The sequence below is a fragment of the Streptomyces sp. 549 genome (assembly GCF_030124175.1).
Lineage (GTDB): Bacteria > Actinomycetota > Actinomycetes > Streptomycetales > Streptomycetaceae > Streptomyces.
In genome coordinates this window covers 1-57,305 of sequence record NZ_JASKMT010000024.1, presented here as the reverse complement: position 1 = coordinate 57,305, position 57,305 = coordinate 1, and the positions used below count along the sequence as shown (strand labels likewise).

At 72.3% G+C, this 57,305-nt stretch carries 48 protein-coding genes; 16 read left to right on the top strand and 32 right to left on the bottom strand.

Annotated elements, in window-relative coordinates; all coding sequences use genetic code 11:
* Positions 1 to 314: 314 nt before the first annotated feature.
* The 5 genes from ilvC to QNO07_RS22115 form a co-directional block, all read right to left on the bottom strand.
* Positions 315 to 1,313, bottom strand: coding sequence for a ketol-acid reductoisomerase (gene ilvC, locus QNO07_RS22135; protein WP_283994006.1), 999 nt, complete (start codon positions 1,311 to 1,313; stop codon positions 315 to 317).
* A gap of 113 nt (positions 1,314 to 1,426) precedes the next feature.
* Complete coding sequence (ilvN, locus tag QNO07_RS22130) at positions 1,427 to 1,951, bottom strand: acetolactate synthase small subunit (RefSeq protein WP_283994005.1); 525 nt, start codon at positions 1,949 to 1,951, stop codon at positions 1,427 to 1,429.
* Between the two features lie 21 nt (positions 1,952 to 1,972).
* Entirely contained in the window at positions 1,973 to 3,841 is a 1,869-nt protein-coding gene (locus QNO07_RS22125) for an acetolactate synthase large subunit (RefSeq protein ID WP_283994004.1), read from the bottom strand.
* Between the two features lie 338 nt (positions 3,842 to 4,179).
* Positions 4,180 to 7,092, bottom strand: coding sequence for a putative bifunctional diguanylate cyclase/phosphodiesterase (locus tag QNO07_RS22120; protein ID WP_283994003.1), 2,913 nt, complete (start codon positions 7,090 to 7,092; stop codon positions 4,180 to 4,182).
* A gap of 254 nt (positions 7,093 to 7,346) precedes the next feature.
* Entirely contained in the window at positions 7,347 to 8,288 is a 942-nt protein-coding gene (locus QNO07_RS22115; protein WP_283994002.1) for a 2-hydroxyacid dehydrogenase, read from the bottom strand.
* A gap of 84 nt (positions 8,289 to 8,372) precedes the next feature.
* Between QNO07_RS22115 and QNO07_RS22110 the strand changes: the two genes are divergently transcribed.
* From QNO07_RS22110 to QNO07_RS22100, 3 genes are all read left to right on the top strand, one after another.
* Positions 8,373 to 9,389, top strand: a complete 1,017-nt coding sequence (locus QNO07_RS22110; RefSeq protein WP_283994001.1) for an aldo/keto reductase — start codon at positions 8,373 to 8,375, stop codon at positions 9,387 to 9,389.
* A gap of 156 nt (positions 9,390 to 9,545) precedes the next feature.
* Positions 9,546 to 10,733, top strand: coding sequence for a PQQ-dependent sugar dehydrogenase (locus tag QNO07_RS22105; protein WP_283994000.1), 1,188 nt, complete (start codon positions 9,546 to 9,548; stop codon positions 10,731 to 10,733).
* Between the two features lie 39 nt (positions 10,734 to 10,772).
* The gene (locus QNO07_RS22100; protein ID WP_283993999.1) at positions 10,773 to 11,006 is read left to right on the top strand and encodes a DUF6191 domain-containing protein; all 234 of its coding nucleotides are present in this window, start codon (positions 10,773 to 10,775) and stop codon (positions 11,004 to 11,006) included.
* Here the strand turns inward: QNO07_RS22100 and QNO07_RS22095 are convergent.
* The 10 genes from QNO07_RS22095 to QNO07_RS22050 form a co-directional block, all read right to left on the bottom strand.
* On the bottom strand, positions 10,924 to 14,103 hold the full coding sequence (locus QNO07_RS22095) for a LuxR family transcriptional regulator (RefSeq protein WP_283993996.1): 3,180 nt from the start codon (positions 14,101 to 14,103) through the stop codon (positions 10,924 to 10,926). The two genes, QNO07_RS22100 and QNO07_RS22095, sit on opposite strands and share 83 nt — an antisense overlap.
* Before the next feature lie 48 nt (positions 14,104 to 14,151).
* Entirely contained in the window at positions 14,152 to 14,334 is a 183-nt protein-coding gene (locus QNO07_RS22090) for a hypothetical protein (RefSeq protein ID WP_283993994.1), read from the bottom strand.
* A gap of 279 nt (positions 14,335 to 14,613) precedes the next feature.
* Positions 14,614 to 16,122, bottom strand: a complete 1,509-nt coding sequence (gene gatB, locus QNO07_RS22085) for an Asp-tRNA(Asn)/Glu-tRNA(Gln) amidotransferase subunit GatB (protein ID WP_283993993.1) — start codon at positions 16,120 to 16,122, stop codon at positions 14,614 to 14,616.
* A 27-nt stretch (positions 16,123 to 16,149) separates the two neighbouring features.
* Complete coding sequence (locus QNO07_RS22080) at positions 16,150 to 16,407, bottom strand: hypothetical protein (protein ID WP_283993992.1); 258 nt, start codon at positions 16,405 to 16,407, stop codon at positions 16,150 to 16,152.
* Positions 16,404 to 17,897 (bottom strand): Asp-tRNA(Asn)/Glu-tRNA(Gln) amidotransferase subunit GatA, encoded by a 1,494-nt coding sequence (gene gatA / locus QNO07_RS22075; RefSeq protein ID WP_502961908.1) that lies wholly within the window; start codon positions 17,895 to 17,897, stop codon positions 16,404 to 16,406. The genes QNO07_RS22080 and gatA overlap by 4 nt, the downstream gene beginning before the upstream one ends.
* A 5-nt stretch (positions 17,898 to 17,902) precedes the next feature.
* Positions 17,903 to 18,199, bottom strand: a complete 297-nt coding sequence (gene gatC, locus QNO07_RS22070) for an Asp-tRNA(Asn)/Glu-tRNA(Gln) amidotransferase subunit GatC (protein ID WP_283993989.1) — start codon at positions 18,197 to 18,199, stop codon at positions 17,903 to 17,905.
* A 128-nt stretch (positions 18,200 to 18,327) separates the two neighbouring features.
* A complete protein-coding gene (locus QNO07_RS22065) occupies positions 18,328 to 20,505 on the bottom strand; it encodes a putative bifunctional diguanylate cyclase/phosphodiesterase (RefSeq protein ID WP_283993988.1) in 2,178 nt (725 codons plus the stop codon).
* A 235-nt stretch (positions 20,506 to 20,740) separates the two neighbouring features.
* Complete coding sequence (gene ligA / locus QNO07_RS22060) at positions 20,741 to 22,921, bottom strand: NAD-dependent DNA ligase LigA (protein WP_283993987.1); 2,181 nt, start codon at positions 22,919 to 22,921, stop codon at positions 20,741 to 20,743.
* Positions 22,922 to 22,936: 15 nt separating this feature from the next.
* Entirely contained in the window at positions 22,937 to 23,968 is a 1,032-nt protein-coding gene (locus tag QNO07_RS22055) for a methionine synthase (RefSeq protein ID WP_283993986.1), read from the bottom strand.
* Positions 23,969 to 24,066: 98 nt separating this feature from the next.
* Entirely contained in the window at positions 24,067 to 24,777 is a 711-nt protein-coding gene (locus QNO07_RS22050) for an SDR family oxidoreductase (RefSeq protein WP_283993985.1), read from the bottom strand.
* A gap of 104 nt (positions 24,778 to 24,881) precedes the next feature.
* Here QNO07_RS22050 and QNO07_RS22045 point away from each other — a divergent pair, with 104 nt between their 5' ends.
* The gene (locus tag QNO07_RS22045; protein ID WP_283993983.1) at positions 24,882 to 25,904 is read left to right on the top strand and encodes a rod shape-determining protein; all 1,023 of its coding nucleotides are present in this window, start codon (positions 24,882 to 24,884) and stop codon (positions 25,902 to 25,904) included.
* A 903-nt stretch (positions 25,905 to 26,807) separates the two neighbouring features.
* Complete coding sequence (locus tag QNO07_RS22040) at positions 26,808 to 27,281, top strand: Dps family protein (protein WP_283993981.1); 474 nt, start codon at positions 26,808 to 26,810, stop codon at positions 27,279 to 27,281.
* A gap of 337 nt (positions 27,282 to 27,618) precedes the next feature.
* Here the strand turns inward: QNO07_RS22040 and QNO07_RS22035 are convergent, their stop codons facing one another.
* The 4 genes from QNO07_RS22035 to QNO07_RS22020 all read right to left on the bottom strand — a co-directional run bounded on the left by QNO07_RS22035 (position 27,619) and on the right by QNO07_RS22020 (position 30,262).
* Positions 27,619 to 27,798, bottom strand: coding sequence for a hypothetical protein (locus QNO07_RS22035; protein ID WP_283993980.1), 180 nt, complete (start codon positions 27,796 to 27,798; stop codon positions 27,619 to 27,621).
* A complete protein-coding gene (locus QNO07_RS22030) occupies positions 27,795 to 28,037 on the bottom strand; it encodes a DUF7848 domain-containing protein (protein ID WP_502961907.1) in 243 nt (80 codons plus the stop codon). Before QNO07_RS22030 ends, QNO07_RS22035 begins: the two co-directional genes overlap by 4 nt.
* A gap of 223 nt (positions 28,038 to 28,260) precedes the next feature.
* Positions 28,261 to 29,508 (bottom strand): helix-turn-helix domain-containing protein, encoded by a 1,248-nt coding sequence (locus QNO07_RS22025; RefSeq protein ID WP_283993978.1) that lies wholly within the window; start codon positions 29,506 to 29,508, stop codon positions 28,261 to 28,263.
* 115 nt (positions 29,509 to 29,623) lie between these two features.
* Positions 29,624 to 30,262: an HAD family hydrolase gene (locus QNO07_RS22020; protein WP_283993977.1), complete on the bottom strand. Its 639-nt coding sequence runs from the start codon at positions 30,260 to 30,262 to the stop codon at positions 29,624 to 29,626.
* Positions 30,263 to 30,370: 108 nt separating this feature from the next.
* Between QNO07_RS22020 and QNO07_RS22015 the strand changes: the two genes are divergently transcribed.
* Positions 30,371 to 30,580, top strand: a complete 210-nt coding sequence (locus QNO07_RS22015) for a hypothetical protein (protein WP_283993976.1) — start codon at positions 30,371 to 30,373, stop codon at positions 30,578 to 30,580.
* 10 nt (positions 30,581 to 30,590) lie between these two features.
* Here the strand turns inward: QNO07_RS22015 and QNO07_RS22010 are convergent, their stop codons facing one another.
* The gene (locus QNO07_RS22010; protein WP_283993975.1) at positions 30,591 to 30,953 is read right to left on the bottom strand and encodes a DUF2511 domain-containing protein; all 363 of its coding nucleotides are present in this window, start codon (positions 30,951 to 30,953) and stop codon (positions 30,591 to 30,593) included.
* A gap of 103 nt (positions 30,954 to 31,056) precedes the next feature.
* Positions 31,057 to 32,262 carry a non-homologous end joining protein Ku gene (gene ku / locus QNO07_RS22005; protein ID WP_283993974.1) on the bottom strand — a complete coding sequence of 402 codons (1,206 nt, stop codon included), beginning with the start codon at positions 32,260 to 32,262 and terminating at the stop codon, positions 31,057 to 31,059.
* Positions 32,263 to 32,313: 51 nt separating this feature from the next.
* Between ku and ligD the strand changes: the two genes are divergently transcribed.
* Positions 32,314 to 33,204 carry a non-homologous end-joining DNA ligase gene (gene ligD, locus QNO07_RS22000; protein ID WP_283993973.1) on the top strand — a complete coding sequence of 297 codons (891 nt, stop codon included), beginning with the start codon at positions 32,314 to 32,316 and terminating at the stop codon, positions 33,202 to 33,204.
* 108 nt (positions 33,205 to 33,312) lie between these two features.
* Positions 33,313 to 34,491: a cysteine desulfurase family protein gene (locus QNO07_RS21995; protein WP_283993972.1), complete on the top strand. Its 1,179-nt coding sequence runs from the start codon at positions 33,313 to 33,315 to the stop codon at positions 34,489 to 34,491.
* A gap of 101 nt (positions 34,492 to 34,592) precedes the next feature.
* Here QNO07_RS21995 and QNO07_RS21990 read toward each other — a convergent pair whose 3' ends face one another.
* Positions 34,593 to 36,761, bottom strand: a complete 2,169-nt coding sequence (locus QNO07_RS21990) for an alpha-galactosidase (protein WP_283993971.1) — start codon at positions 36,759 to 36,761, stop codon at positions 34,593 to 34,595.
* Between the two features lie 301 nt (positions 36,762 to 37,062).
* Here QNO07_RS21990 and QNO07_RS21985 point away from each other — a divergent pair, with 301 nt between their 5' ends.
* The 5 genes from QNO07_RS21985 (at position 37,063) to QNO07_RS21965 (ending at position 43,806) form a co-directional block, all read left to right on the top strand.
* The gene (locus QNO07_RS21985) at positions 37,063 to 38,055 is read left to right on the top strand and encodes a LacI family DNA-binding transcriptional regulator (protein ID WP_283993970.1); all 993 of its coding nucleotides are present in this window, start codon (positions 37,063 to 37,065) and stop codon (positions 38,053 to 38,055) included.
* 318 nt (positions 38,056 to 38,373) lie between these two features.
* Positions 38,374 to 39,735 (top strand): ABC transporter substrate-binding protein, encoded by a 1,362-nt coding sequence (locus QNO07_RS21980; protein WP_283993968.1) that lies wholly within the window; start codon positions 38,374 to 38,376, stop codon positions 39,733 to 39,735.
* A gap of 176 nt (positions 39,736 to 39,911) precedes the next feature.
* The gene (locus QNO07_RS21975; RefSeq protein WP_283993966.1) at positions 39,912 to 40,862 is read left to right on the top strand and encodes a carbohydrate ABC transporter permease; all 951 of its coding nucleotides are present in this window, start codon (positions 39,912 to 39,914) and stop codon (positions 40,860 to 40,862) included.
* On the top strand, positions 40,859 to 41,758 hold the full coding sequence (locus tag QNO07_RS21970) for a carbohydrate ABC transporter permease (protein ID WP_283993965.1): 900 nt from the start codon (positions 40,859 to 40,861) through the stop codon (positions 41,756 to 41,758). Before QNO07_RS21975 ends, QNO07_RS21970 begins: the two co-directional genes overlap by 4 nt.
* On the top strand, positions 41,758 to 43,806 hold the full coding sequence (locus QNO07_RS21965; RefSeq protein ID WP_283993964.1) for a beta-galactosidase: 2,049 nt from the start codon (positions 41,758 to 41,760) through the stop codon (positions 43,804 to 43,806). Before QNO07_RS21970 ends, QNO07_RS21965 begins: the two co-directional genes overlap by 1 nt.
* Before the next feature lie 70 nt (positions 43,807 to 43,876).
* Here QNO07_RS21965 and QNO07_RS21960 read toward each other — a convergent pair whose 3' ends face one another.
* Positions 43,877 to 44,554 (bottom strand): N-acetylmuramoyl-L-alanine amidase, encoded by a 678-nt coding sequence (locus QNO07_RS21960; protein ID WP_283993963.1) that lies wholly within the window; start codon positions 44,552 to 44,554, stop codon positions 43,877 to 43,879.
* A gap of 198 nt (positions 44,555 to 44,752) precedes the next feature.
* On the opposite strand from QNO07_RS21960, the gene mnmA reads away from it, so the two are divergent.
* Positions 44,753 to 45,883 carry a tRNA 2-thiouridine(34) synthase MnmA gene (mnmA, locus tag QNO07_RS21955; RefSeq protein ID WP_283993962.1) on the top strand — a complete coding sequence of 377 codons (1,131 nt, stop codon included), beginning with the start codon at positions 44,753 to 44,755 and terminating at the stop codon, positions 45,881 to 45,883.
* 85 nt (positions 45,884 to 45,968) lie between these two features.
* Here the strand turns inward: mnmA and QNO07_RS21950 are convergent, their stop codons facing one another.
* Positions 45,969 to 46,808 (bottom strand): thioesterase family protein, encoded by an 840-nt coding sequence (locus tag QNO07_RS21950; RefSeq protein WP_283993961.1) that lies wholly within the window; start codon positions 46,806 to 46,808, stop codon positions 45,969 to 45,971.
* Between the two features lie 74 nt (positions 46,809 to 46,882).
* Between QNO07_RS21950 and QNO07_RS21945 the strand changes: the two genes are divergently transcribed.
* Positions 46,883 to 47,500, top strand: a complete 618-nt coding sequence (locus tag QNO07_RS21945; RefSeq protein ID WP_283993960.1) for a trimeric intracellular cation channel family protein — start codon at positions 46,883 to 46,885, stop codon at positions 47,498 to 47,500.
* Between the two features lie 40 nt (positions 47,501 to 47,540).
* On the opposite strand, the gene QNO07_RS21940 is transcribed toward QNO07_RS21945, so the two are convergent.
* The 8 genes from QNO07_RS21940 to QNO07_RS21905 form a co-directional block, all read right to left on the bottom strand.
* Entirely contained in the window at positions 47,541 to 48,932 is a 1,392-nt protein-coding gene (locus tag QNO07_RS21940; protein ID WP_283993959.1) for an ABC transporter ATP-binding protein, read from the bottom strand.
* Positions 48,929 to 49,942 (bottom strand): ABC transporter ATP-binding protein, encoded by a 1,014-nt coding sequence (locus QNO07_RS21935; protein ID WP_283993958.1) that lies wholly within the window; start codon positions 49,940 to 49,942, stop codon positions 48,929 to 48,931. Before QNO07_RS21935 ends, QNO07_RS21940 begins: the two co-directional genes overlap by 4 nt.
* 4 nt (positions 49,943 to 49,946) lie before the next feature.
* A complete protein-coding gene (locus QNO07_RS21930; RefSeq protein WP_283993957.1) occupies positions 49,947 to 50,906 on the bottom strand; it encodes an ABC transporter permease in 960 nt (319 codons plus the stop codon).
* Positions 50,906 to 51,910 (bottom strand): ABC transporter permease, encoded by a 1,005-nt coding sequence (locus tag QNO07_RS21925; RefSeq protein WP_283993956.1) that lies wholly within the window; start codon positions 51,908 to 51,910, stop codon positions 50,906 to 50,908. Before QNO07_RS21925 ends, QNO07_RS21930 begins: the two co-directional genes overlap by 1 nt.
* 85 nt (positions 51,911 to 51,995) lie before the next feature.
* Positions 51,996 to 53,657, bottom strand: coding sequence for an ABC transporter substrate-binding protein (locus QNO07_RS21920; RefSeq protein WP_283993955.1), 1,662 nt, complete (start codon positions 53,655 to 53,657; stop codon positions 51,996 to 51,998).
* 187 nt (positions 53,658 to 53,844) lie between these two features.
* Positions 53,845 to 54,612 (bottom strand): enhanced serine sensitivity protein SseB C-terminal domain-containing protein, encoded by a 768-nt coding sequence (locus tag QNO07_RS21915; RefSeq protein ID WP_283993954.1) that lies wholly within the window; start codon positions 54,610 to 54,612, stop codon positions 53,845 to 53,847.
* A 279-nt stretch (positions 54,613 to 54,891) separates the two neighbouring features.
* Positions 54,892 to 55,344 carry a peptidoglycan-binding domain-containing protein gene (locus QNO07_RS21910; protein WP_283993952.1) on the bottom strand — a complete coding sequence of 151 codons (453 nt, stop codon included), beginning with the start codon at positions 55,342 to 55,344 and terminating at the stop codon, positions 54,892 to 54,894.
* A 401-nt stretch (positions 55,345 to 55,745) separates the two neighbouring features.
* Positions 55,746 to 56,531 (bottom strand): enhanced serine sensitivity protein SseB, encoded by a 786-nt coding sequence (locus tag QNO07_RS21905; RefSeq protein ID WP_283993951.1) that lies wholly within the window; start codon positions 56,529 to 56,531, stop codon positions 55,746 to 55,748.
* A 151-nt stretch (positions 56,532 to 56,682) separates the two neighbouring features.
* On the opposite strand from QNO07_RS21905, the gene QNO07_RS21900 reads away from it, so the two are divergent.
* Positions 56,683 to 57,279: a hypothetical protein gene (locus tag QNO07_RS21900; protein ID WP_283993950.1), complete on the top strand. Its 597-nt coding sequence runs from the start codon at positions 56,683 to 56,685 to the stop codon at positions 57,277 to 57,279.
* The last annotated feature ends 26 nt before the right edge of the window (positions 57,280 to 57,305 follow it).

The following is a 57,305-nucleotide window of genomic DNA, read 5'->3' as shown; positions in this document are numbered from 1 at the left end:
CAGTCCTCACTGGTTCCGTTGCGGACGGCCGCGTCCCGACGGCCGAAGGCGGTGGAGGTTGGCAGCCGCGTGGAGACGCACGACGCTGTGAGCCTGTGGCGCGCTTGTGGACGGCAGTCTATCGGCGCGGTGCGGGCCACCGGCCACTTCCCGGCAAGGATCACTCGTGCGTGGAGCACCACGGGCGCAGGGGCGCGTCCGGGGGGGCACAGGACGGGCGGGGGTCCGCCCGTCCCGTGCCGTCTTCCGGAGGCACTGCCGGCCCTGCGACCGCGTCACGGACGGCGTGCGCCGTCCACGGGCCTGCCTGCTGCTCAGGCCTCGTCGTCGACCCAGCTCATGAGCTTGCGCAGCTCACGGCCGGTGCTCTCCAGGAGGCTGTCGCTGTCGGTCTTCTTGTACTCGTTGTACTTGGGCAGACCGGCGTTGTACTCGGCCATCCAGTTCCTGGCGAAGGTGCCGTCCTGGATCTCGGTGAGCACCTTCTTCATCTCGACCTTGGTCTGGTCGTTGATGATCCGCGGGCCGGTCACGTAGTCGCCCCACTCGGCGGTCTCGGAGACCGACCAGCGCATCTTGTCCAGGCCGCCCTCGTACATGAGGTCGACGATGAGCTTCAGCTCGTGCAGGCACTCGAAGTAGGCGATCTCCGGCTGGTAGCCGGCCTCGACCAGGGTCTCGAAACCGGCCTTGACCAGGGCGGAGGCTCCGCCGCAGAGCACGGCCTGCTCACCGAACAGGTCGGTCTCGGTCTCCTCGGTGAAGGTGGTCTTGATGACGCCGGCGCGGGTGCCGCCGATGCCCTTGGCGTAGGACAGGGCCAGTTCGAAGCCCTTGCCGGTGGCGTCCTGCTCGACGGCCGCGATGCACGGCACGCCGCGGCCCTCCTCGAACTGGCGGCGCACCAGGTGGCCGGGGCCCTTGGGGGCGACCATGCAGACGTCGACACCGGCCGGCGGCTGGATGAAGCCGAAGCGGATGTTGAAGCCGTGGCCGAAGAACAGCGCGTCGCCGTCCTTGAGGTGCTCCTTGACGGACTCCTCGTAGACCTTGGCCTGGATGGGGTCCGGGACCAGGACCATGATGACGTCGGCCTCGGCGGCGGCCTCGGCGGGCGTGACCACGCGCAGACCCTGCTCCTCGGCCTTGGCCTTGGACTTGGAGCCCTCGTGCAGGCCCACCCGGACGTCGACACCCGAGTCGCGCAGGGACAGCGCGTGGGCGTGGCCCTGGCTGCCGTAACCGAGGACCGCCACCTTGCGGCCCTGGATGATGGACAGGTCGGCGTCGGCGTCGTAGAACAGCTCGGCCACTTCGGATATCTCCTTGTTGCGGTGGGGCGGGTTTCGTCAGGGGCGGACCCGCTTGTGGGGTTCACCGTATGACGGTCGGCGGGGAGTCGCCGGGGAGGGAGCCTTGCGTCTCGCTATGCGGTCCGGTCGAGCGCGCGCAGTGACCGGTCGGTGATGGACCGCGCGCCGCGTCCGATGGCGATCGTGCCGGACTGCACGAGTTCCTTGATTCCGAAGGGCTCCAGCATCTTCAGCATCGCTTCGAGCTTGTCGCTGCTGCCGGTGGCCTCGATCGTGACGGCCTCGGGGGCGACGTCCACGGTCTTGGCGCGGAACAGCTGCACGATCTCGACGATCTTCGAACGGGACTCGTTGTCGGCGCGGACCTTCACCAGAACGAGTTCACGCTGGACGGCCGCGCCGCTCTCCAGCTCGACGATCTTGAGGACGTTGACGAGCTTGTTGAGCTGCTTGGTGACCTGCTCCAGCGGCAGGTCCTCGACGGTCACCACGATGGTGATGCGCGAGATGTCGGGATGCTCGGTGGTGCCGACCGCGAGCGAGTCGATGTTGAAGCCGCGGCGGGAGAACAGGGCGGTGATCCGGGCGAGGACGCCGGGCTTGTTCTCCACCAGGACGGAGAGCGTGTGCTTGGACATGGGATGGACTCTCTCGCTCTCTCAGTCGTCACTGTCGCCGAAGTCGGGACGGACGCCGCGCGCCGCCAGGACCTCGTCGTTGGAGGTGCCGGCCGCGACCATGGGCCAGACCATGGCGTCCTCGTGGACGATGAAGTCCACGACCACCGGGCGGTCGTTGATGGAGTTGGCCTTCTCGATCACCGCGTCCAGCTCCGAGGGGTCCTCGCAGCGGATGCCCACGCAGCCCATCGCCTCCGCCAGCTTGACGAAGTCCGGGACGCGGGTCCCGGCCGAGGGCTGCTTGCCGTCGGCGTCGGGGCCGCTGTGCAGCACGGTGTTGGAGTAGCGCTGGTTGTAGAACAGGGTCTGCCACTGGCGGACCATGCCCAGGGCGCCGTTGTTGATGATGGCGACCTTGATGGGGATGTTGTTGAGCGCGGCGGTGGCCAGCTCCTGGTTGGTCATCTGGAAGCAGCCGTCGCCGTCGATCGCCCAGACCGTGCGGTCCGGGACGCCGGCCTTGGCGCCGAGCGCGGCCGGCACTGCGTAGCCCATGGTGCCCAGGCCGCCGGAGTTGAGCCAGGTCGCGGGCCGCTCGTACTTGACGAAGTGGGCGGCCCACATCTGGTGCTGGCCGACGCCCGCCGCGAAGATCGTCCCCTCCGGGGCCAGTTGGCCGATGCGCTCGATGACCTGCTGCGGGGCGAGCGAGCCGTCCTCGGGCACGTCGTAACCCAGCGGGTAGGTGTCCCGCCAGCGGCTGAGCTGCTGCCACCACTCGGCGTAGCCGCCGCGGGCGGCCTCACCCTGCTGGCCGGCCTCCCAGTCGGCCTGGACGGCCACGACCAGGTCGGCGATGACCTCGCGGGCGTCGCCGACGATCGGCACGTCCGCGACGCGGTTCTTGCCGATCTCGGCCGGGTCGATGTCGGCGTGCACGACCTTCGCGAACGGCGCGAAGGAGTCCAGCCTGCCGGTGACCCGGTCGTCGAACCGGGCGCCGAGCGCGATGATCAGGTCCGACTTCTGCAGGGCGGTGACGGCGGCGACCGCACCGTGCATGCCGGGCATGCCGACGTGCAGCGGGTGGCTGTCGGGGAACGCGCCGAGCGCCATCAGGGTGGTGGTGACGGGCGCCTTGGTCAGCTCGGCGAGCACCTTCAGCTCGGCGGTGGCCTGCGCCTTCAGCACGCCGCCGCCGACGTAGAGCACCGGGCGGCGGGCCTCGCTGATCAGCTTGGCCGCCTCCTTGATCTGCTTGGCGTGCGGCTTGGTGACCGGGCGGTAGCCGGGCAGGTCGTGGGTGGGCGGCCACTGGAAGGTGGTCTGCGCCTGCAGGGCGTCCTTGGCGATGTCGACCAGGACCGGTCCCGGGCGGCCGGTGGAGGCGATGTGGAACGCCTCGGCGATGGTGCGCGGGATGTCCGCGGGGTCGGTGACCAGGAAGTTGTGCTTGGTGATCGGCATCGTGATGCCGCAGATGTCGGCTTCCTGGAAGGCGTCGGTGCCGATGGCCTTGGAGGCGACCTGGCCGGTGATCGCGACGAGCGGCACCGAGTCCATGTGCGCGTCGGCGATCGGGGTCACGAGGTTGGTCGCGCCCGGGCCCGAGGTGGCCATGCAGACGCCGACCCGGCCGGTGGCCTGCGCGTAGCCGGTGGCGGCGTGCCCGGCGCCCTGCTCGTGGCGGACCAGGACGTGCCGGACCCTGGACGAGTCCATCATCGGGTCGTACGCGGGCAGGATGGCGCCGCCCGGGATGCCGAACACGGTGTCGGCGCCGACCTCCTCAAGAGAACGGATGAGGGACTGCGCTCCCGTCACGTGCTCGACGGTGGCGGTCTGCTGCTGTCCGCCGTTTCGGGCCCGCGGCTGCGGACGGGGGGCCCCGGTGGCCTGCTCGGTCATCGGCTTTCTCTTCTCGGCTGAGGTGAGGGTGTTGTCACTCGGGTCGTGCCGGGCGCGCATCGCATGGTGCTGTACGTCTTCTCGATGGTCGCTCGGTCGACGGTGGACGGGACTCGCGGGGGACTCGGTGCGAGCTGTTCTGCGGCGTTCGGGCGGGTTGGGCGGTTTGATCGGTGGCGCTGGTGCAACAAAAAACCCCTCGTGCCGTGAGGCAGGCGAGGGGAGCGCGTCGCTGTGGTGACGGAAGGTCGGTGCCTTCCGGGTCAGCGGACGCGCTGTCCAAGTACGAGAATTCGGGTGCGCATGGCACTGACCTTCCTCCCGTCGCCTGCGGAGTGTCAAGTGGGTGGGACGGACGTCTCACTATGTGACCGCAACGGAGGATGGGTGACCGGGTCAGGACCGGCCGTGCCACCCCTTCTGACCGGTAGTGATCCGGCCACCACGACCGAGCGCCCGGAGCGCGGCGAGGGGGCGGCGGCGTCGGGCAGCGGGTAGCCGCCGCCGGCCAGCGCACGCCGCAGCCGGTGCTCGTCCAGCGGGCCGGCGAAGGCCATGCCCTGGCCGTGGGTGCAGCCCAGCGCACGCAGCACGCCGACCTGTTCGGGGCGGTCCACGCCGTCGGCCACCGAGTCCATGCCGAGGTCCGCCGCGATGCGCAGCAACCCTGTGGTGATCTTCCGCAGCCGGGGCGACTCCACCAGCCCCTCCACCAGGGCCCGGTCCAGGCGCAGCACGTCCACCGGGAGCCTGCGCAGCGCCGCCACGGCCCCGTAGCCGCTGCCGAAGCCGTCGAGCGCCACCTGGGCGCCGAGCCGCCGCAGTGCCGTCAGACGGCTCTCCAGCTCGTCCAGCGGGACCGTGGGGTCGTGGTCGCAGACCTCCACCACCAGGCCGCCCGCGGGCAGCCCGTGACGGGTCAGCAGTGCCTCGACGCTGCCCCTGGCCATCGAGCGGTCGATGACGCGCCGGGCCGACATCCGGACGAACACCGGTGCCGCCAGGCCTGCCCGGTGCCGCTCCGCGGCCTGCGCGACGGCCTCCTCCAGCAGCCAGCGGCCCACCTCGGGTCCGCGCCCGGCCACTCCGCGCCCGGCGGGGGCGTCGCCGTGCAGGAACTCGGCGGGCGTGAACAGCATGCCCTGGGCGGAACGCCAGCGGGCCTGGGCGGCGACCGCGGTGACCTGCCCGCCCGCCAGCTCCACGACGGGCTGGTGCAGCAGCGCGAACTCGCCGTCCTTGAGGGCGCTGTGCAGCCGGGTGACCAGTTCCGAGCGGCGTACCATCTCGGCCTGGAGCTGCGGCGCGTACAGCTCGACGCGGCCCTTGCCCGCCTGCTTGGCGCGGTACATGGCGAGGTCGGCGTTGCGCATCAGGGCGGCCGGCGAGATACCGGGTTCGGCGAAGGCGACGCCGATGGAGGCGGCCACCCGCACCTCGGATCGCCCCTCCAGGCGGTAGGGCTCGGAGAGCCGCTGCCGCAGCCGGTCGGCGATCTCCAGGACGCGCACCTCGCGGTCGGCCCGGTCGCCGGTGCCGTCGCCGAGGATGAGCGCGGCGAACTCGTCGCCGCCGAGGCGGGCGGCGGTGTCGCCGGCCCGCACCGAGTCCAGCAGCCGGCGCCCGGCGTGCACGAGCAGCTCGTCGCCGGCCTGGTGGCCGATGGTGTCGTTGACGGCCTTGAAGCCGTCGAGGTCGATGAAGAGCACCGCCGCGTCCCGGTGCGGCCCGTCGCTGCCGCGGCGGCCGGAGAGGGACTGGCGCACGCGTTCGGTGAACAGGGCCCGGTTGGGCAGGTCGGTGAGCGAGTCGTGGGAGGCGTTGTGCTGGAGCTGCGCCTGGAGCCGCACCCGCTCGGTGACGTCGCGGCTGTTGAAGATCAGCCCGCCCTGGTAGCGGCTGACGGTGGACTCGATGTTCAGCCACTTGCCGTCGCCGTGCCGGAAGCGGCACTCGATGCGGGTGGACACGTCCTGGTCGGGCGGAGTGGCGAGAAAGCGCCGGACCTCGTGCAGGAACCGGCCGCGGTCGTCGGGATGGATCATCGACGGCAGTTCCGACCCGACCAGTTCCTCCGCCGCCCGCCCGTACACGCCGACCGCCGCGGGGCTGACGTAGCGCAGGGTGCCGCTGGAGGCGGCGATCATGATGACGTCACTCGATCCCTGCACCAGCGACCTGAAGTGGTTCTCCTTGTGGGCCAGTTCGCGGGTCAGCCGGAGGTTGTCCAGCAGCATGATGCCCTGCCGCACCACCAGCGCGAGCACCACGGTGCCGGAGGTGACGAGCACGACCCGCCCCGCCTCGCGGCCGTCGGCGACGTTGTAGAGCACGCCGAGCGTGCACACCGCGGCGGCCAGGTACGGCGTGAGGGCGGCGAGCGAGCCGACCAGCGGCCGGCTGGCCTCGGCGGCCTCCTGCTCGGACTCGCTCCTCTCCGACGCCGCCGGGCGGCTGCTGGGCACCCAGGGGGCGTAGGCGAGCAGCAGTGAGCCGGCGAACCATCCGGCGTCGAGCAGCTGGCCGGACCGGTACTGCGACTGCAGCAGCGGCGAGGTGAAGAGCGCGTCGCACAGCACGGTGAGGGCCAGCGCGCCGACCGCGGTGTTGATCGCGGAGCGGTGCACCGAGGTGCGCCGGAAGTGCAGCGCGAGGACCATGCTGACCAGCACGATGTCCAGCAGCGGATAGGCCAGTTGCAGCGCGGCGAACGGTACGGAGGCGTCCCGCCAGGCGCCGGTGTGGGCGAGGGCCAGGCTCCAGGAGAGGGTGAGCAGCGAGCCGCCGATGAGCCAGGCGTCGAGGGCGAGGCAGATCCAGCCGTTGCGGGAGTGCGGGCGCTTGGCGAGCACGAGCAGGCCGATGATGGCCGGCGGGGCGAAGAGCAGGAAGCAGAAGTCGGCCAGGGAGACGGGGGGCACCGGGCGGTCCAGCACGACCTCGTACCAGCCCCAGACGCCGTTGCCCAGGGCTGCCATGGTGGAGGAGATGCCGAACAGCACCCAGGCGGGCCGGAAGCGGCTCGGGTGCCTGCGCGCGTACCAGAAGCAGGACCCGGCGGCGAGCAGGGCGGCGAGGCTGAGGCCGAAGTCGCCCATGATCAGGGCGAGCCGGGTCGACCCCCAGCCGAGCAGGGCGCCGGTGGCGTACCCGAGGCAGGCCAGCACCAGGAGGGCCTGCGGCACCGGGATGCCGCGGCGGGCGGTCTCGGGCCGCGCGGTGCCCGCGAACGCGGCTGGGTGGGTGCTCATCGCATCGCCCCCGGGCTGGGGGGCCGGCTCCGGTGGCCGTCCCTCATCCGGCAGTTCGTCCATTGGCCACGCATTCGCCCGTCGCCCCCCTGGGTGTCCTGGTATCTCCCCCGTCCGGACGATACACCAGTTCCGTCACACAGGGACATAGTACGTCTACACAGCGTGACGACCTGCGGGTTTGTGTCAACTCACCGCAGTCGAACGCCTGCACAGCGTTGCACCGGAGGTGCGGAACCGGCGCGCGGGCGTGGTCACGGCGCCTCCGCGACCACGTGGTGCACCGGCTCACCGGCGGCGAAACGCTCCAGCTGGGCCGCGAGCAGCCGCCCTGCCCGCGGCAGGAACGCCGAGCTGGCGCCGCCCACGTGCGGGGTGATGAGCACGTTCGGCGCCTTCCACAACGGGTCGTCCTCGGGCAGCGGTTCGGGGTCGGTGACGTCCAGGGCGGCGCGCAGCCGGCCAGCCTCCAGCTCGGCGAGCAGCGCGGCGGCGTCCACCACCCGGCCCCGGGCGACGTTGACGAGCAACGCGCCGTCCTTCATACGGGCCAGGAAGTCCGCACCGACGAGCCCCGAGGTGTCGTCCGTGAGCGGCACGGCGAGCACCACCACGTCGGCCAGGGGCAGCAGCGAGGGCAGTTCGGACAGCGCGTGCACCGGCCCGCGCGCGGTGTCCCGCGCGGTGCGCGCTACCCGGTCGACCCGGCCCACCTCGAACGGCACGAGACGGTCCTCGACGGCGGCACCGACGCCGCCGTAGCCGACTATCAGCACCGACTTGTCGGCGAGCGCCGGGTGGACGGCCTGCCGCCAGCGCCGCGCGGCCTGGTCGTGGACGAAGGCGGGGACGTTGCGCAGCGAGGCGAGGATCAGGGTGAGCGCCAGTTCGGCGGTGCTCGCGTCGTGCACACCCCGGGCGTTGCAGAGCACCGCACCGGACGGCAGCGACGGCACGGCCGGGGCGACGTGCTCGACGCCCGCGGTCAGCGTCTGCACCACGCGGACGGACGTCATCGCCGGCAGCGGCCGGACCGCCACCTCCGCGGGCTTCATGTAGGGCACCACGTAGAAGGCGCAGTCGGCCGGGTCGGCCGGGAACCCCTCCTCCCCGTCCCAGTGGTGGTAGGTGAAGGCCGCCGGCAGGTCGCCGAGGTCCTCCAGCGGGACCGGGAGCCACACGTGCGGAGTTGTCATGTGCCACAGGCTAGGCGAAACGGCCGCCGGGGACCGGTTAGTTTGGGGGTCGTCCCCGGCAGGGTGAGGAGGGAGCACGTCCAGGTGGAGCGCAGGACACTCGGCGCGGCAGCGCTCGAGGTGGGGGCGGTCGGGCTCGGCTGCATGCCGATGAGCTGGGCCTACACGACGTCCCAGCAGGTGGGCGAGGACTCCTTGCGAACCCTGCACCGCGCACTCGACCAGGGCGTGACGCTGCTGGACACCGCAGACATGTACGGGCCCTTCACCAACGAGCTGCTGGTCGGCCGGGTGCTGAAGGAGCGCCGCGACGAGGTGTTCCTCTCCACGAAGGTGGGGTTGCTGGTGGGCGACCAGCACCTGGTGGCGAACGGCCGTCCCGGCTACGTGCGGCGGGCCTGCGACTCGTCGCTGCGGCGGCTGCAGACGGACGTGATCGACCTGTACCAGCTGCACCGGCCCGATCCGGAGGTCCCGCTGGAGGAGACCTGGGGCGCCATGGCCGAGCTGGTCACAGCCGGCAAGGTGCGGGCGCTGGGACTGTGCGCGGTCGGCGCCCGCGTACATCGCCGCGCTCCCAGGACGCAGGGCGCACAGCGGGCTCCGCTCCACGGTGAGACGCTGCGGCAGCTCGGCCGGCTCCAGCAGGTCTTCCCGGTCAGCGCGGTGCAGGCGGAGCTGTCGGTGTGGTCGCCGGAGGCGCTCACCGCGCTGCTGCCCTGGTGCGAGGCGCGCGGAGTGGGACTGCTCGCGGCGATGCCTCTGGGGAACGGTTTCCTCAGCGGCACGCTGACCCCCGGCAGCGGGTTCGAGCCGGACGACGTGCGCGCCCGGCACCCCCGGTTCACGGCCGAGATGATGGCCGCGAACCAGCCGCTGGTGGTCGGCCTGCGGCGGGTGGCCCGGCGGCACGGCGACGCCACACCCGCCCAGGTGGCGCTGGCCTGGCTGCTGGCGCAGGGCAGCCACGTGGTGCCGGTGCCGGGCACCAAGAAGCCCCGCTGGGCGGAGGAGAACGCCCGGGCCGCAGGGCTGCGCCTGACCGAGGAGGACCTGGCGGAGCTGCGCCGCCTCCCGCCGGCCCTCGGTTCCTGGGACTGATCCCCGCGCGGCCCGAGGGGCGCCCGGCGCGAGGTGTGCGCCGGGGTGGGACGGGAACCCGTGCACCCGCCCGGGACGTTGATCCAGGTGGGCGCCCGCGCCCGGCGGCGAGGGCCGCCCCCGGGGGCGCTTCCGGCGACGAGAGGACCGAGACACGTGCGACGCTCAGCCCGACCGGCCGCGCTGGCAGCCGCCCTGGCGACTGCCCTGCTGCTCACGACGGCCTGCTCCGGCGGGCCCGCCGCGGGGAACGGCGACGGCAACTCCTCGCCGGCCCCGGACACCCCCTCGGCCTCCTCCCCGGCCGCGTCCGAGCAGCCGGGGGACGAACCGGCCGGCCGCTCCTCGCCCGCCCCGGCCGAGGGCTCGGTGGAGGTCACCACCACCCTCGCCGAGGACCTCGACTCGCCGTGGGGCCTGGCGGTGCTCCCGGAGGGCGACCTGCTGGTCTCCTCCCGCGACACCGGCCGGATCCACCGCATCTCCGGCGAGGACGGCTCGAAGACGGAACTGGGCCGGGTCGGCGGCGTCCAGCCCGGCGGCGAGGGCGGGCTGATGGGCATCGCCACCAACGGCGACGGGCACGTCTACGCGTACTTCACCAGCGCCTCCGACAACCGCATCGTGCGCATGCTCTACAACGAGCGCCGCGAGGAGGGCCGCCAGCTCGGCGAGCCGGACGTGGTCTTCAAGGGCCTGCCGAAGGCCAACATCCACAACGGCGGCCGGATCGTGTTCGGCCCCGACAAGATGCTCTACGTCGGCACCGGCGACGCCGCCCAGACCCGCCTCGCCCAGGACGGCGACTCCCCCGCGGGCAAGATCCTTCGGATGAACCCCGACGGCACCCCGCCGGAGGAGGGCAATCCGGAGCCGGACTCGGTGGTCTTCTCCTCCGGGCACCGCAACGTGCAGGGCCTGGCCTTCGACGCCGACGACCGGCTGTGGGCGTCGGAGTTCGGCCAGAACACCTGGGACGAGCTCAACCTGATCGAGGCGGGCGGCAACTACGGCTGGCCCGAGGTCGAGGGCAAGGCGGGCAGGGACGGCTTCATCGACCCCGTCGAGCAGTGGCGTCCCGCCGACGCCTCACCGAGCGGTCTGGCCTGGGCGGAGGGCTCGCTGTGGATGGCCGGGCTGCGCGGCGAGCGGCTGTGGCGCGTGCCGCTGGACGGCGAGCAGCCGGTGGCCGACCCGCAGGCGTTCCTGGAGGGCGAGTACGGGCGGCTGCGCACCGTGCTGCCCGACGGCGAGGGCGGCCTGTGGCTGGTCACCAGCAACACCGACGGCCGCGGCGACCCGAGCGGCAGCGACGACCGTATCCTGAGACTGAAGGTGCGGTGACCGTCCAGTCCGCCCGCGCGGCGGGGTGAGGAGGCCGGCATGCCGGAGATGTTCGGTGGCGTGGAGGAAGTCTTCGCGCCCGGGATCAAGCACGCCGAGGACGAACGCCGGCGACTGGAGCACACCCGCGTCCAGGAGGACGACCACGGCTCCGGCAGCGGCCCCGTCGACCTGGACTCGGGGCACGTCGTCATCGTGCCGGGACTGCCTCCGGCCGTACTGCCGCCCCGCCCTCGGGTGGAGGAGTCGGAGACGGAGCAGGGAGAAGTCTGAGGCGGTGCGCGAGCGCGGCGGCCTCGCCGCGTCCGGCAACGCCCAGCTTCGCCAGGATCCGCGACACGTGCACACTCACCGTCTTCGGTGAGATGAACAACTGGCCGGCGATCTGCGGGTTGCTGCGGCCGGCGGCGAGCAGGCACAGCACCTCGCGTTCGCGCCGGGTGAGCCCGAAGCCCTGAGCCGGATCTGCCCGGCGCGGCGGTCCGGTCCGTTCGGTGGGCCGCTCGGTCAGCGGCACGCCCGCGCGGGCCGCGAGCCGGGCCGCGGCCTCGCTCAGCGGCACCGCCGCCAGCCGTTCCCCCTCGGCGTGGGCCGCCCGCACATCGTCCGCGGCCTGCTCCCGGCCGGTCCGCCCGCCGCCGAGCAGCAGGGCCTCGGCCCGCCGCAGCCGGGCCTGCGCCACCTCGTAGGGGCGTTCCGCCCGCTCCAACGCGTCCACCGCCTCCGACCACCGGTCGGCGTCCGCGCCGCCGTGCGCCCGGTGCAGCTCGGCGTCGAACAGCAGGCCGTGGGCCGCCCACACCGGCACCAGGCGCGGCAGCCGCCGGGCGGCGGTGCGCAGCAGTTCCAGCGCCTCCGCCCGGCCCGGCTCCGCGGCGGGCAGGCCGCGCACCTCCGACTCGGCCGCGACCGCCGCGAGCAGCAGCGGCCAGGCGTAGCGCGCGGTCCCCATGGGGAAGCCGGCCTCCACGGCCTGGGCGAGCAGGTGCCGGGTCTGCTCGGTGCGTCCTCGGGCCGCTTCGATCTCCAGCTCCAGACAGGTCAACGGGATGACGTACTGCGGCTGCGGGTCATGGGTGCCGAACTGCCGCCGCGCCTCGGCCAGTTCCTGCGCCGCTTGGCCCGGGTGCCCGCGCAGCAGCGCCAGCCGGCCGCTGCGCAACGCCGCCGAGGCGAGTGGCTTCACGCCGCGTGCCAGCTGCCGCGTCGCGAGCACCGCCTGCTCGGCCTCCGGCCAGCGGCCCAGCGCGAGCAGCGTGTGCGCCCGGTTGCCGTGCAGCCACGCCTTGACGTCCCGCAGCCCGTACCGGTCGGCCACGGCCAGGCCCTCGTCGGCCACGGCCAGCGCCTCCGCGTACCGGCCGACGCTCTCCAGCGCCGAGGAGAGGTTGACGTGTGCCCGGCCCAGTACGGAGACCTGGCCGGTGTCGGCGACCTGTTGCGCGGCGGCGGCCATCTCGGCCAGTCCGGCCTCGATGTCCCCGGCGTCGACCATGCGCCCGCCCAACGTGATGCGGGCGTGCAGTTCGATGCTGCCCGCCCCGGTCAACCCGGCCAGCTCCACGGCGCGCTGCGCGGTGGAGAGGTTGTCGGGCCGCGGGTCGTGGTTGGCCTCCCAGGCGGCGACGTGCGCCATCACCTCGGCGTGCACGGGTGACGGCGGCAGTCCGCGGACCAGTTCCTGTGCCCGGCTCAGTTCCGCCCAGCCGTCGCCGGTGCCGGTGCCCTCCATCAGCTTGCAGCGCTGCACCCAGAACCAGGCGGCCCGCAGCGGGTCCTCGCCGCCGAGCAGCCGCAGCGCCCGCTTGATGCTGACCAGGGCCCGCTTGCGCTCCCCCGCCAGCAGCGCGGCCTGCACCGTCTCGGCGAGCAGGTCGAGGTAGCGCAGCGCCTCACCGCCGCCGTCCCCGCCCGGCTTGCAGCCGCACGCCGGGTAGACCTCGGCCTGGTCGAAGGGGCGCAGCCCCAGCCGGGTCTCCGATGTGGCGTCCTCCCACAGCTCCAGCGCCCGGTCCAGGAGGCGGAGCTGCTCGGCGTAGGCGTAGCGGCGCCGCGCTTCGACGGCCGCGTCAAGTGCGGCGGGCAGCGCCTTGGCGGTGTGGTGGGCGAGCAGCCAGTAACTGGCCAGCCGGGCCGCCCGCTGGTCGGCCCGCACCAGCGCGGGCTCGGCCTCCAGCGCCTGCGCGTAGCGGCGGTTGATGCCGCTGCGCTCGCCCGGCAGCAGGTCGTCGGAGACGGCCTCGCGGACGAGGGCGTGCCGGAAGCGGTAGCCGCCCTCGGTGCCGACGTCGTCGGTGGGTGCGAGCACGTGCGCGCCGACGGCCGTGCGCAGCGCGGTGAGCAGGGCGTCGCCGTCCATGTCGGCGACGGCGGCCAGCAGCGGGAACTCGACGGCCGAGCCGCCCTCGGCGGCGAGCCGCACCACGTGCTGGGCGTCCTCCGGAAGGGCCTCCACCCGGACCAGCAGCAGGTCCCGCAGCGAGTCGCTCAGGTCCCCCGCTGAGTTGGCTGAGTTGGCTGAGTTGGCTGGGTTGGCTGGGTTGGCTGGGTTGGACGGGTTGGACGGGTTGGACGGGTTGGACGGGTTGGCTGTCAGTTCCTCGACGAAGAACGGGTTGCCCTCGGAGCGGCTGAACACCTCGTCGACCAGGACACGCGCCGGCACACCGCCGCCCTGGATGCCGGCGATCTGGTCGCTGACCTCGGCACGGCTGAGCCGGGGCAGTTCCACGCGCCGGATGGTGCGCAGCCGGTCCAGCTCCGCGAGGAACGGGCGCAGCGGGTGGCGGCGGTGGATGTCGTCGGAGCGGTAGGTCGCCAGCAGCACGAGCCGGGCCCGGTGCACCGAGCGCAGCAGGTAGGCGAACAGTTCCCGGGTGGAGCGGTCCGCCCAGTGCAGGTCCTCGACGGCGACGACCAGCGTGGTGTCCTGGGACAGCGACTCCAGCAGGCGGGCGGTGAGTTCGAACAGCCGGGCCCGGCCGTCCTCGTCGTGGAACTCGGCCGTCACCTCGCCCAGTTCGGGCAGCAGACGGGCCAACTCGCCCTCCTGCCCGGCGATCGCCGCGGTGAGATTGTCGCCGAGCCGCCGGTGCAGGGCCCGCAGGATGGTGGAGATCGGTGCGAACGGCAGTCCCTCCGCACCGATCTCGATACAGCCGCCGACGGCCGCCACCGCGCCCGCCTCGCCGGCGGCGGTCAGGAACTCGTCCAGCAGGCGGGTCTTGCCGACGCCCGCCTCCCCGCTGACGACGACGGCCTGCGGCTCGCCGGTGCCGGCGCGGCGCAGCGCCTCGCCGAGTGCGGTGATCTCGGCTGACCGGCCGACGAAGACGGGGCTCACGGAGGGTAGAGGCACGTCACCGAGCATCGCACGCGGTCCGGGCCCGGCGGCACCGGTTTTCGCCTCCGGCACAGCTCAGGCGGCCTTCGTCCAGGGTCCGCGGGCCGGACGGCGCGGTTCCGCCGAGGGCGGCTGCTCGTCCTCCCCTGCCCGCTGCCTCCGCTCCGCCCGCTGCGCCCGGGCAGCCCGGCGGTCCTGCTCGGCCTCGCGCAGCAGGTCCTCGGTCCTGGCCCGTACTCCCCACATGTGGTGGTCCACGGTCTTCCTCCCCATCTCGCCGGGCCGACCCGCACCCGGGGGTGCGGTCCGGTCCGTTCGTCCCAACGGTTGAAGACTGCTCGCTGAGGCGGGCGGACCGCATCGGGCAACTGCCCCCACTCCGTGCGGCCCGCGCCTTACCCGGGTCGGCCATGCCTTACCCGACGCCTCAGGGGGCGCCGTTCGGGCCTCAGCCGGGCGCGGCGGCTCAGCCCGGCAGGCGGCGTGCTCAGCCCGGCGGGCGCGGGCCTCAGTCCGGCGAAACGGACGCGGGGAGGGTCAGCCCTCGGCGCCGAGCTTCTCCAGGATCAGCTCGCGCACCCGGGCGGCGTCGGCCTGCCCGCGGGTGGCCTTCATCACCGCGCCGACCAGCGCGCCGGCCGCGGCGACCTTGCCGGACCGGATCTTGTCGGCGATGGCCGGGTTGCCGGCGATGGCCTCGTCCACGGCCGCGCCCAGCGCGCCGTCGTCGGAGACCACCTTCAGGCCGCGCTTGTCGACGACCTCGTCCGGCGTGCCCTCACCGGCGAGCACGCCCTCGATGGTCTGCCGGGCCAGCTTGTCGTTGAGCGAGCCCTCGGCGACCAGCACGCACACCCGGGCGACCTGCTCGGGCGTGATGGGCAGCGCGGCGATGTCACGGCCCGACTCGTTGGCGTTGCGGGCGAGTTCGCCCATCCACCACTTGCGGGCCTGGTCGGCGGGCGCGCCGGCCTCGATGGTGGCCACGATCGGGTCGATCGCGCCGGCGTTGAGCACCGACTGCATCTCGTGCTCGGAGACGCCCCACTCCTCGCGGAGCCGGTTGCGGCGCACCCGCGGCAACTCAGGGAGCGTGCCGCGCAGTTCCTCGACCCACTCGCGGCTGGGCGCGACCGGCACCAGGTCCGGCTCGGGGAAGTAGCGGTAGTCCTCCGCCTCCTCCTTGACCCGCCCCGAGGTGGTGCTGCCGTCCTCCTCGTGGAAGTGCCGGGTCTCCTGCACGATGGTGCCGCCGCCGTTGAGCACCGCGGCGTGCCGCTGGACCTCGAAGCGGGCGGCCCGCTCGACGCTGCGCAGCGAGTTGACGTTCTTCGTCTCACTGCGGGTGCCGAACTTCTCCCGGCCGTGCGGGCGCAGCGACAGGTTGACGTCGCAGCGCATCTGGCCCATCTCCATGCGGGCCTCGGAGACGCCGAGCGCCCGGATGAGTTCGCGCAGTTCGGCCACGTAGGCCTTGGCGACCTCGGGGGCGCGCTCGCCGGCTCCGGTGATCGGCTTGGTGACGATCTCGATCAGCGGGATGCCGGCCCGGTTGTAGTCCAGCAGCGAGTGCGAGGCGCCGTGGATGCGGCCGGTGGCGCCGCCGACGTGGAGGGACTTGCCGGTGTCCTCCTCCATGTGGGCGCGCTCGATCTCGACGCGGAAGACCTCGCCGTCCTCCAGCTGCACGTCGAGGTAGCCGTTGAAGGCGATCGGCTCGTCGTACTGGGAGGTCTGGAAGTTCTTCGGCATGTCCGGGTAGAAGTAGTTCTTCCGGGCGAACCGGCACCACTCGGCGATCTCGCAGTGCAGGGCGAGGCCGATCCGGATCGCCGACTCGACGCCGATCGCGTTGACGACGGGCAGCGAGCCGGGCAGGCCCAGGCAGGTGGGGCAGGTCTGCGAGTTGGGCTCCGCGCCCAGGGTGGTGGAGCACCCGCAGAACATCTTGGTCTTGGTCCCGAGCTCGACATGGACTTCCAGGCCCATGACGGGGTCGTAGGACGCGAGCGCGTCCTCGTACGGCACCAGGTCAATGACAGTCACGGAAAAGCGCCTTTCGAAGGGGCCGCGTCAGTCGGCGAGGATGTCGCCGTCGGCCGCCCGGCGGAGTTCGCGCACGAGCAGCGCGATCCCGGTGGCGATGGCGGCGGCGGAGACGACCGCGTCGACGAGCTGGAGCGTGTCCTTCTCGAAGCGGGCCTTCCTGGCCTGCTTCACGACGCTCACCGCCCCGAACAGCGTGGTGCCGATGGACAGGTAGGTGCCGGTGCGGGACTTCCGGAACCCTTTGGCCTTGCTGAGTTTGCTGGGCTTGCTGGGCTTGCTCACAGTGACGGTGCCTCCTCGAGCAGCGGGTGGCCCCACCGTGCCTGGAACGCAGCCTCGACGGCTGCGCCGACACGGTAGAGACGGTCGTCGGCCATGGCGGGGGCGATGATCTGCAGCCCCACCGGCAGCCCGTCCTCCGGCGCCAGGCCGCAGGGAAGCGACATGGCCGCGTTGCCGGCCAGGTTGGACGGGATGGTGCACAGGTCGGCGAGGTACATCGCCATCGGGTCGTCGGCCCGCTCGCCGATCGGGAACGCGGTGGTGGGCGCCGTCGGCGAGACGAGCACGTCCACCGACTCGAACGCCTTCGCGAAGTCCCGGCTGATGAGCGTGCGGACCTTCTGCGCCGAACCGTAGTACGCGTCGTAGTAGCCGGAGCTGAGCGCGTAGGTGCCCAGCATGACGCGGCGCTTGACCTCGTCGCCGAAGCCGGCCTCGCGGGTGAGCGCGGTGACCTCCTCGGCCGAGCGGGTGCCGTCGTCGCCGACGCGCAGGCCGTAGCGCATGGCGTCGAACCGGGCGAGGTTCGAGGAGCACTCGCTGGGCGCGATCAGGTAGTACGCGGCGAGCGCCCTGGTGAACGACGGGCAGGAGACCTCGACGATCTCCGCGCCCAGCTCGCGCAGCAGCTCCACGGACTCGTCGAAGCGCTGCATGACACCCGGCTGGTAGCCCTCGCCGGACAGCTCGGGGACGACGCCGACGCGCATGCCGCGCACCTCGCCGCTGCGGGCCGCCTCCACCACCGGCGGCACGGGCGCGTCGACGGACGTGGAGTCCATCGGGTCGTGGCCCGCGATGACCTCGTGCAGCAGCGCCGCGTCGAGCACGGTGCGGGCGCACGGGCCGCCCTGGTCCAGCGAGGAGGAGAACGCCACCATGCCGTAGCGGGACACGCCGCCGTACGTCGGCTTGACGCCGACGGTGCCGGTGAGGGCCGCCGGCTGGCGGATCGAGCCACCGGTGTCGGTGCCGATGGCGAGCGGCGCCTGGAACGAGGCGAGCGCGGCGGACGAGCCGCCACCGGAGCCGCCGGGGATGCGGGTCAGGTCCCACGGGTTGCCCGTCGGGCCGTACGCGCTGTTCTCGGTGGAGGACCCCATGGCGAACTCGTCCATGTTGGTCTTGCCGAGGATCACCACGTCGGCGTCCTTGAGCCGCTTGGTGACGGTGGCGTCGTAGGGCGGGATCCAGCCTTCGAGGATCTTCGAGCCGACGGTGGTCGGCTGGCCCTCGGTGGTGAAGATGTCCTTCAGCGCGAGCGGCACGCCGGCCAGCGGGCCCAGCTTCTCGCCGCGGGCGCGCTTGGCGTCCACCTCGCGCGCGGTGGCGAGTGCGCCCTCACGGTCGACGTGCAGGAAGGCGTGCACCTTCTCGTCGACGGCGTCGATCCGGTCGAGGTGCGCCTGCGTCACCTCGACCGCGGTGACCTCGCCGGAGGCGATGCGGGCGGCGGTCTCGGCTGCGGTGAGCCTGGTCAGTTCGGCCATGTCGGTCACTCCTCACCCAGGATCTGCGGCACCTTGAATCGCTGCTGCTCCTGGGCGGGCGCGCCGGAGAGCGCCTGCTGGGGAGTCAGGCTCGGACGGACCTCGTCCGGGCGCATGACGTTGGTCAGCGGCAGCGGGTGGGAGGTCGGCGGTACGTCCTCGGCGGCGACCTCGGAGACGGTCGCGACCGCTCCGATGATGTCGTCGAGCTGTCCGGCGAAGTGCTCTAGCTCTTCACCGGACAGCTCCAGGCGCGCCAGCCGAGCGAGGTGGGCGACCTCCTCGCGCGTGATGCCAGGCATGCAGCGATCCTTACGGGTTCTTGGCTGAGTGGGGCCGGGTGTTCCGGGTGTGCGCCCCAATCCTATGGCTCCCGCGCCGCGGCCCGTGTCGGCCGGGGCGCATCCCACCGCGGCACCGGGGGGCCGGCTCACTGCACGGGCTGCTCCGGGCTGCCGCCCAGGCGGGCGGCGGGCGCGGGCGCCGGGGAGGGCACGCCCGGCGGCAGGGCGCGGCGGGAGCCGTCGCGGGCGCGCAGCCAGGCGGTCGCCTCGTCCGGCGGCATGGCCGCGGCCACCAGCCAGCCCTGCACCGCGTCGCAGCCCAGGTCGCGCAGCCGCTCCCACGTCTCGTCGTCCTCGACGCCCTCGGCGACGACGAGCAGTCCGAGGGAGTGCGCGAGGTCGACGGTGCAGCGCACGATCTCGGCGTCCTGGACGTCGACGGCCAGCCGGGCCACGAACGAGCGGTCGATCTTCAGCTCGCTCACCGGCAGGCGCCGCAGGTGGACCAGCGAGGAGTAGCCGGTGCCGAAGTCGTCGAGCGACATCTTCACGCCGTGGCCGGTCAGGCCGGCCAGGGTGATGGCGGCCTGCTGCGGGTCCTCCAGCAGCACGTGCTCGGTGATCTCCAGTTGCAGCGACCCGGCGGGCACGCCGTGCCGGGCGAGGCGGGCGGCGACGGCGCCTGCGAAGCCGGGGCTGTGCACGTCGCGCGGGGAGATGTTCACCGCGACCGGCACGGTCAGGCCGACCGAGCGCCACAGCGCCACCTGGCGCAGCGCTGCCTCCAGCACGTACTCGGTGAGCTGCGGCATCAGCCCGGAACTCTCCGCGATGGCGATGAACTCGTCCGGCGGGACCTTGCCGCGTTCGGGGTGCACCCAGCGGACCAGTGCCTCCAGGCCGGCCACCTCGCCGTCGAAGCGGACCTTGGGCTGGTAGTGCAGCGCCACCTCACCGGCCTCCAGGGCCCTGCGCAGGTCACCGAGCAGGCCGAGCCGGTCGGGGGTGTTGCCGTCGCGGCTGGCGTCGTAGACCTCGACGTCGCTGCGGTCGCGCTTCGCCTCGTACATGGCGACGTCGGCCCGCCGCAGGAGCCCCTCGGCCTCGCAGGCGTGGTCGGGGAAGACGGCCAGGCCCGCGCTGGCCTCCAGGACCAGGGTGAGGCCGTCGAGGTCCAGCGGTGAGCTGAGCGCCGCGACCAGGTGGCGGGCGGTGCGCTTGGCGCTGGTCGTGGAGCCGACGTGCGGCAGCAGGACGGCGAACTCGTCGCCGCCGAGCCGGGCCGCCTCGGCGTCGCAGGGCAGTGCGGCCCGCAGCCGGTCGGCGATCTGGAGCAGCAGGCGGTCTCCGGCGAGGTGGCCCAGCGTGTCGTTGACGGACCGGAACCGGTCCAGGTCGATGAGCACCAGGGCGGCGCGGCTGCCGCTGCGCTCGGCCTCGTCCAGCGCGGTCCAGGTGCGTTCCATCAGCCACAGGCGGTTGGGCAGCTTGGTCAGCGGGTCGCGCAGCTGCTCCTCGGCCCTGGCGCGGGCGATCCACAGCGTGGAGTCCAGCGCGATCAGCGGCACCGCGAACAGCGGCAGCAGTACCGGCATGTGCACGGCCACCACCACGACGAGCGGGGAGATGCACAGCAGGGCGACGCACACCAGGCCCTGCCGGATCAGGGCGGTGCGGGTGGCGGTGGGCAGGCCGCCGCTCGGAGTGAGGCAGTACCAGAGCAGGAGGCGGGTGACGAGCAGGTAGGTGCCGGCGGCGATGAGCACCTCCGGCAGCGCCGACCACTGCCAGGCGTCGGGTGTCCAGGGGAACTCGACGGAGGGGTGGGTGCCGAACGCGGCCATGGTGAGCGCGGAGGCGCCGATGCCGAGGATGTCCACCGAGCCGTGCACGAGGGCCTGGCGCCAGCGGTGGTGGCGGGCGGCGCAGACTAAGAAGACGACGGCCAGGCTGACCAGGGTGGCCGGCACCCAGCCGTAGAGCAGCAGGATGGCCAGGGTGAGTGCCGCGCCGGAGCCGGTACCGCCCCACCAGCGGTCCCGGCCGAGCGCGACCAGGTGCCCGACGATGATCCCGGTCAGGGCGGCGAACGCCCAGCCGACGGTGCCGCCGGGAAAGAGGGCCCGGCCGTGGTCGAGGACCCGGTAGACCCCGACGGCAAGGGCGAGCGCGGCTGCCGCGACCACACACGCCGGGAGTCCCGGCGCGGCGGTCGCGGCGAACCTGCGGAGTCGGTGCGGGCGGCCGGGTGCGTCCGCCCGCGGAACGTACGCAGGACCCTGCGGAAGACCGGCTCGCTCCCGCTCTTCGGGTGTCTGCTGCATGCGCGTCCCTCTCAAGGCCGTCGGTGCCCACGCCACGGCAGGCGCACGTATCCACACTAGGCCGCGGATCGACAAGAGGGCAGCGATCGGCCGGGGTTGCCCGAATGCGGTCCCGGGTCTGCTGCCGGTCCGTCAGATGCCGTACGGCCGCGTTCGCAGTACGGAACGGACGGTGACACGACGACCCGGCAGCCGCTCGCACGGCATTCGAACAGACACGGTCACGGCGGCTGGGTCACTCGGGTGGGTTCACGGCGATTTCGCGTGCCGCGTCCGGTCCGTTCTCCAGCAGTACGGCGAATCCGTCCTCGTTCAGAATCGGCACCTTCGCCTGAACGGCTTTGTCGTACTTCGAGCCGGGATTGTCGCCGACCACGACGAAGGACGTCTTCTTGGAAACGGACCCGGTGACTTTCGCCCCGAGTTTCTGCAGTTGCTCCTTGGCGCCGTCCCTGGTGTGCGACTCCAGGGTTCCGGTGACGACGACGGTGAGGCCCTCCAGCGGGCGCGGCCCGGACTCCTCGGCGCCCTCCTCCTCCATGCGCACCCCGGCGGCCCGCCAGCGTTCGACGATGTCGCGGTGCCAGTCCACCGCGAACCACTCCTTGAGGGAGGCGGCGATCGTCGGCCCCACGCCGTCGGTGGCGGCGAGTTCCGCCTCGTCGGCCTCCGCGATCCGGTCCAGCGAGCGGAAGCCGCGGGCCAGTGCCTCAGCGGCGACCGGGCCCACGTGGCGGATGGAGAGACCCGTGATGATCCGGGCCAGCGGACGGTTCTTGGCGGCCTGGATGTGCTCCAGCATGGCCAGCGTGTTCTTGCGCGGCTCCCCCTTCTGGTTGGCGAAAAGCGTGACGACCTTCTCCTCGCCCGTCTCCGGGTCCCGCTTGGGCAGGCCGCTGTCCGGGTCGAGCACGTGGGTCTTGATGGGGAGCAGCTGCTCCACCGTGAGGTCGAACAGGCCGCCCTCGTCGCGCAGCGGCGGCTCGGAGGGCTCCAGCGGCTGGGTCAGCGCCGTCGCGACGACGTAGCCGAAGTTCTCGATGTCGAGGCACTTGCGGCCCGTGAGGTAGAACAGCCGCTCCCGCAACTGCGCCGGACAGGACTGCCCGTTGGGGCAGCGCAGGTCGATGTCGCCCTCTTTGGCCGGTTTCAGCGCGGTACCGCAGTCGGGGCACTCGGCGGGCATGACGAACTCGCGCTCGGTGCCGTCACGGAGGTCCGCCACCGGGCCGAGGATCTCCGGGATGACGTCGCCTGCCTTGCGCAGCACGACCGTGTCGCCGATGAACACACCCTTGGACCTGACCACCTCCTGGTTGTGCAGGGTGGCGAACTCCACTTCGGAGCCGGCCACCATGACGGGCTCGACCACCGCGTAGGGCGTCACCCGGCCCGTCCGGCCGACGCCGACCCGGATGTCGAGCAGCTTGGTGTTGACCTCCTCGGGCGGGAACTTCCACGCGATGGCCCAGCGCGGCGCACGGGAGGTGGAGCCCAGCCGCCCCTGGAGCGGGATCTCGTCGAGCTTGATCACCGCGCCGTCGATCTCGTGCTCCAGGGCGTGGCGGCGGGTGCCGGACTCGGCGATGAACTCGCGCACGCCCTCCAGCGAGTCGACCACCCGGTTGTGGTCGGACGTGGGCAGGCCCCAGCCGCGGAGCAGGTCGTAGGCGTGGCTGAGGCGGTCCAGGCTCATGCCCTCCAGCGCGCCGATGCCGTGCACCAGCATGTGCAGCGGGCGGGTGGCGGTGACCTTGGGGTCCTTCTGCCGCAGCGAGCCCGCGGCGGCGTTGCGGGGGTTGGCGAACGGCGGTTTGCCGTCCGCGACCAGGCGCGCGTTCAGCTCCTGGAACCGCGCCATCGGGAAGAAGACCTCACCCCGGATCTCGACCAGCGAGGGCACGTCCTCGCCGGTCAGCCGCTCGGGGATGTCGTCGATGGTACGGACGTTGGGGGTGATGTCCTCGCCCGTGCGGCCGTCACCGCGGGTGGCGGCGCGGGTGAGGCGGCCGTTCTCGTAGGTGAGGTTGACGGCCAGGCCGTCGATCTTGTGCTCGCACAGGAAGTGGTGCGGCACGCCCTCCAGTTCCCGGGCCACCCGCTCGGCCCAGGAGTCCAGCTCCGCGTCGTCGAAGGCGTTGTCCAGGGAGAGCATGCGCTCGCGGTGCGCCACCTCGGTGAACTCGGTGGCGTAGTTGCCGGCGACCTTCTGGGTGGGCGAGTCGGGGGTGCGCAGCTCGGTGTGGCGCTCCTCCAGCTCCTCCAGGCGGCGCAGCAGCCGGTCGAACTCGGCGTCGCTGACGACGGGCGCGTCCCGCACGTAGTAGCGGAAGCGGTGCTCCTCGACCTGCTCCGCCAGTCGCATGTGCTCCTCGCGCACCTCGGCGGGCACGACTGCGTCCTGTTCGGCAGCCACCGTTACGTCCTCCCGTTACTCAGGGTTGTCTGCGAGCGATCTCGCCGCCCGGGCGCAGTGGGCGAGCACCTGCCGCGCGTACGCCGGCGAGGCACCCGCAAGACCGCAGGCAGGGGTGATCACCACGGACTCGGTGAGGAGTCCGGGCGCCAACCCCAGCCTGCGCCAAAGCGACCTGACACCCATGACGCTACCGGCAGGGTCTGACAATCCGCCGGAGCCCGGCTCGACACCCGGGACGACGCCCGCGAAGAGCGCGGTGCCGCCCTCCACCGCCTCACCGAGCACCTCGTCCTCACTCTCCGTGAGAAGCGAGAAGTCGAAGGAGACACCGGTGGCACCGGCCCGGCGCAGCAGCGCGAAGGGCACGCCGGGCGCGCAGCTGTGCACCACCACGGGGCTCTCACCCGCGGCCCGCACCAGGGCGCGCAGACCGTCCTCGACCACGGTCCGGTCCACCGCGCGGTGGGTGCGGTAGCCGCTGGCCGTCGGCACCTGGCCGGTGAGCACCGCGGTGAGCGACGGTTCGTCCAGCTGGAGGACCACCTTGGCGCCGGGCACCCGCCGCCGCACCTCGGCGAGGTGCCCGGCCAGCCCGTCAGCCAGCGACGCCGCGAGGTCCCGGCGGGCCCCGGCGTCGCCCAGCATCGCCTCGCCGCTGCGCCGCTCCAGCGCCGCGGCCAGCGTCCACGGGCCGACCGCGGACACCTTCAGCGCACCCCGGTAGCCCTGAGTGGCCTCCTCCAGCGCGTCCAGGTCCTCGCCCAGCCAGGCGCGGGCCCGGCGGGTGTCCCGGCCGGGCCGGTCACCGATCCGCCAGCCGCTGGGCTCGACGCGGGCGTACAGCTCGGTGAGCAGGCCGGCGGTCCGCCCGATCATGTCGGCGCCGGGGCCGCGGGCGGGCAGTTCCGGGAGATGGGGCAGGGCTTCCAGGGAGCCGACGACGGTCCGCACCGCCTCGCGGGCGTCCCCGCCGGGCATGGATCCGATTCCGGTGGCCGCGGCGGGTCCCCAGCCGAACTTCGAGGTGTCGTTCGTGTCGTTCACTCCGGCAGCCTAAGGGCTGTCGTCGCACTCCCCGGAGCACCCGCCGGGGAGCAGACGGCAGCCCGCTGCCGGACACGGTCCTGGCCGGCCCTCGGCGCCTACCGGGCCCGGCCGCCCGGCCGGATGCCCAGGTCGGTGATCTCCGTGCCGCGCGGCATGTCCAGCGCCGTCAGCAGCGTCCGCGCGACGGACTCCGCGGAGATGAAGCGTGCGGCGTCGTACTCCTTGCCCTCCTGCTGATGGACCTTCTCCTGCATGGGCGTCGCGGTGCGGCCCGGGTAGACGCTGCTCACCCGGATGCCGTAGCGCTCCTCCTCCGCCCGCAGGGCGTCTGCGAGGGCCTTCAGGCCGTGCTTGCTGGCGGCGTAGGCGCTCCACTGCGCGTTGGCGCGCAGGCCCGCGCCGGAGTTCACGAACAGCACATGGCCGTGCGCCAGGCGGAGTTGGGGCAGCAGCAGGCGGGTCAGCTCGGCCGGGCCGACGAGGTTGGCGGCCATGGTGGCCTGCCACACCTTCGGCGTCAGCTCGCCGACGGCGCCCAGTTCGACGATCCCGGCCACATGCAGCAGCGAGTCCAGTTCCCCCGGCAGCGTCTGGTGGCCAAGCGCCCAGGAGAGCCGTTCGGGCTCGGCCAGGTCGCCGACGAGGGTGTGCACGGTGCCGCCGACTCCCTCGAAGCGGGCGGCCAGTTGGCGGGCCCGGCCCGCGTCCCGGGCCAGCAGCCACAGGTCGTCGCCGCGTTCGAGCAGTCGTTGGGTGAGCGCCTCGCCGATGCCGGAACCGGCCCCGGTGATCAGATGGGTAGCCATGTCCCCATGATCCCCCACGCACGCCAGGCGGCCTGCCTGGGAAGCTGGTTATGCTCGCCACGCAGGACACTTCGGACAAAACTGATGAAAGTAGCGGGTCGAACATGGCCACAAGTACGTCGTTCAGTTCCCGGGACATCGGAATAGATCTGGGCACCGCGAACACCCTGGTGTACGTCCGGGGCCGGGGCGTGGTGCTGAACGAACCCTCGGTGGTGGCGGTGGACGCCCGCACCGGCCGGGTCCTCGCCGTCGGCCACGAGGCGAAGGACGCCGTGGGCCGGACCCCCGGGTCCATCACGGCGCTGCGACCGCTGAAGGACGGCGTCATCTCCGACTACGACGCGGCCGAGGGCATGCTGCGGCACTTCATCCGCAAGGCGCGCCCGGGCCGTCGGGGCCGCAATCCGCGCGTCATCGTCTGCGTGCCCAGCGGCGTCACCGGCGTGGAGCGGCGGGCCGTGCTCCAGACCGCGGCCCGCGCGGGCGCCAAGTCCGTGCACCTGGTGGAGGAACCGATGGCCGCGGCGATCGGGGCGGGCCTGCCGGTGCACGAGGCGCGCGGCTCGATGGTCGTGGACATCGGCGGCGGCTCCACCGAGATCGCCGTCATCTCGCTCGGCGGCGTGGTGACGGCCCGTTCCGTGCGGGTGGCGGGCGACTCGCTTGACGCGGCCATCGCCACCCACGTGGAGAAGGAGCACTCCATCGCCGTCGGCGAACGCACCGCCGAGCACATCAAGATGGCGCTGGGCAACGCGACGACCATCCCGGTGCGCGGCCGGGACAGGACCACGGGCCTGCCGGCCTTCGCCGAACTGAGCACCGACGCCGTGGTGGAGGCGATCGAGGCACCCGTGCGGACCATCATCGACGCCGTGGCGTCCACGTTCGACGAGTGCCCGCCGGAGCTGTACAGCGACATCATGGAGCGCGGAATCGTACTCACCGGCGGCGGCGCGCTGCTGCACGGCCTGGACCAGCGGCTGGTGGAGGAGACCGGCATGCCGGTCATCGTCGCGGACGACCCGCTGGACTGCGTGGCTCTCGGCACCGGCCGCTGCCTGGAGGAACTCGACCGGCTGGAGCGGCCGTTCAGCACCCCGGCCAACGCAGCAGCGATCTGACCGCGTCACTCACCGTCACTCGTCGGCGCGCGTCGTCGCTCGTCAGCCCACGTCGCCCCGCGTCGCGGCCCTGGCGGCCTGGCTCCGCGGCCCGGCTCCACCCCTCGGCGGAGCCGGGCCACCGGACGTGGCGCACCCCGCCGCCCGTCCGGCGCACCGACGCCGCATGGTGCGAACCGGCGTTCCCTGCCACCGACGGGAAGCCCCGGCCGAACGGCGACTTTTCGGCCATAAGCCCTGCCCGCCTGCTTTTCCTTTCCCGCACCGCGCGCCGAACAATGGCGCTCGCAGCCACTCGCCAGGGCCGCCGGCAGCGGCACCGCTTGAGCCGTGCCGACCCTGCCGTTCGCCTGTTGCCATGGCAATCGCGCAGAATCCTTTTTCCCTCCGGAAATGCCACGCCATTCATGCGTGGGCACACCTCTCGGGCCTTGTTCCGCGGGCCGCCGAATAACAACAGACCCATACGGAATGCCCGACACCTGTCGAACGCACTGCCGGGCACGCGTTCGACGCACCCAAGCGGACCGGGGACGCGCAGCCCGGGGCGACCTGACCCCCTCCGCCCAGGAGATGGCCGGTAATGACCCCTCGCCGGCCGTCTCCCCGACCGTCCATCGCGTCCCGCACCCTCCCCGGCGCCGCCCTCAGCATCACCCGAACGACTGACTCGACGGCGCACAATCCGGACGATAGGACGCGCGCTCACCGGGTAGGCGGCCCAGTGCAGCACCCCGGCGCTGCATCGTGCGGTCCCCGCAGACCCGGTCACCCGGTTGCCCCGGCCAGAGGCAGCCGAGACCACTCGGCGAAGCGCGGCACAACAGCACAAGTCATACGCTGGGGTGCGAAACCGGACAGCCACTGCAAGCTGGCAACGCGAATAGGGAAAGTGGTCATCGGATGTACGCCGTGAAGAGCACACTGCCGGAGCAGGACCTCAAGGTCGTGGGCGAGGCGCTGCAGGGCGCCCTGGTCGACCTCGTCGACCTGTCGCTGGCCGCCAAGCAGATCCACTGGACCGTGATCGGCCCCCGCTTCCGGTCCGTTCACCTCCAGCTCGACGAGGTCGTGGACACCGCCCGCCAGTACTCCGACATCGTCGCGGAGCGCGCCTCGGCCCTCGGCCTCCCGCCGGACGGCCGCGCGTCCACCGTCGGCCGGGACAGCAGCATGGCCCTGGTGCCGGAGGGCTGGCAGAAGGACGCCGACGCCGTGAACACCATGGTCGAGGCCCTCGGCGCGGTCGTCGCGAAGATGCGCGCCCGCATGACCGCCGCGGGCAAGGTGGACCCCGTCACCGAGGACATCCTCATCACCATCACCGGCGACCTGGAGAAGCACCACTGGATGTTCCAGGCCGAGAACGGCAAGTGAGGCCGGAGGCCCGAAGGCCTCTCCGCCACCTGGACCCCCGTCCGACTGTCCGGCCGGGGGTCCACCGCTGAGCAAGCGGGACGGCTGCCTCCCCTCCGTCAGCGTGAGGAAGCCGCCCGACCCAGCCCAGCGCGGCCCGCTTGCCGGACGGACTCGGCCGCGCACGTCACCGCCAGGGCCTCCACCAGTTCGGGACCAGCCACCCATCGGTGGCCGAGAGCGTCCCGGTGTGGGGCGTCGTGCCCGGTGGGTTCCGCGCACGGAAGCCGGGAGGCGACGAGCGGTGGCGTCTGCAGTTCCACCGGCCGCACCTCGCCGCACAGCTCCGGCGTCCCGTTCACCACCCGGCCTCCCGCTCGTGCGTCGGCGGCGGCTCGGCGCCGGACTCCGCCGGTGGCTCCACCGGGCGGGGTGGGGGTGGGACGAGCAGGTACGGGCGGATCATGGCGACCGCGTCGCTGTCGATCGGCTCGGAGTCGCGCGGCGGACGGCGTGTCCTGCGCGCCGGGCCGGTCACGGGGCTGTCCGTGTCATGACTGCGCGGTAGGGGCGGGTGATGTGCTCCCGGTAGGTGTGGTGGGAGGGGTTGCGCCCGGCGTGCGCGAACACCCACTGCTGCCCGTCCCCCGCATCCACCCGAGGCTGTGAACGGGCGCCGCACACCGCGCACTCCATCGCGTACGTCACCGCCTCCGCATCCGGCTCCCGATCCGGCCCGACGCTCCACTGCATGAAGCGGACGATGCTGCGGGTCACCGGTCGGTCTGCCGGGTGCAGGCGGGACGGTCACACAACCAGCCGTGCGGGCCCGGTCTTCCCGCGTGGACCAATCGCCCACACGAGCAGCACTTGCGCAACGCCCGCGCGGGCGGAAGGACAGGGGACGGCGCAACCATTGGCACTCCTCAGATCGGTGATCGACTCGTCACCGAACGTAGAGCCGCCGCCGTTGCGCGTGGTCACAGTATGTGACCCACCATCACCCCAGCACGCCGCATTTCACCGCCAGCGCTGCCGCCCGCTGCCGCAGCGACGGGACCCGCGACTCCGACTCCTCAAGCAGGATCCGCCGCGCATAGCCATTCCACTGCACCGTCTCCGGCGCGGAGGCGTGGGCACGCTCCAGCGTCGCCAACGCCGACTCCGCCTGCCCGGCCAACTGGTGCGCCCGCGCCTCCTCGATGCGATGCCGCGCACGCCTCGGGCAGGACGGAATCGCGTGGGCATCTGCCTGCGTCGCCTGCCTCACCGACTCCTGGCCGGCCCGCAACTCCACCGCCAGCGTCACCCCGTGCGCGCCCATCACGGGCACACTGAAACTCGTGACCGGATGGTAGTAGCCCTGAGGCAGTGCCTCCGCCGCACGTCGCGCCCGGTCCCACCACCCCCACGCCGTACCCGTGTCCCCTCGTCGCGCGGCGGTGTAGCCGGCCCCGGCCTCCAGAGCCCCGGCGATCGCCCGCACGTCGTCGCCCCCGCTCTCCCTGTGCGGCTTCAGGTAGGACAGGGCGTCGGTCGTGACCTGATCGGCGGCGTCGTACTGTCCGGCGTCGCGGTGCGCCTCCGCCTGGAGCCACGTCGCGACGCCGATCGTGTGCGGGTCCTCGGATTCCAGCGCCGCGACCATGGCCCGTTCGGCGACCCGCCACAGCAGCGCGCTGTCCGGCTGGTGGGCGAGGAAGAACTGAGCGAGGGAGTACACCTCACTCAGTGCCGCCTGTGCTGCGCGTCGGTCGGCGGCGCGGTCGGACTGCCGGACCGCGAGTTGGGCGTCACGGATCAGCTCCGGCAGGAGGGCACCGACGACCTCGCGATGTCCGGGTGAGGAGTGCCGTGCGGCCCAGGCGGCAGCCAGTCGCGCACGCAGATGCGGAGTGGGCGGCGCCTCGCGGGAGGTGGCCATCGGCAGCGCGTTGATCGCGTCGCGGACCTGCGGCAGCCGACCGTGCCCCGGTCCGATGAACATCTCCGTGCGCAGCTCGTGCACGCCCGTTTCGGCGCCGGTGAGTTCGGTGAGATCCCGGACTCGCAGTGCTTCGGCGAGTTGGAGCACGATCGGCAGCCCCGGCTCGCGCAGCCTGCCGCCTTCGACGGCTTTGACCCAGGAGGTCGACTTCCCCGCTAGGCCTGCGAGGACGGCCTGTGACATGCCGCGCCGGAGCCGCAGCATCTGCAGGCGCTGACCGAAGCGGACGGTTTCGAGGGCAGTGCTGTCAGTGTTGGGCATACTGCTCCCTACGTCGTGACGTCGCCCTCGCGACGGTACCCTCGGATATCGCCCGGCGGGACGGTAAAAGGGCACTATGGCTGCTTCGTTCGGGAATCCCTCGACCAAGTCTGTTTCAGAGTTGCAGGACGTTCTGCACCTCGTGCAGCGTGTTGATCCGCCAGTCCGCTTCGGCGCTCTCCGGGGTGTCCGCCCACAGATGCCCCCACGGCCCACGCCTCAGGTGGGCGGCGCGAAGCCCGGCTTGTTGAGCCGGCGCGACATCGTTCGCGGGGTGATCGTCGACATAGAGCACTTCCCGAGACGCGCATTCGGCCAACTCCACCACCTTGGCGAAGAAGGTCGGACTCGGCTTGGCCGCGCCCAACCCCCCAGAGGTGACGACCACATCGGCAGGCAGTGACAGACCACGCAGCAACTCACCTGCGCGAACAGTCTGGTTGCCCGCGATGATCACTCTTACTCCCGCCATGCGGAGTCCGGATAGGGCAGGTCGAACGTCCGAATAGAGGTCGGTCTCGTCCAGGTACTCGCCCTGCCCGGCTGCCTCACGGGCGGCGTACTCCGCGCCCAGGTCGAGCCCCGGACGCAGGAGACGCACGGCCTCGGCATTGTCCCGCCCCTGGGCGACAACCGCACCGACCAATGCCGACAGGGTGTGTCTCGGCACCTCAAGCCAGTCGGCCCACGAGGACCAGTAGCGGTCGTCGTGGACAAGTGTCTCCCCGACGTCGAAGGCAACGGCACGGATCATGCGATGCAGCCTACAAAGAGCTCTTGCTGCAAGGACACGGCTCAGCCCACGGGTCACCTCTCCCGCTCCCCGGATGCACGCGGCCGTGGTCGGCGGCAGGCTGGGATCATGGTTACCAACGCGCCTATCGTCGTCCATCCGCCCGGTCCCAGCGGCCGCCGGGTGACCACCCGTGAGGGGGGAGTACTAGGTCTCGCCCACGGTCCCGAGGATCTTGCCGAGTTCCTCCGCCGGGCCGGGCTCGACCTGGACGAGGCCCGCATGGACAACCCGACGCTGATCGAGTGGCGCGGCGGAGGACCCGACGCCTGGCCGTGACCGGAGGCGGCTACTCCTTGCAGAGCTTCATGCCGGCGGCGATGAGGGAGCCGAGGCTGGTCTTCACGCCGGGGACGTCGGGGTCGTCGACCCAGATGGGGTCGGGCTTGGCGTAGCTGCTCTGGGCGGAACCGGTCAGGCCGTACTCGGTGCCACCGGCCTCGAAGGTGATCTTTCCCTGGTCGCAGGCGAGGGTGCCGGTGTCCACAGTGAAGGGCCACGGGGTGACGTCGCCCTTGCTGATCTTGCTGGTCGCCTTGGGCGTGACGTCGGCCGCCGGGGGTGCGGTGCCGTCGCCGTTCTCGGTGCCGCAGGCGGTGAGCGCGGCAAGCAGTAGAACGGTGACGAGGGGGGCGGTCCGGCGTGTTGTCATGTGCACAGGTTGGTGCAGCAGGCGGTCAGAAACGGGCACTGTGATCGTTCCGTGACCTGGCCGGGCACAGGTGCCGGAATTCGTCCGGTCCTCGGCCTGGCCCTCAGGAAGCCTTGCGGCGACCGGCCGTTCCGCGGGACGCGGTGGTCTTCTTGGCCGCGGTCTCGCGCGTCGTGGTCTTCGCCGCCGCCTTGCCGGTCTTCTTCGCGGGCTGGCGCGAGGCGGTGGACTTGCTGCCGTCCTTGGCCGAGGTGCGGCTGCCCCCCGCCGCCTGCTTGCTTGCCGCCTTCTTCGCGACCGGCTTCTCCGTCGCGCTCTTCTTCGCCGCGGCCTTCTTGGCCGCCGTCTTCTTGGCGGGCGCCTGCTTGCTCACGGCCTTCTTCGCCGGTGCCTTCTTCGCGGTGGACTTCTTCGCGGGCGCGCTCTCCTCCGCCTCGTCCCCCGACTCGCCACCCGCCGCCTTCTTGGACTGCGACGCCCGGCCCTGGGCCGTGATGGGGTGGATGGTCGCCCCGCCCCTGTCGCCCTCGCGGGCCTGGCGGGCGGCGGCCACGCTGTTCTCCAGCGCGGCCATGAGGTCGATGACCCTGCCGCCGGTGGGCTGCGCGGGCTGCTCCTCGGGGGTGCGGCCCTCCAGCTTGGCGGCGACCAGCTCCTCGACGGCGTGCCGGTACTCGTCGTGCAGGTCGGTCCAGTCCAGGTCTCCGAGAGAGTCCATCAGGGTTTCCGCCAGGCCGAGTTCGGCCTCGCGCACGGTGACGTCCGGGGACGGCGCCAGTCCGTCGGCCGCGCGGACCTCGTCCGGCCACAGCATGGAGTGCAGCACGAGCGTGCCCTCCACCACGCGCAGCAGACCCAGGGACTCCCGGCCGCGCAGGGCGAACCTGGCGACGGCGGCCTTGCCCGTGTGCTCCAGGGCCTCCCGCAGCAGCACGTACGGTTTGGCCGCCGCCGCGGTCTCGGCGCCCAGGTAGTAGGCCCGGTCGAGCTGGATGGGGTCGATGTCGGAGGCCGGGATGAAGGTGAGGATCTCGATGGTCCTGGCCGTGGGCAGCGGCAGCGAGGCGAGGTCGGCGTCGGTGAGCAGCACGGTGTCCCCGGCGTCGTCGCTGAAGCCCTTGCCGATCTCGTCCGACGGCACCTCCACACCTTCGGTCTCGCACACCTTGCGGTAGCGGATGCGGCCTCCGCAGCCGTCCTTGGTGTGGATCTGGTGGAAGCTGACGCTGTGGTTCTCGGTCGCGCCGTACAGCTGGATGGGGATGCTGACCAGGCCGAAGGAGATGGCTCCTTTCCAGATGGACCGCACGGAACACCTCCACTGTGGCGCAATGTCTGATTTTCGTGCGATTCTCAGGGTATGCCGCCGATCACGATCGTGGAGGGCAGAAAGCTGTCCCTCAGCAACCTGGACAAGGTCCTCTACCCCGACGGCACCACCAAGGGCGAGCTGCTGCACTACTACGCGTCCGCGGCGCCCGTCCTGCTCCCCCAGCTGGCCGGACGCCCGGTGAGCTTCCTGCGCTACCCCGACGGCCCGGAAGGCGGCGCGTTCTTCGCCAAGAACGTGCCGCCGGGCACACCCGAGTGGGTGACGACGGCCGAGGTGCCGCGGTCCAGCCGGACGACGGCCCGGCAGGTCCTGGTCGAGGACCTGCCCTCCCTGATGTGGGCGGCCAACCTGGTGACCGAGTTCCACACCCCGCAGTGGCGGGCTGACGCGCCCGAGCAGGCGGACCGGCTGGTGTTCGACCTGGATCCGGGACCGCCCGCCGACGTGGTGCTGTGCTGCACCGTGGCCGGGTGGCTGCGCGAGCGCCTGGCGGCGGACGGGCTGGCGGCCTGTCCCAAGACGTCCGGGTCCAAGGGCCTGCACCTGCTCGTTCCGCTGCGCCCCACCCCGTCCACCGAGGTCACCGACTACGCCAAGGAGCTGGCGGCCGAGGCCGAGCGGGAGCTGCCCGGCCTCGCGGTGCACCGGATGGACCGGGCGCTGCGGCCGGGCAAGGTGTTCATCGACCACAGCCAGAACAACGCGGCCAAGACCACCGCCACGCCGTACACCGCCAGGGCGCGGCCCGCGCCCACCGTCTCCATGCCCGTCACGTGGGAGGAGGTGGAGGGCTGCGAGGAAGCGTCGGAGCTGGCCTTCGACATCCACGACCTGCCCGGCCGCCTGGAGCGGCACGGGGACCTGCTCGCCGTGCTCGACGACCCGGACGCGGCCCGGTCCCTCCCTGGCGCGGGATGAAACCCGCCGCGGGCGGGGGCCGGGGGACGGCGCTGCGTCCACCGCCCGCAGTGCGCCTGCCGTGCGCCCTCAGGGCGGCCGGGCAGGGCTCGTAGACTGGTCGCCACCATGGCCTACCTCGATCACGCCGCCACCACCCCCATGCTTCCGGAGGCGGTGCGGGAGATGACCGCCCAGCTCGCCGTCACCGGGAACGCGTCCTCGCTGCACGCGGCCGGCCGGCGGGCCCGCCGTACCGTCGAGGAGGCCCGCGAACGCCTCGCCGCCGCGCTGGGCGCCCGCCCCAGCGAGGTGGTCTTCACCGCGGGCGGCACCGAGTCCGACAACCTCGCGGTCAAGGGCCTGTACTGGGCCCGGCGGGACGCAGACCCCGCCCGGACCCGGATCCTCGCCAGTCCCGTCGAGCACCACGCCGTGCTGGACGCGGTGCACTGGCTGGCGGACCACGAGGGCGCCCTGGTGGAGTGGCTGCCGGTGGACGGCCACGGGCGGGTGCACCCGCAGGTGCTGCGGGCCGCGCTGGAGCGCGAGCCGGGGGGCGGGGAGAATGTCGCCCTGGTCAGCGTGATGTGGGCCAACAACGAGATCGGCACGCTCCAGCCCGTGTCGGAACTGGCCGCCGTGGCGGCCGAGTTCGGCGTGCCGATGCACAGCGACGCGGTGCAGGCCGTCGGGCAGGTGCCGGTGGGTTTCGCCGCTTCGGGGCTGTCCGCGATGACTGTCAGCGGGCACAAGGTCGGCGGCCCGTACGGGGTCGGCGCGCTGCTGCTGGGCCGGGACCAGACGCCGGTGCCGCTGCTGCACGGCGGCGGCCAGGAGCGGGAGGTGCGCTCCGGCACGCTGGACGTGCCCGCGGTCGCCGCCTTCGCGGTCGCCGCCGAGGTCGCCGCGGCACGGCAGGAGCGGTTCGCGAAGGAGGTGGGCGCGCTGCGGGACTCGCTCGTCGCTCAGGTCCGCGCAGCCGTCCCGGACGCGGTACTGGGCGGCGACCCGGCGTCCGAGGGGCGGCTGCCCGCCAACGCGCACTTCGCGTTCCCCGGTTGTGAAGGGGACTCGCTGCTGCTCCTGCTGGACGCCCAGGGCATCGAGTGCTCCACCGGATCGGCCTGCACGGCGGGCATCGCCCAGCCCAGCCACGTGGTGCTCGCCACCGGCGCGGACCCGGAGCTGGCGCGCGGCACGCTGCGCTTCTCGCTCGGCCACACCTCGACGCAGGCGGACGTGGCGGCGGTGGCCGCGGCGATCGGGCCGGCCGTCGAACGCGCCCGCAGCGCCGGACTCACCTGATCGAAGCTACCGAATCGGTCTGACCCGCCACCCGCCGCCGTCCCGCCCGGCCCCCGCAGACGCAGGGCCTACCACCGGCGTACGCCCGCCCGCCCGCGGGCTCACCGCTCGTTGCCGCGCAGCCACACCAGCGCGCTGCGGTACTCGCCCGGCGGCAGCTCCACCGGCAGCCCGTGGGCGGCGAGCGCCGCACCCGACAGACGCAGGGACGCCCCGGCCGGCCCCGGGGACGCCCCCGCCGAGCCCGGGGAGGCCGCGTCCACGGTGAACACGGCGTCGGCTCGCAACCCCGGTACGCGCAGGGGTGGTTCGGCGGGGTGGAAGCCGGCGTCCGGCCGCCGTACCAGGACCGCCGCCTCGCCCCCGTCCGCCCGCACGTACGCCACCGCGTCGCTGCGGCCGGGGGCCGCGCGCCGCAGCCGGTGGTGGTCGCCGTGCTGCACCAGGTGCCTGACCTGCTTGTAGGCGGCCACCAGGTCGGCGGCCTCGGCCAGTTGCTCCGGGGACCACTTCATCAGGTCGCCGCCGACGCCGAGCACACCGGCCATGGCTGCGTGGAAGCGGAACCGCAGCGGGGTGCGGCGGCCGGTCAGGAAGTTGGGGCTGTCGGTCACCCAGGACGACATCACGGCGGCGGGCCACACCTGGGTGAAGCCGTCCTGGATCGCGAGCCGGTCCACGGGGTCGGTGTTGTCCGACGGCCACACCTGGTCGGTGCGGCGCAGGACGGCGGCGTCGACCCGGCCGCCGCCGCCGGCGCAGGACTCCACCCGCAGGTCGGGGAAGCGGGAACGCAGCCGGTCCAGCACCTCGTGGAAGCCCTCGGCGTGGTGGACGTACCGGGAGCGGGCCGCGCCGGGGGCGCCGCCGCCCTCGGTCACGGAGCGGTTGAAGTCCCACTTGAGGAAGTCGACGCCGTTGTCCCGCACGGTCGTGGACAGCACCTCGGTGGCCCAGTCGACGACGTCGTCCCGGGTGAAGTCGAGCATCAGCTGGTTGCGGCGCGGCGTCGGCTCGGGGCCGGGGGTGTGCGCGGTCCAGTCCGGGTGCGTGCGGTGCAGGTCGCTGTCGGCGTTGAACATCTCCGGCTCGACCCACAGCCCGAACCGCATGCCCAGCGTGTGCACGTGGTCGGCGAGCGGGCGCAGGCCCTGGGGGAAGCGCCGGTGGTGGGGTGTCCAGTCGCCGAGCCCGGCCCGGTCGTCGTCGCGGCGGCCGAACCAGCCGTCGTCCACGACAAAAAGCTCGACGCCCATGGCCGCGGCCCGCTCGGCGAGGGCCCGCTGGTTGTCCTCGGTGACCTCGAACCCGGTCGCCTCCCACGAGTTGTACAGGACCGGCCGGACCTCCTCGGGCCGGGGCAGTACGTGCTCGCGCAGCCAGCGGTGCTGGGCGCGGCCGGCCGCGCCGAAGCCGCCGGCCGTCCTGGCGGCAGCGCTGAGCGGGGTGAGCAGGCTCTCCCCGGGGTCGAGCACCTGCTCGACGCCCTCGTGCCCGGCGCCGGCGGTCACCGCGCAGCGGCCGTCGGCCGTGCGCTGGACGGTCATCCGCCAGCTGCCGCTCGTGGCGAGCTGCACGGTCCAGGCCTCGCCGTGGTCCTCGCCGGTGGAGCCGTCGTCGAGGACCGCCCACGGGCCGGCGTCGTGGCCGGTGTGGCCGCGTCGGCTGGTCAGGGTGGTCTCGCCGAACGGCAGCGGGGTGCGGGTCAGCCGTCCCTCCGTGCCCCAGCCGCCGTGCACGGAGCTGAGCCGGTAGTCCTCCAGGTGCGGCAGGGTCCACTGCGCCGAGGACCAGCGGGTGAGCACGATCGGGCCGTCCTGCGGGCCGCCGGTGTGCCGGTAGCGCACTCGGCGTTCGACGACGTCGCTGCCGGGCCGGACGGTGTAGTGCAGTTCCCAGGCGAACGGGCGGCGGCGGTCGGACAGGGTGACGACGGCCCTGGTCCGGCCGTCCTCCTCGTGCACCGTGCAGCCGTCCAGAGCCGGGTCGAGCAGGTGGCCGCCGTCGGCGAAGCGCACGGTGACGGCGGGCGGGCCGTAGCGGGGGCCCGCCTCGACGGGCAGTTCCTCGGTGGCGTCCCAGGGGCCGGCGAAGCTGTCGTCGGGGCCGTTCGCGAGGGGCAGGGCGCGGGCGTCCTCGGGGGTGATGCGGGCTCCCCAGTGGACGAGCCGGGGGCTGCGGGCGGCGGGGTCGAGGCGGACGGCGTAGCTGGACCGCCCCGCGGTCAGCAGCAGCAGGCCGTCGGCCGGGTCGTACTGGGCCAGTGGCACGCCCGTCTCCTCACTCGTGGTTCCCGGGCACGCCGGGCGTTGTTCGTTACAGGGTGCACCGCGACGGGGTGCACCGGGGGCGTCGGGTGTGACGGGGGCGTCGGGCGCGACGGGGTGTCGGCGCCCGCGTTGGGGGTCCAGCCGCGTCCCCGGGGCCATGTCCGCCCGGCGGCCGGACCGCCGCCGGGCGGGGCCGCGGGGACCGGCGGTATGGTCGCGCAGGTCAGCCCCCTGTCGCGGCGCCCGCGACCCGCGGTGGTCGCGACCGGGTGCGGCGGCAGCCGACAGAGGGAGAAGAATCGTGAGGCAGCCGGTCACCATGAGCGACGTGGCACGGGCCGCGGGGGTGTCCTCGGCGACTGTTTCCTACGTGCTCAGCGGGAAGCGGCCGGTCACCGCGGAGACCCGGCAGGCCGTGGAGGCGGCGATCGCCGAGCTGGGCTTCACGGTCAACCCCGTCGCGCGCAGCCTGCGCACCGGGCGGTCGATGCTGGTCGCGCTGGTGGTCCCGGACATCGCGAACCCGTTCTACGCGCAGTTGGCGCACGGACTGCAGGAGGCGCTGCGCGGCCCCGGCTACCACGTGGTGGTGTGCAACACGCTGGCCCGCCGCGACGAGGAGCGGACCTTTCTCCAGGAGGCGGTGCACCAACGGCTGGCGGGGGTGGTGATCACGCCGTTCCGCCTGGCGCCCGCCGACTTCGAGGTGCTGTCGGCTGCGGGCATTCCCGCCGTGGTCAGCGCCGACATCCCGTTCGGCGAGGTCGACCTGGTGACGCCGGACGCGCGGGACGCCGTCCGCGAGGCGCTGGGCCGGGTCGTCGCCTCGGGCCGCCGGCGCATCGGGATGATCGCCGGGCCGCGCGACGCGACCGGCGGCGACCCGCGGCTGGACCGGGTGCGGGCGGAGGCGGCCGAACTCGGCCTGACGCTGCCCGAGGGGCTCATCACGCACGGAGAGCACACCAGGGAGGTCGGTGCGGTGGGCTTCGGCCGGCTGATGCGGCACCGCCGGCCACCGGAGGCGGTGTTCTGCGCCAACGACGTGACGGCCGTGGGGGCGCTGGAGATGGCCGAGCACCTGGGTCTGGACGTGCCAGGGGACGTGGCGCTGGTCGGTCATGACGACATCGAGTTCGCGTCGCTGGTCCGGCCCCGGCTGAGCACCATCCGGTATCCGGCCAAGGAGGTCGGCCAGTCCTGCGCCCGGCTGCTCCTGGAACGCCTGGACGGCAGATCCGAGCGCAGGACCGTCGCGATCCGCGCCCGGTACGTCGGGCGGGAGTCGGTGTGACGCCGGGCAGGCCGAAGGGCCGCGGCGGAGATCGTCATCGACCCTCCTGGGATGGTGTGCCGCGTCTGCGGGGTGGTGGAACGAACGTAACGTAATCGATTACGTGAACGGGAGGGGTCCAGGTCCGTTATTTTCCCAGGACGGGAGAATTGCAGGTCAGACACCCTGAACGGGCCCTCTGAGCGGTCAGTCCAGGTTACGGAAAGGTGACAAACAGAAAACGCTCGTTCCACGCAGGTTGACTTCCGCGGAGCCGTGTCCAGATGGTTGCCGCCATCGCTCCACCGGGGCGGGCAAACAGGTACGAGGAGCGAAACCATGGCCGTTGAGAAGCGTTACCCGACGCCACGCCGACTGGTGGCCCCGGCGCTCGCGCTGACCCTCGTCACACTCACCGGCTGCGCCGGCGGGGACGACGGGGGCGGCACGTCGGACGCCGCTTCCTGCGAGCCGAGCAAGGGCAAGGTGACGCTGGACTACTGGTCGTGGGTGCCCGGCATGGAAGAGGCCGTCGCCCTGTGGAACTCCGAGAACCCGGACATCCAGGTCAAGGTGAAGACCACACCCGCGGGGAACGCCGGCACCTACCAGAACCTCTCCAACGCCATCAAGGCGGACAAGGCCCCCGACCTCGGGCAGGTGGAGTACGACTCGCTGGCCAGCTTCCGCCTCAAGGGCGGCCTGCGGGACATCGCGGCCTGCGAGGGCGTGAGCGAGGCCGAGGCCGACTTCGCGGACTGGACCTGGTCCCAGGCCACCTTCGGGGCCGGCGGCGAGGACGGCGTCTGGGCGGTCCCCCAGGACATCGGCCCCATGGCCCTGTTCTACCGCAAGGACGTCTTCGACAAGCTCGGCATCCCCGCCCCCACCACCTGGGCCGAGTACGAGGCGGCGGCACGCAAGATCAAAGCGGCCGACAAGAACCAGTACGTCACGCACTTCTCGCAGACCGACCCGAACTGGTTCACCGGCCTGCTGTGGCAGAACGGCGCCGAGATGTTCGAGCGCGACGGCGACACCTGGAAGGTGACCGTCGACCGGCCCGAGAGCCGTGAAGTGGCGGACTACTGGCAGAAGCTGATCGACGACGACCTGGTCGCCACCGACCTGCAGGGCTTCTCCCCCGCCCTGTACAAGGCGTGGGACGAGGGCGAGGTGGTCACCTGGATCAGCGCCGCCTGGGGCTACAGCACCATCCGCGACAACGCCAAGGGCACAGCCGGCAAGTGGGCCGTCGCCCCCATGCCGCAGTGGGAGAAGGGCGCCTCGGCGGCCGGCAACTGGGGCGGCTCCACCACCACGGTGATGGCCGGCACCGAACACCCCCACGAGGCGTCGAAGTTCGCCCTGTGGCTCAACTCCGACCCCGCAGCCCTGGAGATCCTCAACCGCAAGGGCGGCCTCTTCCCCGCGGCCAAGGCGGGATCACAACTGCCCGCGCTCCAGGAGCCGGTGGACTTCTACGGCAAGCAGAAGATCTTCGACGTCTTCGCCGAGGCCTCGCAGAACGTGAACACCGGCTTCGCCTGGGGTCCCACCATGACCGACACCTACCGCTTCATCAGCGACGGGACGTCGGCCGCGACCTCCGGCAAGTCCTCCCTCGGTGACGCCCTGGCGGAGGCCGACGCCAAGAGCGTCGAGTCGCTGCGCAAGCAGTCCCTCGACGTCGAGGAGTGACCTCTCTCGCGGAGCGGCGTTCCCCCGTGGAGTGACCTTCGCCGTGGAGTGACCTTTCGTCGCGGCCTGACCTCCCGCAGCGACGCGACGTGACCAGCCGCCCGCTGCGGGCGCGCCCGCCCCTCCCCCGGCGGGCGCGCCCGCACCGGGTGCCTGCCCCAACCGGAAAGCCTGCCGTGACAACCCTCAACGCCCCACCCGCCTCGCAGCCGGCGGCACCGCCGGACCCGTCACCCGCCACCGGGCGAGCGCGCCGCCGCCGGACCCTCGCGCCGCTGGGATTCCTCGCGCCCTTCCTGATCCCCTTCGTGCTCTTCACCCTGGTCCCGATCGGCTACGCCTTCTGGCAGAGCCTGCACAGGACCGAGCGCACCGGCGGCACCTTCGGCACCACCGGCACCGCCTTCGCCGGCTTCGAGCAGTACGGCGAGGTCCTGCGCGACGCCTCGTTCACCGACAGCGTCGTGCGGGTGCTGCTCTTCGGCCTGGTGCAGATCCCGGTGATGCTGCTGCTGGCGCTCGTGCTGGCGCTGCTCCTCGACTCCGGCGTCGCGCGGCTGCGGAAGTTCTTCCGCATCGTCTACTTCGTGCCCTACGGCATCCCCGGCGTGGTGGCGGCCCTGATGTGGGCCTTCCTGTACGACCCCCGACTGTCCCCGGTCGTCGACCTGCTGCGCGACCTCGGCACGGACCCCGACCTGCTGGGCCCCGGCGCCATCCTGTGGTCCATCGGCAACATCGTCACCTGGACCTACACCGGCTACAACATGCTGATCATCTACGCCGCCCTGCAGGCCGTGCCCCGAGACATCCTGGAGGCGGCCCGGGCCGACGGCGCCGGCGGGCTCACCGTCGCGCTGCGCATCAAGGTCCCGGTCATCCGGCCCGCGCTGATCCTCACCGGGGTCTTCTCCATCATCGGCACCCTGCAGCTGTTCACCGAGCCCCAGGTGCTGCGCGCCATCTCCACCAGCGTGACCAGCACCTACACCCCCAACCTCGCTGCCTACTCCCTGGTGGCGGGCGACAACTACCACGAGGCCGCGGCCATGTCGGTGATCCTCGCGCTGGCGACGTTCGTGCTGTCGTTCGGCTTCCTCAAGTTCACCGGACGGAAGAGCGCATGAGTGTACTGACCCGCACCGAGGGGGCCCACGCCCCGCGACAGGCGGTCTCCCCCCGTCCGCGCCGCCTGCCCTGGTCCTCGATGGCGGCGGTGCTGTTCATGACGGCGGTCGCCTGCTACATGCTGCTGCCGGTGTACTGGCTGCTGGTCTCCTCGACCAAGACCCAGAGCGACCTGGTCAGCACCCCCGGCCTGCTGCCGTCCGACTGGCACTTCACCGCCAACCTCTCGGCGCTCTTCACCCAGCAGGACGGCGTCTTCGGCCGCTGGCTGCTCAACAGCCTCGCCTACGCGGGCGCCGGCGCGACCCTGGGCACGCTACTGGCGGCGATGGCCGGATACGCCCTGGCCATGTACCGGTTCCGGGGGCGCGAGGCGATCTTCTCCGTGGTCCTGGGCGGCGTGCTCGTCCCCGCGACCGCGCTCGCGCTGCCGCTGTTCCTGCTGTTCGCCGAGTTCGACGCCACCAACACGTTCTGGTCGGTCTTCCTGCCCAGCGTCGTCAGCCCGTTCGGCGTCTTCCTCTCCCGGATCTTCGCCGCGGCCTCCATCCCCGAGGAGGTGATCGAGGCCGCCCGGCTGGACGGCGCCGGGGAGACCCGGATCTTCTTCACCGTCGCGCTGCGCATGATGGCCCCCGCCCTGGTGACGGTGTTCCTCTTCCAGTTCGTCGTCATCTGGAACAACTTCCTGCTGCCCCTGGTCATGCTGCAGGACGAGCGGCTCTACCCGGTGACCCTCGGACTGTTCACCTGGCAGTCCCAGATCAGCCGCCTGCCGCAGTTGCAGACCCTGACCATCGTGGGGTCGCTGGTGTCGGTCGTGCCCATCGTGCTCACCTTCCTGCTGCTGCAGCGCTACTGGCGGGCCGGCATGGCCGCCGGGGCGGTGAAGTGATGACCCACCGACCCCACCGACCCGACTTCCGCTCGCTGGACCACGTCACCGGGCGGCTCGGCGGCATCGCCTACGGCGGCGACTACAACCCCGAGCAGTGGCCCGAGCACGTGTGGGCCGAGGACGCCCGCCTGATGCGTGAGGCAGGCGTCAACCTGGTCACCGTCGGCGTGTTCTCCTGGTCCCGCATCGAACCGCGCCCCGGCACCTACGAGTGGGGGTGGCTCGACCGGGTGCTCGACCTGCTGCACGCACACGGCATCGCCGTCGACCTCGCCACCCCCACCGCCGCTCCCCCGCCCTGGTTCAGCCGCGCCCACCCGCAGTCGCTGCCCGAGACCTCCGCCGGAAACCGCCTCGCCCCCGGCTCGCGGCAGGTCTTCTGCCCGAGCAGCCCCGACTACGCGCGGGCCGCCGACCGGCTGGTGCGGGCCCTGGCCGAGCGGTACGCCGACCATCCGGCGGTGGTGCTGTGGCACGTCCACAACGAGTGGGGCAACCACAACGCCCTGTGCTACTGCGACACCAGCGCCGCCGCGTTCCGGGGTTGGCTGCGCGAGCGGCACGGCACGCTGGAAGGTCTCAACTCCGCCTGGGGCACAGACTTCTGGAGCCAGCGCTACGGTGACTGGGAGGAGATCCTGCCGCCCCGCGACACCCCGGCGTTCGGCAACCCGAGCCAGGCGCTGGACTACCGCCGCTTCTCCTCGGACGCGCTGCTGGCCCGGCACCGCGCCGAGACCGCGCTGCTGCGCGAACTCGCCCCCGGCACACCGGTCACCACCAACCTGATGGGCACGCTGGAGAAGAAGGTGGACGGGTTCGCCTTCGCCCCCGAGTGCGACCTGGTGTCCGTGGACCACTACCTCACCGCGGCCGATCCCGACGCGCACATCGGTCTGGCGCTCAACGCGGACCTCGCCCGCGGCATGGCCGGGGGCCGCCCGTGGATGCTGATGGAGCACTCCACGTCCGCGGTGAACTGGCAGCCCGTCAATCTCGCCAAGCAGCCCGGCCAGATGCGCCGCAACAGCCTCACCCACCTGGCCCGCGGTGCCGACGCGGTGATGTTCTTCCAGTGGCGGCAGGCCAGAGCGGGCGCGGAGAAGTGGCACTCCGCGATGCTGCCGCACGGCGGTACCTCCACCCGGACCTGGGGTGAGGTCACCTCGCTCGGCGACGACCTGCGCGTGCTCGCCGAGGTGCGCGGTTCCACGGTGGCCGCCGAGGTGGCGCTGGTCTTCGACTGGCAGGCCTGGTGGGCCCTGGAACTGGAGGCCCGCCCCTCTGTGCACCTGCGCTACCTGGACGTGGTGCGCGACTGGTACCAGGCGCTGTGGTCGACGGGCGTCACCTGCGACGTCGTCCCGCCCGGGGCCGACCTGAGCCGCTACCGGGCCGTCCTCGTGCCCAGCCTCTACCTCACCGCCGACGAGGACGCCGAGGCGCTGCACACCTTCGTCCGGTCCGGGGGGCACCTCGCGGTCGGCTGCTTCAGCGGCGTGGCAGACGTGAACGACCACGTACGGCTCGGCGGCCACCCCGGGGCCTTCCGGGACCTGCTGGGCCTGGTCGTGGACGAGTACCTGCCACTGCGCGAGGACGAGCAGGTGGCGCTCTCCGACGGCTCCACCGCCCGGCTGTGGGCGGAGCGGGTGGAACCGCACGGCGCGCAGACCCGGCTGCGGTTCGCCGAGGGCCCCGACGGCGGGCCCGCGCCTGGCGGCGCCGCCGTCACCCGGCACGCCTACGGCGACGGCGCCGCCTGGTACGTCGCGACCCGACCCGGACCGGCCGTGCTGCGGGACGTGCTCGCGGCCGTGTGCCGCGACGCGGGCGCCGGGCCCGCCCTCGCGGTGCCGCCCGGCGTGGAGGCGGTACGGCGGGTGAAGGGGAGTCGGAGCTACCTCTTCCTGGTCAACCACGGCGACCGGGACGCCACCGTCGTCGACGTGCACGGCACCGGCCTGCTCGACGGCGTCCGATACGACGGCCCGTGCACGGTGGCGGCGGGCGACGTGGTCGTGGTGCGCGAGAGGGGCGCCTGAGCCCACCGGAACACCCGGCCGGGCGGCTGCCCGCGGCGAGTCCCGCGCCGCGCAGCCGTCCGGCCGGGGCTCAGACCTGGGCGTCGCCGGAACGGGCGGGTACCTCGCGCACCATGGCCAGGTACTTGTCCCAGTCCCAGTGCGGCCCCGGGTCGGTGTGGTCGGCACCGGGCACCTCGTTGTGGCCGATGATGTGCTCCCGGTCGCGGGGGAACCCGTACCGGTCGCATATGTCGGCGGTGATCCGCGCCGAGGCGCGGTACATGGCGTCGGTGAAGGACTCGGGGCGGTCGACGAAGCCCTCGTGCTCGATGCCGATGCTGCGCTCGTTGTAGGCGCGGTTGCCCGCGTGGTACGCCACGTCCAGCTCCCGCACGGTCTGGGCGACCCTGCCGTCGGAGGTGCGCAGCACGTAGTGCGCGGCGGCGCGGTGCGTCGGGTCGCGGAACACCTTCAGCGCGATCTCGTAGCTGCCCTGGATGACGTGGACGACCACCCGGTCGATCGTGTAGTCGTCCGGGCGGCTGGCGCGGCGCCAGTTCGCGGTGGACGCGGCGACCCACTCCGCACCCGCCAGGTCCACCTCGCCCTCGATGCGGGGCTTCTCGTTGCCGGGCATGCGCCACCACAGGCGGCTCAGCTCGTCGCGCTGGGCGTAGCCCACGCCGCCGAGCACCGCGGCGGCGCCCCCGCCCACCAGCAGGGCCCGCCTGCTGACCCCGCGTCGTTCCTGCGCATGAGCCGCCATCGCCGTCCCCGATCGCCGGTGGACACCGCGGGCCGCGAGGGGCGGCCGACAGGCGTCCGGTTGTGCTCTACGACGGTCCAACGCGCCCGCCCGCCCCACGGTTCCGGTGATCCGTGACGGCTGCCGCGGGCCGCGCGCCGGCGGCGACGGCTGCCGGGCGGGCGGGGGCCGTCCGCGGGCCCGTACCCTGGAGGGGTTATGACTGACTCGACTGCGCCGCGCCCGCGGCTCCGTGTACTGGCCGCCATGTCCGGCGGCGTGGACTCCGCCGTCGCCGCCGCCCGCGCGGTGGAGGACGGCCACGACGTGACCGGCGTCCACCTCGCCCTGTCGGCGAACCCGCAGTCGTTCCGCACCGGGGCCCGCGGTTGCTGCACCGTCGAGGACTCGCGGGACGCCCGCCGGGCCGCCGACGTGATCGGCATCCCCTTCTACGTGTGGGACCTCGCCGAGCGGTTCCGCGAGGACGTGGTCGACGACTTCGTCGCCGAGTACGAGGCGGGCCGCACGCCCAACCCCTGCCTGCGCTGCAACGAGAAGATCAAGTTCGCCGCGCTGCTGGACAAGGCGCTGGCGCTGGGCTTCGACGCGGTCTGCACCGGCCACTACGCGACGGTGGTGACCGGCGCGGACGGCCACCGCGAGCTGCACCGCGCCAGCGACGAGGCGAAGGACCAGTCGTACGTACTCGGTGTGCTCGACGAGCGGCAGCTGGCGCACGCCCTGTTCCCGCTGGGCGACACCCTGACGACGAAGGACGAGATCCGCGCCGAGGCCGAGCGCCGCGGCCTGGCCGTCGCCCGGAAGCCCGACAGCCACGACATCTGCTTCATCGCCGACGGCGACACCCAGGGGTTCCTGGCGAAGCACCTCGGCACGGCCGAGGGCGACATTCTCGACGAGGACGGCCGCAAGCTCGGCACCCACGAGGGCGCCTACGGCTTCACCGTCGGCCAGCGCAAGGGCCTGCGCATCGGCCACCCGGCGGCGGACGGCAAGCCGCGGTACGTGCTGGACATCTCACCGGTGGACAACACCGTCACCGTGGGCCCGGCGGAGGCGCTCGACGTGGTGGCGCTCACCGCGATCCGGCCCCGCTGGTGCGGCACGGTTCCCGTGGGGCCGGGCCGGTACACGGCGCAGTTCCGCGCGCACGGCGGCGAGACGCCGGTGACGGCGGAGGCGGCCGGCGGCGAGCTGACCGTGCGGTTCGACGAGCCGGTGCGCGGCGTGGCGCCGGGCCAGGCCGTTGTGCTGTACGACGGCACCCGCGTCGTCGGCTCGGCGACGATCGCCACCACCCGCCGCGCCGAGCGCGTGAGCGGCTGACACCGACCGCCTCTGCGGCGGCCCCGGAGACGTGCTCCGGGCTGCCGGGCGGCGGCCGGTCGGGAGTCGGCAGTCAGGCGGCCGGTCAGGAGCCGACGGGCACCCGGGCCAGCTGGCGCGACTGTGCGACGAGCCGGTCCAGGCTGTCCCACACCTCCGCGTCCTCCTCCAGGAAACCCCCGGCGAGGTTGCGGGTGGTGATGACGACGCGGACCGGGCCCGGCGCGGGACGGCAGCGGATGTGCACGGTCAGCTCGATGGTCGGCACCCACCCCTTGATGCCCAGGTCGAACGCGGTCGGCGGCAGCGCGTCCACGGCGAGCAGCAGTGCCAGCGGGTCGATGTCGCGGCCGTCCGCGAGCGCGAACCAGGCGCGGATCTCACCGCGCCCGCTGGGCGCGCCGACCGCCCAGCCCACGGTGTCCGGGTCCAGCCGCAGGTCGAGCCGGCGGGCGATGGGCGGTGCGCTCTCCGCGCCGCCGGGGGCGTCCGAGGCGCTGAGGCAGTGCTCCATCGGCGGTAGCTCGGGCGGCTTCGCGGCCGTGCGCACCTCGTCGGTGAGCGCGTCCAGGTCGCCGTAGGTGGCGAGCACCCGGATGCGCTCGGTCTGCGTGCCGTCCTTGTCCGTCTGGAACAGGCCGGCCGAGCCGGTGGAGAGGCTGCGTCCGCGGCTGGCGGTGTCGGTTCGGATCTCGGCGGGGCCGGGGCGGCTGGCCGACAGGTAGTGCGCGGTGACGGAGAAGGGGTCGGAGTGGGTGAGGGCGTCGGCGAGGGTGCGCCCGAGCACCGCCAGCAGGTATCCGCCGTTGAGTGCTCCGCCGATCGACCAGCCGTCCGGCAGGTCGATGTCGTACACGCCCGGCTGCCGCAGCCGGACCTGGGTGTCCCGGTCGAACTCGCTGTCCCCGATGGTTGCCTCGCTCATGCACAGAACGGTACAGCCTTCGGTTACTCACCGGTAGGGTAGGGCTTCGCCCGGCTCGATGACATGATCCCTGCATGCTCCACGTGCTCTACCTGGTCGGTGTCTCCGCCTTCGCGGCCAGCGGCGTGCTGGCGGCCCACCGCGCCAACATGGACCCGTTCGGCGGCCTGGTGCTGGCGTTCGCCGCCGCGGTCTCCGGCGGCACCCTGCGCGACCTCATCCTCGACCGCGACCCGCTCTACTGGACCCAGGACTGGGTGCTGCTGACGGTCGTGGGCAGCGTGGGCATCCTCACCATGGTCTACCTGCGCTTCTGGAAGCTGCCGCACCGCTCGCTGCTCCTGGTGGACGCCGTCGGGCTGGCCGTGGTGACGGTGATCGGCGCGCGGGCGGCCATCGACTCGGGCGTCACCCCGCTGGCCGTGCTGATCCTCGCCGTGCTGACCGGCGTGACGGGCGAGGTGGTGCGGGACATCCTGTGCGGCGAGTTCCCGCCGCTGCTGCTGCGCGAGGACGTGTACGCCACGGCGGCGTTCGCCGGCGCGCTGTGCTACCTGCTGCTGGACTGGCTGGAGGTGGACCAGAACCCGGCCGCGATGGTCTCCGCCGGACTGGTCTTCGCCCTCCGCCTGAGCGCGATGTTCCTCGGCCTGCACCTGCCCCGGCCGCACCGCGACGAGGAGGCCGGCTGACGGGTGGGCGGACCGACCGGCCCGCCCACCCGGACACCCGCTAGGAGGAACCGGAGGAGTCCGACGAACCGGAGGAGTCCGAATCCGAGGAGTCCGAGCCGGAGCCGGAGCCGGACGGCTGCGCCTTCGCCTCGCCCTCCGCCTCGCCCTTCGGGTCGGTTGTCGCCTCGCCCTTCGGGTCGGTCGTCGGCTCGGACTTCGGCCCGGCCTCCGACGCGACCTCGGGTTCCCCACTCGGGCCGGTCTTCGTCACGGTCGCCGGTCCGGCCGTGGGCACCGCGCCGATGGACGGTACGGCTCCGACGGTCGGCACCGCGACCGCGCCCGTCGCCGCCGCGTCCCCGGCGCCCGCCGCGGCCTCGGCGCCCTCATGGGCGGCGTGGGTGCGCGAGGGCGGGCCGCCCAGGGTGGCCGGCACGGACTGCTCAGCGCGCTGGATGCGGCCGGCCTCGATGTCGGCCGTCCAGTGGCAGGCGACCTTGTGGCCGCCGCCGACGTCCTTCAGCTCCGGGCGGTCGGTGGCGCACAGGGTCTCCTGCTTCCACGGGCACCTGGTGTGGAAGCGGCAGCCGGCCGGCGGGTTGGCCGGGGAGGGCAGGTCGCCGGTGAGCAGGATGCGCTCGCGGCTGTCCTCCACCTCCGGGTCCGGCACCGGCACCGCCGACATCAGCGCCTTGGTGTACGGGTGCCGCGGCTCGGCGTACAGCGCGTCGCTGTCCGCCTCCTCCACGAGCGAGCCCAGGTACATGACGCCGATGACGTCCGAGATGTGCCGCACCACGGCCAGGTCGTGGGCGATGACCACGTAGGTCAGGCCCATCGACTTCTGGATGTCCTCCAGCAGGTTGATCACCTGCGCCTGGATGGAGACGTCCAGCGCCGAGACGGGTTCGTCGCAGATGATGACGTCCGGTTCCAGGACCAGCGCGCGGGCGATGCCGATGCGCTGGCGCTGGCCGCCGGAGAACTCGTGCGGGTAGCGCGAGAGCGCGTTGGTGGGCAGGCCGACCCGGGCGAGGATCTCCTTGATCTTCGTCCGGCGCTCCTCGCGGTCGGCGCCGATGCCGTGCGCCGCCATGCCCTCGGACAGGATCGACTCGATGTTCTGCCGCGGGTTGAGGCTGCCCAGCGGGTCCTGGAAGACCATCTGGAGGCGGCGGCGGAACCTGCGCATCTCCTCGCTCGGCAGCTTCGCCAGGTCGGTGCCGTCGAAGACGACCTCGCCCTCGGTGATGTCCACCAACCGCAGGATGGACCGGCCCAGCGTCGTCTTGCCGCAGCCGGACTCGCCGACCAGGCCGTAGGTCTGGCCGGGCTCCACCGACAGGGACACCCCGTCCACGGCGTAGACGTGGCCGATCGTACGGTCGAAGAAGACACCCTTCTTGACCGGGAAGTGGACCTTCACCCCGTTCAGTTCGAGCAGGCTCATGTGCCGGCCTCCGTCTTCTCCAGGCCGGTGTCGCGCTGCGGCATCACCGGGTTGACGCATCGGACCTGGTGGCCGGCGGCCCGCGGTTCGGTCAGTGCCGGCGTGCCCTCGAGGCACTCCAGGGTGTAGAAGTCGCAGCGGGGCGCGAAGGCGCAGCCGTCGGCCCAGGCGATCTGGTCGTTGATGGAACCGCGGATGGGGTTCAGCGGCTCACCGCGCGGCGCGTCCAGCCGGGGGATCGACCCCAGCAGGCCGTGCGCGTAGGGGTGGGTGGGGTGCGCGAACAGCGGCCGGCGCTCGGCCGACTCGACGACCTTGCCGGCGTAGAGCACGTTCACCTGGTCGCAGAGCCCGGCGACGACCCCCAGGTCGTGGGTGATCATCAGCAGGGCGGTGCCCTCCTGGTCGACGAGCTCCTTGAGCAGTTCCAGGATCTGCGCCTGGATGGTGACGTCCAGCGCGGTGGTCGGCTCGTCGGCGATCAGCAGGCGGGGCGCGCAGGCGACCGCCATGGCGATCAGGGCGCGCTGCCGCATGCCGCCGGAGAGCTGGTGCGGGTACTCCTTGAGGCGCCGCGTCGGGTCAGGAATGCCGACCCGCTCCAGCAGCGAGGCGGCCTCCTTGCGGGCCGCCTCCCCCTTCATGCCGCGGTGCCTGGCCAGGATCTCGGTGACCTGCACCCCGATGGGGACCACCGGGTTCAGCGAGGACAGCGGGTCCTGGAAGATCATCGCGAGCTGGGAGCCGCGAAGGTCCCGCATCCGCGCCTTGCTCAGGGAGAACAGGTCGGTGCCGTCGAAGTCGGCCCGGCCGCCGACGGTGGTGCCGCGGCTGGGCAGCAGACCCATCAGGGCCAGCGAGGTGACGCTCTTGCCGCACCCCGACTCCCCGACCAGGCCCACCACTTGGCCCTGGTCGACGGAGAAGGAGACGCCGGAGACGGCACGCACGTCGCGGTGCCCGCGCCCGGTGAAGGTGACGGTCAGTTCGTCCACGGAAAGCAGCGACATGACATCAGCTCCGCAGTTTCGGGTCGAGGGCTTCCCGCATGGCCTCGCCGAGCAGGGTGAAGCCGAGAGCGGTGATGATGATGCCGACCGCGGGGTAGACCGCGAGCATCGGGGCGGTGTCGAAGAACGTCTGCGCCTGGGCGAGCATGACGCCCCACTCGGGCACGGACGCGTCCGGGTTGCCCAGTCCCAGGTAGGACAGGGCGGCGGCCTCGATGATGGCGGTGGCCAGGCTCAGGGTGGCCTGGACGATGACCGGGCTGAGCGAGTTGGGCAGGATCTGCGACAGCACGATCCGGCGCTTGCGCACGCCGAGCGCCTTGGCGGCGAGCACGTAGTCGGAGTTGCCCTGGGCCAGCATCGCACCGCGCAGCAGGCGGGCGAAGACGGGGATCTGCACGACACCCACCGCGATCATGACGGTGGTGAGGCTCTGGCCGAGCACCGCGGCGATGCTGACCGCGAGCAGCAGGGAGGGCAGGGCCAGCATCATGTCGATGAACCGCATGATGACGGCGTCGACCCGCTGGCCGATCCGTCCGCCCAGGGTCAGTGCGGCACCGGAGGCACCGCCGATGAGCGCGCCGATCGTGAAGCCGAGCAGCGTCGCGACGACACCGACCAGCAGCGTCTGCCGGGCGCCGACCAGCATGCGGGAGTAGACGTCCCGTCCCAGGTGGTCCAGGCCGAGCCAGTTCTCCGCGCGCGGGCCGATGAATATGCCGCGGTTGCGGAACACCTCGCCGCGCCACATCTGCGCCGGGTCGTAGGGGGCTATCCACGGGCCGATGACCGCGAGGATCACGAACACGCCGATGACGCAGGCGCCGACGAGGGCCATCTTGCTGGTCCTCAGGCGGCGCATCGCCACCACCCACAGGCTGGCGCCGGTGGTGGACTCCGACTGTGCGGTGAGCTCGGCGAGCCGGTCGATCTTGTCCGTCTTCTTGGACGTGAGGCTCATCAGTGCACCCGCACTCTCGGATCGATGACGCTGTACGCGATGTCAACCAGCAGGTTGATGAACACGTACGTCATCGCGATGAACATGATGAATCCGACCAGCACCGGGTAGTCCCGGGCGTCGATGGCGGTTCGGATGAAGGAGCCGATACCGCCGAAGGCGAAGACCGACTCGGTGAGGACCGCTCCGGAAAGCAGACCGCCGGTCATCAGGCCGATGGCGGTGACCACGGGCAGCAGGGCGTTGCGCAGCACGTGCCGCACCCGCACCACGGACTGCTTGAGGCCCTTGGCCTCGGCGGTGCGGACGTAGTCCTCGCCGAGCACCTCCAGCACGCTGGCCCGGGTCATGCGCGTGATGATCGCCAGCGGGATCGAGGCGAGCGCCAGCGCGGGCAGCACCAGGTGCATCAGCGCGTCCCAGGTCGCGTCGAACTCGCCGGTGAGCAGCCCGTCCAGGGTGTAGAACCCGGTGACCTCGGTGGCGTTGATGCCGGTGCTCTGCCGTCCGTCGCTGGGGAACCAGTGGAGCTGGACGGCGAAGATCGCCTTCAGGATGAAGGCGAGGAAGAACACCGGGATGCAGATGCCCAGCAGCGAGCCGGACACCGCGCTCACGTCGAGCCAGCTGCCGCGGCGCCGGGCGGCGAAGTAGCCCAGCGGGATGCCGACGGCGATCGCGATGATCATGGCGGTGACACCGAGTTCGACCGTGGCGGGGAAACGCCGGGTGAACTCCTCCAGCACCGGCTGGCCGGTCTGCGAGGACGTGCCCAGGTCCAGTTCGGACAGGCGCTTGAGGAATCTGCCGTACTGCACCCACACCGGCTGGTCGAGGCCGAGTGCGGCCTCGATGCGTGCCTTGTCCTCGGCGGTGGCCCGCTCACCCAGCATCGCTGCCGCCGGGCCGCCGGGAAGCCGGTTCAGCCACAGGAAGAGCAGAACCGACAGGCCGAGCAGGGTGGGAACGAGTTGCAGCAGTCTTCGGACGACGAGACGCAACACCCCGCGATGCCCCTTTCTTCATTCATGGGCAGGTCCGCCCGGCCACGGTCGTGCTGTGGCCGGGCGGACCCTGCGCGAGTGCGTGCTACTTGAACGAGGCCTCGGCGAAGTTCTCCTGCGTCAGCGGGGAGACCTCCGGCGGGTTGACGTTCTTGGCGAAGGCGATCGAGGGCGGCGACGAGGAGATCGGGACACCGGGGAGGTAGTCCATGATGACCTCGTTGGCCTTCTTGTAGAGCTCGACCCGCTTCTCCGTGACCGGCTCGGAGCCTGCTTCCTTCACCGCGTCGAAGACCTTGTCGTCGCGGAAGCCCCACTCCTTCTGGTAGCCGCCGAACCAGGTGCCGATGAAGTTGTAGCCGTCGTTGAAGTCACCGGTCCAGCCGAGCAGGTACATCTCGCATCCACCGTCGCGGGTGGTGTCGATGTAGTCCGGGGTCCACTTCATCGGCTTCGGGGTGACCGAGACGCCGGCCTTCTCCAGGTCGGCCTTCATGATCTCGAACATGTCGGCCGGGGCCGGCATGTACGGGCGGGTGACCTCGGTCGGGTAGCAGAAGTTGACCTTCAGGTTCTCCTCACCGGCCTTGGCGAGCAGGTCCTTGGCCTTCTTCGGGTCGTGGTCGTAGGTGGTGACCTTGTCCGAGAAGCCGTCGATGGTGTCCGGCATGAACTGGGTCGCGACCTTGCCGCCGTCGGGCAGCTGGGTGTCCACGATGTTCTTGCGGTCGATCGCGTGCGCGATCGCCTGCCTCACGTCCTTCTTGGCGAAGGCCTTGTTGGCCTCCTCCGTGAACGCCAGGTAGAAGATGTTGAAGACGTCGCGGACCGGGACCTGGAAGCCGTCCTTCTCCAGCGTGGCGACGTCCGACGGGGCGACCAGGTCGTAGCCCTGGATGTTGCCGGCCTGCAGCGCCTGGCGGCGGGCGGCCTCCTCGTCGATGGTGCGGAAGACGAGCTTGCCGACACCCGCCTTGTCACCCCAGTAGTCGTCGAACTTCTCGAGGGTGACTTCCTTGTTGCCCTTGTTCCAGGAGGAGATCTTGAACGGGCCGGTACCGGCGACCGTGCCGGCCTCCTGGCTGTACTTCGGGTAGCTGATCGAGTCGCCCTTGCCGGACGCCTTGTCCTTGTCGTAGGCGTCGATCGACTTCGGCGAGTGGATGGCCAGCGCCTGGAGCGAGAAGCCGCCCGGGAGGTTCGCGGTCGCCTTCTTCACCTTGATGACGACGGTGGAGTCGTCCTCGGCGGTGCAACCGTCGTAGTTGCTCTCGGGGATGTCCTTGTTCTCGTTCTTCGCGAAACCGCCGAAGACCTTCTGCCAGTAGTACGACAGGGCGTCGAGCTGGTAGGTGCCCTCCCAGTTGTACCAGCGGTCGTAGTTCTTGCAGACGGCCGCGGCGTTGAGGTCCTCACCGTCGTGGAACTTGACGCCCTTGCGCAGGTTGAACGTCCACTCGGTGCCGGCGTCGTTGCTGGACCACTCCTCGGCCAGGCCGCCGACGATCTCGCTGCCGCCGGACTCGTGCTCCAGCAGGGCCTCGAACGCCTGGCGGGTGACGCGGTAGGTCTCGCCGTCACTGGCGAGGGACGGGTCGAGAGAGGCCGGGTCGCCCGCGGCGCCGAAGACGAAGGGCTTGTCGTTGCTGGCCTCTCCGTCGCGCTCGCTGCTGCATCCAGTGGCGATCACACCCACCGCGAGGGTGGCCGCGATCGTCTGAACGACCCTGGAACTCTTCATTCGCATGGTCCACCTCGGGGGTGATGTGGTGGTGCCGACATTGGTCGCCCGAACATTAGCCGTGTACAGACAGAGGTGTGAACCGTCCGCATGTCGGTGATACCGAGCTGAGACCCTGCTGCTGACGGGAGTTGGCGGTTAAGCGGGCAATACCCCGCAATCGGATCGCGCGCGTCCGCTACCTGCCGTGATGTCAGTACGCCCGCGGGTAGCCGTATCCGTAACCGGGTGCCGCGGCCGGTGCCGGACCGTGCGCGTCGCGGTCGAAGAACGGACGGGAGTTGGCGCGCAGCCACATCGCGACCGGGTCGTAGTCGTCGGACATCGCGACCGTCGACACGGGCAGGCCGTCGGGCACGGCCGCGACGGACTGCTCCATCATCGAGCGCACCGAGTCCACCGCCGGGCGGCCGGTGTCGTACAGGTCGAGGCCGATGACCAGGTACGCCACCCCCAGCGCGGGCTGCACCCACGCCCGGCGCAGGCTGCGCACCGCGGGGGTGCGCTGCGCGTTGTGCATGAGCTGGGCGTAGAAGTGCGGGATCTCCAGCGCGGGTTCGCTGATCCGCAGCGGGCCGGCCGGCAGCCGCTCCAGGCCGCCCGCCATGCGGCGAAGGTCCAGCCAGGGCACCCCGACGCCGCCGCCGGGCACGTGCGGGTTGAGCCACAGCCCCCAGCGGTCGGGGTAGAGCGCGGCCGCCACGTCACGGCCGGTGACGACCTCGTGGGCACGGTTCCAGCCGGAGGCGGCCAGCTCCTGGGCGGACGTCACGCAGGGCGCGTAGCCGTGCCCGCCGACCTCCATGTTCCCGTACTGCGCGTCGGGGGCGCCGGGGCGGCCGTGCCACAGCAGCATCCAGACCTGCCCGGACGCGAGCCGGCGCAGCAGTTCCTCGTAGGTGTCGTACCGGCCCGGTGCCACCTGGCGCAGCAGCTGCTCCACGCTCTCACCCGCGCTCACCCTGGCCGCCCTTCTCGACTTCGGTCACTGCCCAGGGCACGCGTCTGCACCCCGCCGTCGACATCCAACCAGCTTACGAGGCGGGGACGGCAGCGCTGCGGGTACTCAACCACCTACTCGGCAGGAATGAGCACGGGTACTCAGCTTGGCCCTGTCGGTGCTCTCTGTGCTTTCCCGATGCGGGCAGACGACCACCGCCGGCACAGGCACGCGGCCCGTCCCCACCCTTACGGGGGGGACGGGCCGCGGCGCGTGTGGTGGGAGCGGTCGGGCAGTTGCTCAGGTGGGGTTTCCGTTGGCGAACCGCTTGAACGCGGCCTGGGTCCCCGATCCGGCGATGCCGTCGATGGCGCCGTTGTAGTTCCAGTGCTTCTTGAGCATGCGCTGCAACGCCTTCACCGTGTTGGGGCCGACGATGCCGTCGATCTTGTCCTGGTAGCCGTGGTGCTTCGCGAGGCCGCGCTGGAACGCCTTCCAGCTGTTGGTGCCCAGCTGTCCGTCCCTGGCGCCGTTGTAGCCGTGGTACCGCTTCAGCCAGTCCTGGACCTTCTTGGCCTCTGCGGTGCTCAGTCCCAGGTTGACCACGGCGAGCGGTGCGACGGCGTCGGCGCTCGCCGCCTGCTGCTGAGCCGGGGCGGGAGCCGCCATGGCCGTGCCCGCGGTGGCCAGCCCGCCAGCGGCGATCCCGACCGCGGCGGTGGCACTGACGAGTGCCTTCGTGAGAGCTCGCATGCTGTTCCCCTCGATTGACGTGCGGTGGTCGGAGCCGACCGCGCCGGCCGGCTCCGCAACGAGCCTGCGGGGTCGGTGCGACGCTCGGCCACGGTTGGCACGGAAGTGACGCCGTCCTGGGATGTCCCACCCGCTGACCTGCTGGGACATCGCACGCCGAGGCGCAGTGGGGGGACGATGAGCGGGGGCTGCCTGACGCCGCACAGGGGTGCGGTCGTGCCGTGGGGCCTGCCGTGACGACCCATGCAGCATGTGGCCGGGGCGCAGGGCCGGATCGGCGGTCCCTGACGCGCAGGGGAGACATGTCGCGTTGCGGGTGGTTCTGCGGGCAGCCCTTTCCGAAACCGACCCGTCGGCAGCCACCGGCACAACTCCGGGCGGGCCGGGCGATCCGGGTGCGCTCAGGCGGAGGGTGCACGGGTGTAGAAGGTGCGGACGCACTCCCGCATCCAGTCCACGACCGGGTCGTGCGCGGCGTCCAGCAGCACCAGCTGCACCGGCCACTTCACCGGCGCCCGGCCCAGGGCGCGACCCAGGGCGTCGTGCACGGCCTGGCGGGTCTCGGGGTCGATCACGTCCAGCTCCACGCCCACGAACAGCGCCGGCGGGTCGCCCTCGGCGCTGGCGAGCCCCCGGCGGGCGGTCCGCACCTGCGGCAGCGCGGCGAACTCCTCCACGGCGGCGCCCAGGAACTCCAGCGGGTCGTCCTGCCAGTCGGGTTCGAACAGCCGCATCCGGGCCCCGCTGGGCGCACCGGGCAGCCGCTCCAGGCCGCCGTCGCGGCACAGCTCGGCCACCGCCTCGGGCGGCAGCGGCATGCCGACCGTTCCCTCGGGGTTGACGACGATGCCGATCTGCGGCGGCAGGCCGCGGGCGAACTCGCGGGCGGGCACCACGGCGAACGGCATGCGCACCCGCACGCACTCCAGGAACTGCTGCTCGGAGCTGTACACGGGAACGTAGGGCCCGTCCTCCAGCTGCACGGTGGGCAGGTCGATGCTCGGGCTGCCCGGACCGCCACCCTCGGGCAGCGGCACCCACAGGCTGCTGCGTCCCAGCACCTCCAGCAGCCGGCCACCTGCCTCGGGCACGCCCAGGGAGGCGGCGAGGGTCTCCTCCAGTTCGTTGCCGGGCCAGCCACCGCCGTGCCCCGGACCGAAGTGCTGCGGCTGCTGAGGAACTGTCATGAGCGGAACCCTAACCGGGCCGCTGCCCGCGCCGTGCCCGGGTCCCGCTCACCCGGTTGCCACCGTACGTGAGCGTGCGGTTGCGGAAAGTTGTCATGTCTCGAAAAGTGGAGCACGTCCCCACCCGCAGCTTTTCGGAGGAATCCTTCCCATGCGCAGCAACATGACCGCTTCCGCCGCTGTCGCGGCCGCCATGGCCGGCGCGCTGGCGTTCGGCACCATCGGAACGGCGGTCGCCGCGACCCCCGCGATGGCACGCGCCGAGTCCACCACGGCGGAGGCCCCCGCCGCCCCCCTGCCCGCGGATGAGGCCCTGGCCGGCCAGGTGCGGGCCATGAGCCAGGCCGGCGGGGTGCTCACCCCCGTGTCCCACCTGTTCGACGCCGTGCTGAAGGCCGACGGCGGAAAGCTGACGGCCGAGGAGGCCGCGAAGCACCAGGCAGCCGTGCGGACCGCGCTGGACGCGGTCCAGGAGCAGGCGCCGGCCGCCGACGCCCGGCGGGCCGCCGCCCCCGGCGCGGACGTGTCCAAGTCCGCCGCCGACCTGCAGAAGAAGGTCGACGCACTGGTGGAGGCCGCCGCCGCGAACGATCCGTCCTCGATCGTCACCGCGCTCACCGACGCGCTCGGCGCGGTGCTGGAGCTGGTCCTCGGCCTGCTGGGCGGCAGCCTGCCGGAGCTGCCCACCGACGGCGTGCCCACGCCTGCCGCCCCCGGCAGTCGGCTTCGCGGGCGCCGCGTGCTCTGAGGGCTCAGCGGGTGCCACGGTCGCCG

Bases quoted from the DNA above. Each gene is read 5' to 3' on its own strand.
- QNO07_RS21905 (WP_283993951.1), bottom strand. From the start codon at position 56,531: ATGACAGTTCCTCAGCAGCCGCAGCACTTCGGTCCGGGGCACGGCGGT.
- QNO07_RS22040 (WP_283993981.1), top strand. From the start codon at position 26,808: ATGTACGCCGTGAAGAGCACACTGCCGGAGCAGGACCTCAAGGTCGTG.
- QNO07_RS22120 (WP_283994003.1), bottom strand. From the start codon at position 7,092: ATGAGCACCCACCCAGCCGCGTTCGCGGGCACCGCGCGGCCCGAGACC.
- ilvN (WP_283994005.1), bottom strand. From the start codon at position 1,951: ATGTCCAAGCACACGCTCTCCGTCCTGGTGGAGAACAAGCCCGGCGTC.
- QNO07_RS21995 (WP_283993972.1), top strand. From the start codon at position 33,313: ATGGCCTACCTCGATCACGCCGCCACCACCCCCATGCTTCCGGAGGCG.
- QNO07_RS22025 (WP_283993978.1), bottom strand. From the start codon at position 29,508: ATGCCCAACACTGACAGCACTGCCCTCGAAACCGTCCGCTTCGGTCAG.
- QNO07_RS21930 (WP_283993957.1), bottom strand. From the start codon at position 50,906: ATGAGCCTCACGTCCAAGAAGACGGACAAGATCGACCGGCTCGCCGAG.
- QNO07_RS21920 (WP_283993955.1), bottom strand. From the start codon at position 53,657: ATGCGAATGAAGAGTTCCAGGGTCGTTCAGACGATCGCGGCCACCCTC.
- ligD (WP_283993973.1), top strand. From the start codon at position 32,314: ATGCCGCCGATCACGATCGTGGAGGGCAGAAAGCTGTCCCTCAGCAAC.
- QNO07_RS22045 (WP_283993983.1), top strand. From the start codon at position 24,882: ATGGCCACAAGTACGTCGTTCAGTTCCCGGGACATCGGAATAGATCTG.
- QNO07_RS22065 (WP_283993988.1), bottom strand. From the start codon at position 20,505: ATGCAGCAGACACCCGAAGAGCGGGAGCGAGCCGGTCTTCCGCAGGGT.
- QNO07_RS21980 (WP_283993968.1), top strand. From the start codon at position 38,374: ATGGCCGTTGAGAAGCGTTACCCGACGCCACGCCGACTGGTGGCCCCG.
- gatC (WP_283993989.1), bottom strand. From the start codon at position 18,199: ATGCCTGGCATCACGCGCGAGGAGGTCGCCCACCTCGCTCGGCTGGCG.
- QNO07_RS22100 (WP_283993999.1), top strand. From the start codon at position 10,773: ATGCCGGAGATGTTCGGTGGCGTGGAGGAAGTCTTCGCGCCCGGGATC.
- QNO07_RS22010 (WP_283993975.1), bottom strand. From the start codon at position 30,953: ATGACAACACGCCGGACCGCCCCCCTCGTCACCGTTCTACTGCTTGCC.
- QNO07_RS21935 (WP_283993958.1), bottom strand. From the start codon at position 49,942: ATGTCGCTGCTTTCCGTGGACGAACTGACCGTCACCTTCACCGGGCGC.
- QNO07_RS21945 (WP_283993960.1), top strand. From the start codon at position 46,883: ATGCTCCACGTGCTCTACCTGGTCGGTGTCTCCGCCTTCGCGGCCAGC.
- QNO07_RS22125 (WP_283994004.1), bottom strand. From the start codon at position 3,841: ATGACCGAGCAGGCCACCGGGGCCCCCCGTCCGCAGCCGCGGGCCCGA.
- QNO07_RS21960 (WP_283993963.1), bottom strand. From the start codon at position 44,554: ATGGCGGCTCATGCGCAGGAACGACGCGGGGTCAGCAGGCGGGCCCTG.
- QNO07_RS21900 (WP_283993950.1), top strand. From the start codon at position 56,683: ATGCGCAGCAACATGACCGCTTCCGCCGCTGTCGCGGCCGCCATGGCC.
- QNO07_RS21965 (WP_283993964.1), top strand. From the start codon at position 41,758: ATGACCCACCGACCCCACCGACCCGACTTCCGCTCGCTGGACCACGTC.
- mnmA (WP_283993962.1), top strand. From the start codon at position 44,753: ATGACTGACTCGACTGCGCCGCGCCCGCGGCTCCGTGTACTGGCCGCC.
- gatA (WP_502961908.1), bottom strand. From the start codon at position 17,897: ATGGCCGAACTGACCAGGCTCACCGCAGCCGAGACCGCCGCCCGCATC.
- QNO07_RS22115 (WP_283994002.1), bottom strand. From the start codon at position 8,288: ATGACAACTCCGCACGTGTGGCTCCCGGTCCCGCTGGAGGACCTCGGC.
- QNO07_RS21950 (WP_283993961.1), bottom strand. From the start codon at position 46,808: ATGAGCGAGGCAACCATCGGGGACAGCGAGTTCGACCGGGACACCCAG.
- QNO07_RS21910 (WP_283993952.1), bottom strand. From the start codon at position 55,344: ATGCGAGCTCTCACGAAGGCACTCGTCAGTGCCACCGCCGCGGTCGGG.
- QNO07_RS22095 (WP_283993996.1), bottom strand. From the start codon at position 14,103: ATGCTCGGTGACGTGCCTCTACCCTCCGTGAGCCCCGTCTTCGTCGGC.
- QNO07_RS21940 (WP_283993959.1), bottom strand. From the start codon at position 48,932: ATGAGCCTGCTCGAACTGAACGGGGTGAAGGTCCACTTCCCGGTCAAG.
- QNO07_RS22020 (WP_283993977.1), bottom strand. From the start codon at position 30,262: ATGATCCGTGCCGTTGCCTTCGACGTCGGGGAGACACTTGTCCACGAC.
- QNO07_RS22050 (WP_283993985.1), bottom strand. From the start codon at position 24,777: ATGGCTACCCATCTGATCACCGGGGCCGGTTCCGGCATCGGCGAGGCG.
- QNO07_RS22015 (WP_283993976.1), top strand. From the start codon at position 30,371: ATGGTTACCAACGCGCCTATCGTCGTCCATCCGCCCGGTCCCAGCGGC.
- QNO07_RS21970 (WP_283993965.1), top strand. From the start codon at position 40,859: ATGAGTGTACTGACCCGCACCGAGGGGGCCCACGCCCCGCGACAGGCG.